General features: G+C 62.2%; 56 protein-coding genes, 1 tRNA gene and 1 riboswitch (1 of these 58 cut by a window edge). Of the genes, 35 read left to right on the forward strand and 22 right to left on the reverse strand.

The window, feature by feature from the left end:
- Positions 1-20: 20 nt before the first annotated feature.
- A tRNA-Met gene (locus NNA36_RS06835) sits at positions 21-97 on the forward strand.
- A gap of 198 nt (positions 98-295) precedes the next feature.
- The gene (locus NNA36_RS06840) at positions 296-1,150 is read left to right on the forward strand and encodes a glycosyltransferase family 2 protein (RefSeq protein WP_255105618.1); all 855 of its coding nucleotides are present in this window, start codon (positions 296-298) and stop codon (positions 1,148-1,150) included.
- 6 nt (positions 1,151-1,156) lie between these two features.
- Here NNA36_RS06840 and cobF read toward each other — a convergent pair whose 3' ends face one another.
- From cobF to cbiE, 6 genes are read right to left on the reverse strand one after another with little or no spacing between them, the layout of a single operon-like run.
- On the reverse strand, positions 1,157-1,909 hold the full coding sequence (gene cobF, locus NNA36_RS06845) for a precorrin-6A synthase (deacetylating) (RefSeq protein WP_255105621.1): 753 nt from the start codon (positions 1,907-1,909) through the stop codon (positions 1,157-1,159).
- A gap of 9 nt (positions 1,910-1,918) precedes the next feature.
- Positions 1,919-2,641 (reverse strand): uroporphyrinogen-III C-methyltransferase, encoded by a 723-nt coding sequence (gene cobA / locus NNA36_RS06850; RefSeq protein ID WP_255105624.1) that lies wholly within the window; start codon positions 2,639-2,641, stop codon positions 1,919-1,921.
- Positions 2,638-3,948: a cobyrinate a,c-diamide synthase gene (locus NNA36_RS06855; protein ID WP_255105627.1), complete on the reverse strand. Its 1,311-nt coding sequence runs from the start codon at positions 3,946-3,948 to the stop codon at positions 2,638-2,640. The genes cobA and NNA36_RS06855 overlap by 4 nt, the downstream gene beginning before the upstream one ends.
- Positions 3,941-4,735 (reverse strand): precorrin-4 C(11)-methyltransferase, encoded by a 795-nt coding sequence (gene cobM / locus NNA36_RS06860; RefSeq protein ID WP_255105629.1) that lies wholly within the window; start codon positions 4,733-4,735, stop codon positions 3,941-3,943. The genes NNA36_RS06855 and cobM overlap by 8 nt, the downstream gene beginning before the upstream one ends.
- Positions 4,732-5,097, reverse strand: a complete 366-nt coding sequence (locus NNA36_RS06865; protein WP_255105630.1) for a cobalamin biosynthesis protein — start codon at positions 5,095-5,097, stop codon at positions 4,732-4,734. Before NNA36_RS06865 ends, cobM begins: the two co-directional genes overlap by 4 nt.
- A complete protein-coding gene (gene cbiE, locus NNA36_RS06870) occupies positions 5,094-6,293 on the reverse strand; it encodes a precorrin-6y C5,15-methyltransferase (decarboxylating) subunit CbiE (RefSeq protein WP_255105631.1) in 1,200 nt (399 codons plus the stop codon). The genes NNA36_RS06865 and cbiE overlap by 4 nt, the downstream gene beginning before the upstream one ends.
- Between cbiE and NNA36_RS06875 the strand changes: the two genes are divergently transcribed.
- Positions 6,292-7,029 carry a cobalt-precorrin-6A reductase gene (locus NNA36_RS06875; RefSeq protein WP_255105632.1) on the forward strand — a complete coding sequence of 246 codons (738 nt, stop codon included), beginning with the start codon at positions 6,292-6,294 and terminating at the stop codon, positions 7,027-7,029. The genes cbiE and NNA36_RS06875 overlap by 2 nt on opposite strands.
- Positions 7,030-7,124: 95 nt before the next feature.
- Here NNA36_RS06875 and cobJ read toward each other — a convergent pair whose 3' ends face one another.
- The 7 genes from cobJ to NNA36_RS06910 are packed head-to-tail and all read right to left on the reverse strand — an operon-like array spanning position 7,125 to position 15,097.
- Positions 7,125-7,877 carry a precorrin-3B C(17)-methyltransferase gene (cobJ, locus tag NNA36_RS06880; RefSeq protein ID WP_255105633.1) on the reverse strand — a complete coding sequence of 251 codons (753 nt, stop codon included), beginning with the start codon at positions 7,875-7,877 and terminating at the stop codon, positions 7,125-7,127.
- Entirely contained in the window at positions 7,874-8,602 is a 729-nt protein-coding gene (gene cobI, locus NNA36_RS06885; RefSeq protein WP_255105634.1) for a precorrin-2 C(20)-methyltransferase, read from the reverse strand. The genes cobJ and cobI overlap by 4 nt, the downstream gene beginning before the upstream one ends.
- An 8-nt stretch (positions 8,603-8,610) precedes the next feature.
- Positions 8,611-9,240, reverse strand: coding sequence for a precorrin-8X methylmutase (locus NNA36_RS06890; protein ID WP_255105635.1), 630 nt, complete (start codon positions 9,238-9,240; stop codon positions 8,611-8,613).
- A complete protein-coding gene (locus NNA36_RS06895; RefSeq protein ID WP_255105637.1) occupies positions 9,240-10,373 on the reverse strand; it encodes a cobalamin biosynthesis protein CobG in 1,134 nt (377 codons plus the stop codon). The genes NNA36_RS06890 and NNA36_RS06895 overlap by 1 nt, the downstream gene beginning before the upstream one ends.
- Positions 10,370-13,657, reverse strand: a complete 3,288-nt coding sequence (gene cobN / locus NNA36_RS06900; RefSeq protein WP_255105638.1) for a cobaltochelatase subunit CobN — start codon at positions 13,655-13,657, stop codon at positions 10,370-10,372. The genes NNA36_RS06895 and cobN overlap by 4 nt, the downstream gene beginning before the upstream one ends.
- Before the next feature lie 6 nt (positions 13,658-13,663).
- Positions 13,664-14,701, reverse strand: coding sequence for a cobalamin biosynthesis protein CobW (gene cobW / locus NNA36_RS06905; RefSeq protein ID WP_255105642.1), 1,038 nt, complete (start codon positions 14,699-14,701; stop codon positions 13,664-13,666).
- Positions 14,702-14,713: 12 nt separating this feature from the next.
- Positions 14,714-15,097, reverse strand: a complete 384-nt coding sequence (locus tag NNA36_RS06910; protein WP_255105644.1) for a DUF1636 domain-containing protein — start codon at positions 15,095-15,097, stop codon at positions 14,714-14,716.
- An 82-nt stretch (positions 15,098-15,179) separates the two neighbouring features.
- Positions 15,180-15,394: riboswitch (cobalamin riboswitch) on the reverse strand.
- A 36-nt stretch (positions 15,395-15,430) separates the two neighbouring features.
- On the opposite strand from NNA36_RS06910, the gene NNA36_RS06915 reads away from it, so the two are divergent.
- The 8 genes from NNA36_RS06915 (at position 15,431) to modC (ending at position 22,038) form a co-directional block, all read left to right on the forward strand.
- A complete protein-coding gene (locus NNA36_RS06915; RefSeq protein WP_255105646.1) occupies positions 15,431-16,600 on the forward strand; it encodes an NnrS family protein in 1,170 nt (389 codons plus the stop codon).
- A gap of 81 nt (positions 16,601-16,681) precedes the next feature.
- Positions 16,682-17,290 (forward strand): cob(I)yrinic acid a,c-diamide adenosyltransferase, encoded by a 609-nt coding sequence (gene cobO / locus NNA36_RS06920; protein ID WP_255105648.1) that lies wholly within the window; start codon positions 16,682-16,684, stop codon positions 17,288-17,290.
- 39 nt (positions 17,291-17,329) lie between these two features.
- A complete protein-coding gene (locus NNA36_RS06925; protein ID WP_255105650.1) occupies positions 17,330-17,671 on the forward strand; it encodes a Lin0512 family protein in 342 nt (113 codons plus the stop codon).
- A 3-nt stretch (positions 17,672-17,674) separates the two neighbouring features.
- Positions 17,675-18,019, forward strand: coding sequence for a Lin0512 family protein (locus tag NNA36_RS06930; protein WP_255105652.1), 345 nt, complete (start codon positions 17,675-17,677; stop codon positions 18,017-18,019).
- Between the two features lie 3 nt (positions 18,020-18,022).
- Positions 18,023-19,471 carry a cobyric acid synthase gene (locus tag NNA36_RS06935; RefSeq protein ID WP_255105654.1) on the forward strand — a complete coding sequence of 483 codons (1,449 nt, stop codon included), beginning with the start codon at positions 18,023-18,025 and terminating at the stop codon, positions 19,469-19,471.
- Positions 19,472-19,514: 43 nt separating this feature from the next.
- Positions 19,515-20,258, forward strand: a complete 744-nt coding sequence (modA, locus tag NNA36_RS06940; RefSeq protein WP_255105657.1) for a molybdate ABC transporter substrate-binding protein — start codon at positions 19,515-19,517, stop codon at positions 20,256-20,258.
- Complete coding sequence (modB, locus tag NNA36_RS06945; protein WP_255105659.1) at positions 20,255-20,953, forward strand: molybdate ABC transporter permease subunit; 699 nt, start codon at positions 20,255-20,257, stop codon at positions 20,951-20,953. The genes modA and modB overlap by 4 nt, the downstream gene beginning before the upstream one ends.
- Positions 20,950-22,038 (forward strand): molybdenum ABC transporter ATP-binding protein, encoded by a 1,089-nt coding sequence (gene modC / locus NNA36_RS06950; protein ID WP_255105662.1) that lies wholly within the window; start codon positions 20,950-20,952, stop codon positions 22,036-22,038. The genes modB and modC overlap by 4 nt, the downstream gene beginning before the upstream one ends.
- On the opposite strand, the gene NNA36_RS06955 is transcribed toward modC, so the two are convergent.
- A complete protein-coding gene (locus NNA36_RS06955; protein ID WP_255105664.1) occupies positions 22,039-23,013 on the reverse strand; it encodes a GlxA family transcriptional regulator in 975 nt (324 codons plus the stop codon).
- 77 nt (positions 23,014-23,090) lie between these two features.
- Between NNA36_RS06955 and NNA36_RS06960 the strand changes: the two genes are divergently transcribed.
- Genes NNA36_RS06960 through NNA36_RS06975 form a run of 4 tightly spaced genes read left to right on the forward strand, consistent with a single transcriptional unit; the run spans position 23,091 to position 26,652 of the window.
- Positions 23,091-24,008, forward strand: a complete 918-nt coding sequence (locus tag NNA36_RS06960; RefSeq protein WP_255105666.1) for a 3-keto-5-aminohexanoate cleavage protein — start codon at positions 23,091-23,093, stop codon at positions 24,006-24,008.
- 32 nt (positions 24,009-24,040) lie between these two features.
- Entirely contained in the window at positions 24,041-24,409 is a 369-nt protein-coding gene (locus NNA36_RS06965; RefSeq protein WP_255105669.1) for a hypothetical protein, read from the forward strand.
- Positions 24,410-24,418: 9 nt separating this feature from the next.
- The gene (locus tag NNA36_RS06970; RefSeq protein ID WP_255105671.1) at positions 24,419-25,894 is read left to right on the forward strand and encodes a carnitine 3-dehydrogenase; all 1,476 of its coding nucleotides are present in this window, start codon (positions 24,419-24,421) and stop codon (positions 25,892-25,894) included.
- Entirely contained in the window at positions 25,891-26,652 is a 762-nt protein-coding gene (locus NNA36_RS06975) for an SDR family NAD(P)-dependent oxidoreductase (protein ID WP_255105673.1), read from the forward strand. The genes NNA36_RS06970 and NNA36_RS06975 overlap by 4 nt, the downstream gene beginning before the upstream one ends.
- A gap of 79 nt (positions 26,653-26,731) precedes the next feature.
- Here the strand turns inward: NNA36_RS06975 and NNA36_RS06980 are convergent, their stop codons facing one another.
- On the reverse strand, positions 26,732-27,589 hold the full coding sequence (locus NNA36_RS06980; RefSeq protein WP_255105676.1) for a helix-turn-helix domain-containing protein: 858 nt from the start codon (positions 27,587-27,589) through the stop codon (positions 26,732-26,734).
- Positions 27,590-27,714: 125 nt separating this feature from the next.
- Between NNA36_RS06980 and NNA36_RS06985 the strand changes: the two genes are divergently transcribed.
- From NNA36_RS06985 to NNA36_RS06995, 3 genes are read left to right on the forward strand one after another with little or no spacing between them, the layout of a single operon-like run.
- Complete coding sequence (locus NNA36_RS06985) at positions 27,715-27,918, forward strand: DUF2061 domain-containing protein (protein WP_255105679.1); 204 nt, start codon at positions 27,715-27,717, stop codon at positions 27,916-27,918.
- Positions 27,911-28,819, forward strand: a complete 909-nt coding sequence (locus NNA36_RS06990; protein WP_255105682.1) for a fatty acid desaturase — start codon at positions 27,911-27,913, stop codon at positions 28,817-28,819. The genes NNA36_RS06985 and NNA36_RS06990 overlap by 8 nt, the downstream gene beginning before the upstream one ends.
- 20 nt (positions 28,820-28,839) lie before the next feature.
- Positions 28,840-29,730 (forward strand): DMT family transporter, encoded by an 891-nt coding sequence (locus tag NNA36_RS06995; protein WP_255105683.1) that lies wholly within the window; start codon positions 28,840-28,842, stop codon positions 29,728-29,730.
- An 8-nt stretch (positions 29,731-29,738) separates the two neighbouring features.
- On the opposite strand, the gene NNA36_RS07000 is transcribed toward NNA36_RS06995, so the two are convergent.
- Entirely contained in the window at positions 29,739-30,455 is a 717-nt protein-coding gene (locus NNA36_RS07000) for an NUDIX hydrolase (protein ID WP_255105685.1), read from the reverse strand.
- A gap of 24 nt (positions 30,456-30,479) precedes the next feature.
- Positions 30,480-30,869 (reverse strand): DUF983 domain-containing protein, encoded by a 390-nt coding sequence (locus NNA36_RS07005; RefSeq protein ID WP_255105687.1) that lies wholly within the window; start codon positions 30,867-30,869, stop codon positions 30,480-30,482.
- 215 nt (positions 30,870-31,084) lie between these two features.
- Here NNA36_RS07005 and NNA36_RS07010 point away from each other — a divergent pair, with 215 nt between their 5' ends.
- From NNA36_RS07010 to NNA36_RS07025, 4 genes are all read left to right on the forward strand, one after another.
- Entirely contained in the window at positions 31,085-31,588 is a 504-nt protein-coding gene (locus NNA36_RS07010; RefSeq protein WP_255105689.1) for an EF-hand domain-containing protein, read from the forward strand.
- 82 nt (positions 31,589-31,670) lie between these two features.
- A complete protein-coding gene (locus tag NNA36_RS07015) occupies positions 31,671-32,255 on the forward strand; it encodes an RNA polymerase sigma factor (protein WP_255105691.1) in 585 nt (194 codons plus the stop codon).
- A complete protein-coding gene (locus tag NNA36_RS07020) occupies positions 32,248-32,616 on the forward strand; it encodes a hypothetical protein (protein ID WP_255105692.1) in 369 nt (122 codons plus the stop codon). Before NNA36_RS07015 ends, NNA36_RS07020 begins: the two co-directional genes overlap by 8 nt.
- A 4-nt stretch (positions 32,617-32,620) precedes the next feature.
- On the forward strand, positions 32,621-33,124 hold the full coding sequence (locus NNA36_RS07025; protein WP_255105694.1) for a periplasmic heavy metal sensor: 504 nt from the start codon (positions 32,621-32,623) through the stop codon (positions 33,122-33,124).
- A 46-nt stretch (positions 33,125-33,170) separates the two neighbouring features.
- Here NNA36_RS07025 and NNA36_RS07030 read toward each other — a convergent pair whose 3' ends face one another.
- On the reverse strand, positions 33,171-34,565 hold the full coding sequence (locus NNA36_RS07030; protein ID WP_255105696.1) for a diguanylate cyclase: 1,395 nt from the start codon (positions 34,563-34,565) through the stop codon (positions 33,171-33,173).
- 81 nt (positions 34,566-34,646) lie between these two features.
- On the opposite strand from NNA36_RS07030, the gene NNA36_RS07035 reads away from it, so the two are divergent.
- The 6 genes from NNA36_RS07035 to NNA36_RS07060 all read left to right on the forward strand — a co-directional run bounded on the left by NNA36_RS07035 (position 34,647) and on the right by NNA36_RS07060 (position 40,993).
- Positions 34,647-34,931, forward strand: coding sequence for a DUF3572 domain-containing protein (locus NNA36_RS07035; RefSeq protein ID WP_255105697.1), 285 nt, complete (start codon positions 34,647-34,649; stop codon positions 34,929-34,931).
- 81 nt (positions 34,932-35,012) lie between these two features.
- The gene (locus NNA36_RS07040) at positions 35,013-35,702 is read left to right on the forward strand and encodes an HAD family hydrolase (RefSeq protein WP_255105698.1); all 690 of its coding nucleotides are present in this window, start codon (positions 35,013-35,015) and stop codon (positions 35,700-35,702) included.
- Between the two features lie 181 nt (positions 35,703-35,883).
- Positions 35,884-37,446 carry a trimethylamine methyltransferase family protein gene (locus NNA36_RS07045; protein ID WP_255105700.1) on the forward strand — a complete coding sequence of 521 codons (1,563 nt, stop codon included), beginning with the start codon at positions 35,884-35,886 and terminating at the stop codon, positions 37,444-37,446.
- A 168-nt stretch (positions 37,447-37,614) separates the two neighbouring features.
- Positions 37,615-39,372 carry a DUF4153 domain-containing protein gene (locus NNA36_RS07050; protein ID WP_255105702.1) on the forward strand — a complete coding sequence of 586 codons (1,758 nt, stop codon included), beginning with the start codon at positions 37,615-37,617 and terminating at the stop codon, positions 39,370-39,372.
- Positions 39,373-39,436: 64 nt separating this feature from the next.
- Complete coding sequence (locus tag NNA36_RS07055; protein ID WP_255105704.1) at positions 39,437-40,024, forward strand: heme NO-binding domain-containing protein; 588 nt, start codon at positions 39,437-39,439, stop codon at positions 40,022-40,024.
- Between the two features lie 3 nt (positions 40,025-40,027).
- On the forward strand, positions 40,028-40,993 hold the full coding sequence (locus NNA36_RS07060) for a GGDEF domain-containing protein (RefSeq protein ID WP_255105706.1): 966 nt from the start codon (positions 40,028-40,030) through the stop codon (positions 40,991-40,993).
- Positions 40,994-41,027: 34 nt separating this feature from the next.
- Here the strand turns inward: NNA36_RS07060 and NNA36_RS07065 are convergent, their stop codons facing one another.
- Positions 41,028-43,388, reverse strand: coding sequence for a Tex family protein (locus tag NNA36_RS07065; protein WP_255105708.1), 2,361 nt, complete (start codon positions 43,386-43,388; stop codon positions 41,028-41,030).
- Between the two features lie 151 nt (positions 43,389-43,539).
- On the opposite strand from NNA36_RS07065, the gene NNA36_RS07070 reads away from it, so the two are divergent.
- Positions 43,540-45,471 carry an acyl CoA:acetate/3-ketoacid CoA transferase gene (locus tag NNA36_RS07070; protein WP_255105711.1) on the forward strand — a complete coding sequence of 644 codons (1,932 nt, stop codon included), beginning with the start codon at positions 43,540-43,542 and terminating at the stop codon, positions 45,469-45,471.
- On the opposite strand, the gene NNA36_RS07075 is transcribed toward NNA36_RS07070, so the two are convergent.
- Complete coding sequence (locus NNA36_RS07075) at positions 45,468-46,673, reverse strand: anaerobic sulfatase maturase (protein ID WP_255105713.1); 1,206 nt, start codon at positions 46,671-46,673, stop codon at positions 45,468-45,470. The two genes, NNA36_RS07070 and NNA36_RS07075, sit on opposite strands and share 4 nt — an antisense overlap.
- 188 nt (positions 46,674-46,861) lie before the next feature.
- On the opposite strand from NNA36_RS07075, the gene NNA36_RS07080 reads away from it, so the two are divergent.
- Entirely contained in the window at positions 46,862-47,566 is a 705-nt protein-coding gene (locus NNA36_RS07080) for an NAD(P)H-dependent oxidoreductase (RefSeq protein WP_255105715.1), read from the forward strand.
- Positions 47,567-47,738: 172 nt separating this feature from the next.
- Here the strand turns inward: NNA36_RS07080 and NNA36_RS07085 are convergent, their stop codons facing one another.
- The gene (locus NNA36_RS07085) at positions 47,739-48,146 is read right to left on the reverse strand and encodes a hypothetical protein (RefSeq protein ID WP_255105717.1); all 408 of its coding nucleotides are present in this window, start codon (positions 48,144-48,146) and stop codon (positions 47,739-47,741) included.
- 138 nt (positions 48,147-48,284) lie between these two features.
- Positions 48,285-48,575: a hypothetical protein gene (locus tag NNA36_RS07090; RefSeq protein ID WP_255105718.1), complete on the reverse strand. Its 291-nt coding sequence runs from the start codon at positions 48,573-48,575 to the stop codon at positions 48,285-48,287.
- Between the two features lie 267 nt (positions 48,576-48,842).
- Between NNA36_RS07090 and NNA36_RS07095 the strand changes: the two genes are divergently transcribed.
- The 5 genes from NNA36_RS07095 to glpK all read left to right on the forward strand — a co-directional run.
- Positions 48,843-50,642, forward strand: coding sequence for an ABC transporter transmembrane domain-containing protein (locus tag NNA36_RS07095; RefSeq protein WP_255105721.1), 1,800 nt, complete (start codon positions 48,843-48,845; stop codon positions 50,640-50,642).
- Positions 50,643-50,711: 69 nt separating this feature from the next.
- Positions 50,712-51,134 (forward strand): peptidoglycan-binding protein LysM, encoded by a 423-nt coding sequence (gene lysM, locus NNA36_RS07100; RefSeq protein WP_255105723.1) that lies wholly within the window; start codon positions 50,712-50,714, stop codon positions 51,132-51,134.
- 259 nt (positions 51,135-51,393) lie between these two features.
- Positions 51,394-53,292 carry an acyl-CoA synthetase gene (locus NNA36_RS07105; protein ID WP_255105726.1) on the forward strand — a complete coding sequence of 633 codons (1,899 nt, stop codon included), beginning with the start codon at positions 51,394-51,396 and terminating at the stop codon, positions 53,290-53,292.
- Positions 53,293-53,446: 154 nt separating this feature from the next.
- On the forward strand, positions 53,447-55,006 hold the full coding sequence (gene glpD, locus NNA36_RS07110; protein ID WP_255105728.1) for a glycerol-3-phosphate dehydrogenase: 1,560 nt from the start codon (positions 53,447-53,449) through the stop codon (positions 55,004-55,006).
- Positions 55,007-55,077: 71 nt separating this feature from the next.
- Positions 55,078-55,396, forward strand: the beginning of a protein-coding gene (gene glpK, locus NNA36_RS07115; RefSeq protein WP_255105730.1) for a glycerol kinase GlpK. Its footprint extends 1,166 nt past the window's final position; the window shows 319 of its 1,485 coding nt (coding positions 1-319); it begins with the start codon at positions 55,078-55,080; its stop codon lies off the right edge, out of view.

The following is a 55,396-nucleotide window of genomic DNA, read 5'->3' on the forward strand; positions in this document are numbered from 1 at the left end:
AAGGCAAAAGGCAAAAGCGTCGCGGGATGGAGCAGCCCGGTAGCTCGTCAGGCTCATAACCTGAAGGTCGCAGGTTCAAATCCTGCTCCCGCAACCAAATTCCTGCGTCGAATATCAAACACTTAGCGCCCCATGGGGCGCTTTTTGACGTTTGAACTGAAATGGACTGGGCCAATCAGATTTGTAAGAGATCTGCCAATCCAGAGAAATATGAGTGTCGCCGCGCTTTCTTGAGGCAACAAATCCACGTAGAGAGGTATAGCGCAGGAACATCCCTGCCAAGGATGGAGGGTCCATGCGAATTGCTGCCATGACCATGGTCTACAAGGACTATTGGGCACTTGAGAGATGGTATGAACACCATGCCCGCCATTTGGGGGTAGAAAACCTGTTCGTGGTGTCGCATGGGGAAGATCCGCGTATTCGCGACATTTGCATCGGCGCGCATGTTTCGGTCTATCCGCGGGATAGCTTGGAAGGCTTTGATCGTAAGCGCGGGCGTTTTCTCGATGATTTGCAGGCCAGGCTGCTAGACGAATACGACTGGGTCATCAGGCTAGATGCCGATGAGCTTTTGTGTTGGGATTCAGAGCGTTACGCTGGCCTTGAAGAGGTTTTCCAAGAGAACGCCGATGTCCCCGTCGTGACGGCGCTTGGGATGGACCTTGTCGACCTGGGACAGGGCGGGCAAGGGATTTTCTCGGAGATCAGGGATGCCGCCTTTTCGGGACATTACAGCAAACCGGTAGCGGCCGCGCGCGCGGTTCCCTTTGCCTTGCACGGGGTCAAGGTTGCATCCGAAGACTTGGAGACGTTCCCATTCCGCCTGCCAAGAGGGCTTTACCTCGTGCATCTGAAATACGCCAATCGGGATGTCCTGGATGAGGCCAATGCCGTGCGGATGGCGGTGGCCAATCGGGAAGGCAAGGGCCTGCCCGGAACCGCGTGGCAGGAAGCAGATGTAGAGACCATGCGCTTCTTTCTGGATTTCGAACAGAAGCGCAAGGTGCCGTGGGACAAGGCCGAGGCACATGCCTATTCGACCTATTCCTCGAAAGCGAGCCGCAAGGAGAAGCGGAACATCGTCAAGGTGCGGGCGGTGAAACTGCGTCAGCGCACGGTTCTGCCTGCGTGGTTTGCGTCGCTCTAGTGCCGATTATCCCTTGCGGATCAGGTAGATGTCCATGATCCAGCCATGCCGTTCGCGGGCGCTGGCGCGGGTCTGGACTATCTTCTCCGAAACCTTGGCCAAGGGACCGTCCAGCAGGATCTGGTCGGGCATGCCGACATAGGCCCCCCACCAGATGTGAAAACCGTTGCCCTCAAGGCTCTGGAACGAACACTCGCCGTCCAGCATCACGGCAATCGTATCCACCCCGTCGGGCCAGCCATGATCGCGCAGGCGGCGGCCCGTGGTGATTTGAACCGGTGCGCCCAGCGAGTTGAGCGGGATGGCATGGGCTGCGGTCAGCATCTGGAGGGACGTGATGCCGGGCACGACATTCACCGCGATGTCAAAGCCCTGTGCAAGCAGGCGATCGGCAATGCGCAGCGTGCTGTCATAGAGAGAGGGATCGCCCCACACCATGAGCGCAACTTTCCCACCGTCAACCACATGGTCGCGGATCAGGTCACCCCAGATGGTCGCCAGGGCATCGTGCCAAGTGTTTACGCCATCAAGGTACTTTGGCGTCTTGGCATCGCGCACCGGGTAGTCGAATTCGACAATCTTTGGCGATGTCTTGAGGATGTCGGCGGCAATCATCCGGCGCAGATCGGCCAGTTCCGTTTTTTCGTCCCCCTTGCGGGGTAAGAGGATCACATCCGCGTTTTCCAGAACGCGGATGGCCTGAAGTGTCAGGTGTTCGGGGTTGCCCGAACCGATACCAACGAGAGAAAGGTCGATCATTTTGCGGCTCTACTCCTGCTCAGCCAATTCGCCAAAGAGGATCAGGCCGGGGGCGGTGGAAATCTCTTCGGCCAGTTGTTTGGCAAGGTCTTCCATCGTGGTGCGCTGGAGGGTCTGTTCCGGATGACTCACGTTTTCCGCTAGCAGGGCAGGGCAATCGCGGCGCAGGCCGGTTTCAAACAGCTTTTCAGCCAGGGCCGGGAATGTTCGCTTGGGCATGAAGAGAACCGTTGTCGCTCCCGGATCAGCCAGCGCCTGAAGGTTCAGGTCACCGGGCAGGGCCCCTGCAACATCATGGCCGGTCACGAACTGCACGCGACGGGCCACCAGCCGACGGGTCAGCGGGATCTGGGCCGCCGCGGCCGCGGCACAGGCCGAGGTGACGCCGGGGATGATCTCGAAGTTGATGCCATTGGCGCGCAGCTCGGTGATCTCTTCCTCGAGACGGCCGAAGATACCGCTATCGCCGGATTTCAGACGCACCACATGCGCCCCGGTCTTGGCATAGTCGACCAGCAGGCGGCTGACGTGGTCCTGTTTGGGAGAGGGGCGACCGGCGCGTTTGCCGACGCCAACCAGATCGGCATCCGGCGAGGCGTGCTCGAGGATTGGCCCAGAGGACAAATCGTCAAACAGGATGGCGTCGGCCTTCTTGAGGCGATCCACGGCCTTCAGGGTCAGGAGTTCCGGGTCTCCGGGGCCGGAGCCCACGAAGCTGACAAATCCGCTCATGCGCTTGCCTCTGCGATCAGGTGGAAGAAGGTGCCGGTGGTGTTGCCCTTGACCGAGCCGGTCTCGGGCACCGGATTGCCGTCAGCGTCGCCAACCTCGGCGAGTGGGGCATCCGGTTCTTCCAGGATGGTGGAATAGTGGAATTCGTGGCCGCGAAGGCGAGCGCCGGTCTCGAAACCGGGCATCGGTGCCTTGAGCGCGGCCTGACGATAACCAAGGTGGAACTTGCGTTTTTCGTATGAGGTGACGAGGCCCAGCAAGCCTGCCATCTGGTGGCGGGTGCCTTCCTTGTCGATCAGGACTTCGCCAAGCGCCATGTAGCCACCGCATTCGCCGTGAACGGGTTTGGTTGCTGCGTGCTCGCGCAGGCCCGCCAGATAGGTCGATGCCGCGGCAAGGGTGCCGGCATGCAGTTCGGGATAGCCACCCGGGAGCCAGACCAGATCGGCATCCTTTGCCGGCGCTTCATCGGCCAGAGGCGAGAAGGGCAGGATTTCGGCACCTGCCGCACGCCAGCCGCTCAGGACGTGGGGATAGGTAAAGCTGAAGGCCGCGTCCTGTGCCAGCGCAATGCGTTGCGCCGGCGGCTTGGGCAGGGTGCCCGTGCGCGCAGCGCCCGCCTTGGCGGCGGCCTTGATGGCCTCAAGGTCCACGTGATCGCGAAGGAAGGTCGCATAGCCCTGGATTGCGGCTTCCAGGTCGGGGTGTTCAACCGCCTGGATCAGGCCAAGGTGGCGTTCAGGCAGGGCAAGGTCACCGCGACGCGGCAAGACGCCCAGCACGTTGATCCCGGCCTTGTCCATCCCAAGCCGTGCCAGACGTTCGTGACGCGGCGAGGCGCAACGGTTGAGGATCACACCGGCAAAGGGCAGGTCGGGATTGTAGGCCTTGAAGCCCAGAGCGGTGGCCGCAGCAGACTGTGCCTGTCCGCCAACGTCGATCACCAGAACAACCGGCCATCCCATCATCAGGGCGGTTTCGGCAGAAGAGCCAAAGCCGCTCTCTCCACGTGTTGCAACCCCGTCGAAAAGCCCCATCGAGCCTTCGGCAACGATGATGTCCGCACCTTGCGACTGTTCGGAAATGCCGCCGATCAGGCCTTCGTGCATGGCCCAGCTGTCAATGTTGAACGACGGGCGATGCGCCGCGGCACGGTGAAAGGCCGGGTCGATATAGTCGGGGCCGGACTTGAAGGGCTGAACTGTCAGGCCATCTTCTGCAAGGGCCCGCAGAAGCCCAAGCATCACGGTGGTTTTGCCGGTGCCCGAGGAGGGCGCGGAAATCAGGATACCGGGGGCACTAGTCATCGCCATGTCTCCAGCTGGACCACGGGCTATCAGCCGTTTGCGGGCGATAGCGGCGGTCGTAATCGGTTGCGTAAAGGCAGCTTTCGTCAAACCCTTCACCGCCAAGCGCCGGCCCCACAAGGATCAGGGCGGTACGGGTGATGTTCTCGGTGACGTCGTCTTTCAGGCGGGCAATCGAGGTGCGGATGATCTGCTGATCCGGCCAGCTCGCGCGGTAGACCACCGCAACGGGGCATCCCTCGCCATAAGCAGGGGCCAGCTCCGCGATGACGTGATCGAGATTGCCAATCGACAGGTGGATCGCAAGGGTCGCGCCCGTGGCGGCAAAGTTGGTGAGCGTCTCGCCCTCGGGCATGGTCGAGGCGCGTCCCGGCGTGCGGGTCAGAACCACCGACTGGGCCAGCCCGGGCAGGGTCAGCTCGGTCTCCAGGGCCGCAGCCGCCGCCGCGAATGACGGCACGCCGGGTGTGACCGAAACGGGAATGCCTTCTTCGCGCAGGCGGCGGATTTGCTCGCCCATCGCGGACCAGACCGACAGGTCGCCGGAATGCAGGCGGGCCACATCCTTGCCTTCGTCGGTCGCCTTGCGGCAGGCGGCGACAATGGCATCAAGGTCCATCGGCGCGGTGTTGTGGATTTCGGCGCCGTCCGGACAATGGCCAAGGATTTCCTCGGGCACGAGCGACCCCGCATAGAGGCAGACCGGGCAGGAGGCGATCAGGTCGCGCCCGCGCAGGGTAATGAGGTCCGGGGCACCGGGGCCAGCGCCGATAAAATGCACGGTCACGCGCGTTCTCCCTTGGCAAGGGCACAGGTCGCCATTCGGTCAGACGAGATGTGCCGGGTCGTGAGTAGAGCCGCTTTTGGCCCAGCGGCGGCCAGAGCGCAAGCCTCGGCCACGCTGCCTGTGCCGCGTTTCTCAAGGATGCGTTCCGCCTGTGTCGGGGTATGGACGGATTGCAGGGCTTCGGCTGTCACGGGCACGACCTGCGCCTGCGTCTTCGCGGCAAAGGATCGAAAGGCGGGGGTGTCGATCTTGTCATCCGGCGCGGCCAATACGTCAGGCACGACATCGCCCATCTGCGCCAGCGCATCCGCCAGCGCCGCTTCGGTCACGGCACCGCGAAATCCGAACCCCGCGACAATCATTTGGCAACGCTCCACTGCACGATCGGATAGGACGATTTCCAACCGCGTTTGCGCCCAAGCGGGTGCGATTGTGCAAGTTCGATGCGCAGAAGATCTCCGCCCTTTTCCGCCTGCCAGTTGGCCAAAAGAACTTCGGCCTCCAGTGTCACGGCATTGGCCACCAGCCGAGTGCCTTGCGGGATCGAGGCCCAGACAATTTCCAGCATCTCCTGGCTGATGCCGCCACCGATGAAGACGGCATCGGGGTGCTCCAGCCCCTCCAGTGCATCCGGAGCGGCGCCGGTCACCACGTTGAGGCGATCCACACCAAGGCGCGCCGCGTTTTCGCGAATGCGATCCGCGCGATCTGCGTTGATTTCCACGGCGGTGGCACGGGTTGTGGGGTGCGCCCACAGCCACTCTATGCCAATCGATCCCGATCCGCCGCCAATGTCCCAGAGATGTTCCCCCGGACAGGGCGCGAGGGCCGAAAGGGTTAAGGCCCGCACGGGCCGCTTGGTGATCTGGCCGTCGTTGTCAAACAGGTGGTCCGGACGCCCGGACGATAGCGGGATCACGGCCCCACCGCCTGCAACCTCGATCCCGATGCTGACCGGATGCTGAATATCGGATGGCAAATTGCCGTCGGCCGTTGCCTGTCGAATGCGCTGTCTCGGACCGCCAAGAGCTTCGAGAATATGCAACGTCGAGGGCCCAAACCCTTCGTCGCACAGCCATGCCGCAAGGTCGGCAACCGCCTCGCCGTCACGCAGCGTCGCCAGAATGCGGGCGTTGGGAAACAGATGCGGCTTTAGCTGTGCATAGGGAGCCGCGTGAAGGCCAGTTGTGAGAACCCTCTCCAACGGCCAGCCCAAAGCGGCCGCCGCCAGCGACATGGTCGAAGGCACAGGCAGCGCCTGCCATTCGCCTGGGTCCAAGTGCTTCGCCATGACGGACCCCGCCCCGAACCAGAACGGATCGCCCGAGGCCAGCATGACCACTTTCCGGCCCCTGTAAGACAGCAGGATATCCACCCCATCCGCAAAGGGCACAGGCCATTCGACGGTTTCCGCGCCCAAGTCCGGCAACAGCGACAGATGCCGTTCCGCGCCCATCACGATTTCGGCGTCTTTGAGTGCTTGATGGCTTGCGGGCGATAGGCCATCCGGTCCATCTTCCCCCAACCCCACGATGGTCAACCACGGAGTTTCAGACATGTCGGCCAATCTCCTTATTCTTGGCGGAACGACCGAGGCCAGCAGTCTTGCCAAGGCCGTGGCCAAGCGAAAGCTGAAGGCGGTGTTTTCCTATGCGGGCCGCGTCAATTCTCCGCGCGAACAGCCGATCCCGCAAAGGGTGGGCGGCTTTGGCGGTGTCGACGGGCTTGCAGCCTATCTGCGCGACAATAACATCACCCATGTCATTGATGCCACACATCCTTTCGCCGCGAAGATGAGCTGGAACGCCTACAACGCCTGTACCGAGGCAGGGGTTCCCCTGCTTGCGTTCACGCGCCCGCCCTGGGTGGCGCAGGCCGGGGACGAGTGGGTGCATGTGTCCGACATGTACGGCGCTGTTGCGGCGGTGTCCGGCACTCCCAAACGGGTGATGCTGGCGCTTGGCCGGCTGCACATGGAAGAGTTCGCCGCCGCGCCCGACAACCACTATGTCCTGCGCTTGGTCGACGAGCCGAAGATTGCCCCGAAACTGCCCGATCATAGCGTGATCGTCGCGCGCGGTCCGTTCACGACCGAGGCCGATATCGCACTGTTCAAGGAACAGCGGATCGACATGGTCGTGTGTAAGAACGCCGGTGGCAAGGGGGCCGAGGCCAAGGTTCACGCCGCGCGCGAGTTGGGTTTGCCGATGGTCATGATTGACCGTCCAGACCTGCCGCCGCGCGATGAGGTCGCGACGGTCAAGGCGGTGTTTGACTGGATTGATGCGCACTAATGGATGCCTGACCGCCCCCGACGCGCCGCGCAGGGCGGGCGCTCTACGCCCACCCCCGGGTCGGGCCATGCCCTCACCGAGAGTGAGGAAGCGCATCACTTCTCTACCGAGCGCGGCGTATAGACCAGCGGCGCCCCGTCACGTTCAATGATCCGCGTCAGCGACGATCCAAGCAGCACAACAGTGCGCATATCGGCCATGTCCGGCGTCGCCTTGTCCAGCGGCACGATGTTGATCCGCTGATCCGGCCGGCTGACGTTGCGGGCAAAGATGATCGGGCGGGAATCTCCGGCGGTGTCCTGCAATAGTTTCAGCGCCTTCACGAACCCTTCGGGGCGCGACTTTGAGCGCGGGTTGTAGAAAGCCATCGCGAAATCGGCCTCAACCGCCAGCTTCAGGCGCTTTTCGATAAGCTCCCATGGCTTGAGGTTGTCACTCAGGTTGATCGCGCAGAAATCATGCCCCAGAGGTGCGCCGCAGGCCGCCGAAGCAGCTAGCATCGCTGTAATGCCCGGCAAGACGCGAATGTCCAGATCACGCCAGGCTGGCTCACCATGTTCCACAGCTTCCAGAACGGCCGCCGCCATCGCGAAGACGCCCGGATCACCCGAAGAGACAACCACAACGCGTTTGCCCTCGGCCGCCATTTCAAGCGCATGGCGCGACCGGTCGATCTCGACCCGGTTGTCCGACGGGTGCAGCGTCAGGCCCTCGCGCGGTTCGACCCGCTCAACGTAGGGGATATATCCAACAATATCAGTGGCCTGATCCAGTGCGTCCTGCACTTCGGGTGTCACCAGGGCCTCATTGCCGGGGCCAAGCCCGGCGATCACAACCCAGCCGCTCATGGACGCCGTCCATGACCATGCACGATGATGATCGAGAAATACGGGGTCACCTTGTCGGTGACTTCGGAGAGCTTGCTGACGGTCTGTTTGCCCATCGTCGCGAACTGAACCAGCCAGGCCGCATCGTAGAGCCCCGAAATCTTGAGGGCGTCGATCACCTTGTCATAGTTCGACCCGATCTTCATGACCACAAGCGCATCGGTGGCGGACATATGCTCGACTAGCTTGTCCTTATCCATCGTGCCTGCAACTACCGTCAGCACGTCATCGCCCCAGGTGATTGGTGTGCCGGTCGCTGTCCATGCGCCGGACATGCCGGTGATCGCAGGGATCACCTCGGTCGGGACCACATCCTTGACGCGGGTGTAGATGTGCATGAACGAGCCATAGAAAAACGGATCACCTTCGCAGAGAACCACCACATCCTCGCCGCTTTGGGCCAGGGCAATAAGGTGGTCGGTGACCTCCTTGTAAAACGCCGAAAGCACTTCGTTGTAGCGCGGATCGGACACCGGGATTTCCGTGGTGACCGGATATTCCATCGGAAATTCGATCACGTCCTCGCGGAACATGCCATCGGCAATCTGGCGCGCCTGTCCCTTGCGGCCTGCCTTGCGGAAAAAGGCAACGTGTTTGGCATTGCGCAGCAGGCGGTCTGCCTTGACGCTCATGAGGTCCGGGTTGCCGGGGCCAAGCCCGACGCCATAGATGGTGCCAGTGGTCATATCGGGGGTCATTCCTTGCGGCTTGCAATCGCGTTGATGGCGGCCACGGTCATGGCGGACCCACCAAGGCGGCCTTCGACGATCATGCAGGGCACGGGCTGGTCGGCCCAGAGTGCGTCTTTGGATTCGCGCGCGCCGATAAAGCCCACCGGACAGCCAATGATCGCGGCGGGGCGCGGGCAGTCGGGGTCTTCCAGCATGTTCAACAGGTGAAACAGCGCGGTCGGCGCGTTGCCGATTGCCACAATCGACCCTTCCAGCTTGTCACGCCAGTGTTCAAGCGCAGCAGCGGAACGGGTGTTGCCGATTTCCTTGGCCAGCTCATAGATGCCGTCGGCGTGCAGGGTGCAGATCACATCGTTGTCTGCGGGCAGGCGCGGACGGGTCACGCCTTCTGAAACCATACGCGCGTCACAGAAGATCGGCGCGCCGTTCTCCATGGCTTCGCGGGCCTTGGCCACCATGCCCGGGGTGAACTTCACGTGTTCCTCAAGCCCGACCATACCGGCGGCATGGATCATACGCACCACAACCTGTTCTTCGTCCTTGTCGAAACTGCCAAGGTTTGCCTCGCGGCGGATGGTGGCAAAGCTCTCGTCATAGATCGCCTGGCCGTTTTTTTCGTATTCATACGGCATCAATGGTCTCCGATGCTGTGTGGAAGTGTATCCGGGGCGAGACTCGTCAGAAGAGGCTCATCCCACGGCAGGCCATCGCGGACAAGATCGAACTTGCCGTTGCGGCCAACAAGAGTGGTGCGACATTTGCGCGGACGCGCGCAGCCCTTTGCGCAGCCCGAAATATGCAAAGGTCCCTTGATATGCTGCGCCAGCTGGCGCGCGATGCTGCGGGTTTCGACGCTGGCCGCGGTGCAAAGAGGTGCACCGGGGCAGGCATCGGCTAGGAGAAGGGGATCGTCGGCGTCGGTAATGAAGCCTTCCGTCGTCTCGCCTACGGCATTTTCGAGAAGGAACAAACGCCAGGGCGTGACCCGCAGCCCTTCGGCCTTTGTGGCGCGCAACAGGTGGTCCAGTGCCGCGGCATTAATTTGCCCAAAGGCGACACCGAAAACGGTTCCAACAGGTGTCTCACCGGGAACAAGCCGCGCCGCAGCAGGGGCGGGGGCGTGCGTTTGCCATTCGGCAGGCAGCGCCCTGTGCGAAAGATGCGCCGCCATTCGGCGATTGGCCGTCCCACCGGTTGCAACGAACCAGTCCGCCATCTCCACAATGGCATCAACCGCAGTGTCAACGGTCACGGAACGTCCGGCACTAGCCCCGTCGGCACGCAGGATCAGCCCGCTTTCGGTGTCCTTTTCGATCCGAAAATCGGCCGAGTTCTGCTGCATGACCGGAGCCGGTCCGGCATCCACCGCGTAACCAACTTTCGCGGGCAGAGCAGGGAGATCGCCAAGCCGTGCCATGAGGTCTTTGGCGATGCGGTGGCTGTCATCGCCCTTTTCCCACAAGGGCGGCATCAGGATGTTGCGACGGCTTTCCAGTTCGGGATCATCGTTCAAAAGGCCAAGCGCATCGAGCTCTTGAAGCAACAGCTCGTGTTGCGCCTCGGAAACCCCGCGAATTTGCAGGTTGGCGCGGCTGGTGAGATCGATGACCCCCGAGCCGAACGCCTTGGCGGCCGCGCAAAGACCCAATGCCTGATCGCGGTCGAGGCGGGCGAATTCTGGGCGCACACGAACCACGAGGCCGTCGCCGGACATCATCGGGCGATAGGCACCCGGACACCATCCTTTGGCTTCGGGACGCGTCATGCCAGCCCCTCGAGTTCGGCAAGGATCGAATTGCGGCGTGTTTGCCAGAGACCCGCTGCATAGAGGGCGGCAAACCTGTCGCGCATCGCCTGAAGGGCCTGTGGGTTGGCCTTTTCAAGGAAGGCGCGCACCTCGTCGTCCCCAAGCGTTGCCTCGTGGTAGGCGTCAAACAACTGCGGCGGCACAGCCTCGGCAAGGTTGGCGAACGAGGCCATATGCTCAAGCGTCGCCGCGATCTCGGCACCGCCACGGAAGCCATGCCGCATCATGCCGAACAGCCAGTCGTGATTGGTAGCACGGGCATGAACCACACGCGCGATTTCTTCGGTCAGGGTCCGTGCGCGCGGGTTTTCCGGATTGGTGTTATCCACGTGATAGAGGGCTGCCGTCTTGCCGCCCGCCACCTTCTGGGCCGCCGCGAACCCCGCTTCGTGGGTGGCATAGTCGCTGGCCAGCAGGACATCGGTTTCGGGCATGTCCTGAAGGTGCACAAAGCTGTCGGCGTTGGCGACCCGCTCGGTGATGCCTTCGCGGTCACGGGTGATGGTTTCGCCGTCGAGGGCAAAAGCCGAGGCGTTGAGCCATGCTTCGCCCGCCTGTTTGCGGCCGTCGTCGGAATAGTTGTCGACGCTGTTGCCCATGCCCAGACCATAGCTGCCCGGTGCGGGCCCATAGACGCGCGGTCCGGCTTGCCGGTCGACAAACGGGTTCCAGTCGGGTGCTTCGTCGCGCGCCGCCAGTGCCTTGACAGCCTGGCTGAACAGCGCCGAAAGGGTTGGGAAGACATCGCGGAACAGGCCGGAGACCCGAAGCGTTACGTCAAGGCGCGGGCGGTCCAGCATGGCGATGGGCAGGATTTCCACACCCGAGACGCGTTCGCTGCCTTCATCCCAGACCGGCTTGGCCCCAAGCAGATGCAGCGCCATGGCAAACTCTTCACCCGCCGTCCGCATCGTGGCCGACCCCCAAAGGTCAACAATCAGGTTTTTGGGATAATCCCCCTCTTCCTGAAGGTGGCGCCGCACCAGTTCCTCGGCAAGCTTGACGCCCTGTGCATAGGCCGCGCGTGTCGGAACAGATCGCGGATCGGTGGTGAACAGGTTGCGCCCGGTTGGCAGCACGTCAGTGCGCCCACGGTACGGCGACCCCGAAGGACCTGCCGCAATACGTTTGCCATCCAGCGCATCCAGAAGCGCTCTCCGCTCCGCCTCGGCCGAAGGGGCCACATCAAAGCTGCCCGCTTGCTCCGGCGTACGCCCGAAGATGTGTAGCCCGTCGCCAAACTGGCTTTCCTTGATGTCACAGACAAAGGTGTCGATGCGGGTGATGGTCTCAGCGAGCGACGTGACTTCGTCCAAGCCCAGCTCGGATTGCAGGCCCAAGGCGTTGGCTTCGTCGCGGATGTTTTCCTGCAACCGGTCACGGCGGCGCGGATCAAGCCCGTCCGCGTTCGAGAATTCGTCCAGCAGGTTTTCAAGCCGGGCAAACCGTTGTGGCGTCGCGCTGGCCTTCAAGGGCGGTGGAACGTGGCCAAGGGTCAAAGCGCCGACGCGCCGTTTGGCCTGCGCCGCTTCACCGGGGTCGTTCACGATAAAGGGATAGATGACGGGCAGGTTGCCGATCAATGCCTCGGGCCAGCAATCGTCTGAAAGGGCAACGGATTTTCCGGGCAACCATTCGAGGGTGCCATGCGCCCCAACATGGATCAGCCCATGTGCCTGATGCACGTGCCGCAGCCAAAGGTAAAACGCCACATAGGCATGGCGCGGAGTGCGGGACAGATCGTGATACTCGTCATCCCGTTCTTCGGGAATGCCGCGTTCCGGCTGAAGTGCGACCAGGGCCGATCCACGTCGGGTGGCGGCAAAGTGATAGGCACCGTCCTTAACCGCGGTGTCGTTTGTCGCGTCGCCCCAGGTGTCGTGCAAGTCCGCCTGCAACTCCTGCGGCAGCGACTTCAGCGCCGCAAGATAGTCTTCTACAGGCCAGGAAATGTTCTCATCCGCAAGGGCATCGGACAGGGGCGCACCTTCGGCAATGTCATATCCCGCCGTCCGCAGGTCAGCCAGCATCGCCTCGACCGAGGCCAGAGGGTCAAGACCCACGGCATGCGCCATGTTCCAGTCGCGTCCGGGATAGGTCGACAAGACAAAAACCATCCGCTTTACGGCATTCTCGGTCATGCTGAGGTTGATCCACCCCACGACCCGGTCGGCAATGGCGCGGATGCGATCGGCGTTCGGCTGGTGGGCAAGGCGCGTGAACTGCAGGTCGTCGTCACGAACACCCGGTTCCTTGAACGATGCCACGCCGGCAAACAATCTGCCGTCCACCTCGGGCAGGACGACGTGCATGGCAAGGTCCGCAGGCGACAGCCCGCGCTCGGCTTCTGCCCATGCTTTCTGGTTCGATGTCGCCAGCGCAACTTGGAAAACCGGTGCACCGGTCACATCCAGCGGCGACACCCCGTCTTTGCCTTTGCCAGAGAACGATGTGGCATTCACGATGGCCACCGGCTCGAGCGCGACGAGATGATCTGCTATTTCGCGCCGCGCAACAGGCGCCTTGAGTGACGGGGCGAAAAGCCCGATCACGTCAAACCCACGCGCGCGGAATTCTTTGAACATGGCCTCGATCGGGGCCGTGTCGGCCGCACTCAGGTAAGCGCGGTAGAACGTCAGGGCGATCAATGGCTTTGAGGTGTCACGCACCTCTTCCGGGTCGCAGACACCCGTTTCCGGCGTCCAGGCGCCGACGTCTGGCAGAACTTTCTTGCCGATTACCGGGCTGGCATAGAGGCCCGCCGCCAAGGCAAGCTGCGCCAGAGCCGCCTGCGCCGCAATTGCGCCCCCTGTATCACAGAGGTGGGTCAGGCGGTGCAGCGTCGATGTTGGTAGGGTCGAAACTTCGTCCAGCCGCGGGTCAGGCCGGCCATCCGCCGGAAGAACCGCTAGCGCGATCCCCTTCTGGCGGCACAGGGTTTCGATCTGCTGAATGCCGTATGACCAGTAGGAAATACCGCCAATCAGGCGGATCAGGATCGCCTTGGCCCCCTCCAGCGTCTGTTCCACGTAGGTATCGACAGACAGCGGGTGTTTCAGTGCCGAGATATTGGCAAGCCGTAGCGTGGGCAGGCTGTCCCGCCCACGTTGCCATCCTGCCGCGAAAGCGCCGAGATCGGAATCCGAGAAAGACAACACCACCATATCTGCGGGCGACTGCCCCAGATCGGTTGGTGTTTCGGTCTCGTCGAGCCCATGGCTTTCGCGGAAAATGACGTGCATTTGACGTTAGTCCACCAGCGCGGCGCGGATGGCTTCCACGTTTACGTCATCATGTTCCGCAATCACGACCATCCGGCCACGGCGGCCTTCTTCTGGCTTCCAGGGACGGTCGAACTGGTGACGTACACGCGCACCTACGGCCTGAACCAGAAGGCGCATCGGTTTGCCTTCGACGGCGGCATAGCCTTTGACGCGCAGGATGTTCTGTTCCTTGGCCATTTTCTCGATCCGTGCCGCAAGGACTGCAGGATCGGTCTGTTCGGGAACGTCGATGACAACGCTTTCGAAATCATCGTGTTCGTGATCGTGGTGGCCATCATGGTGGCTCGGGCGGCTGTCCATGTCGTCTTCCGCTGCGGCCTCGAGGCCAAGGATAACGCGCGGGTCAACCACACCTTCGGCCACTTCCACCACCGGCAGGGCGCGCGGGGCCTCGGCCAGAACGATTTCCTTTGCCTTGGCAACGCCTTCCGGCCCTGCAAGATCAGGCTTGGTCAGCAACACGATATCGGCACAGGAGACCTGATCCTCGAAGACCTCCGAAAGCGGGGTTTCGTGGTCAAGGCTATCATCGGCCTCGCGCTGGGCGTCCACCGCCGCAACGTTTGACGCAAAGCGGCCATCAGCCACCGCTTCGGCGTCGGCCAGGGCAATCACGCCATCAACGGTGATTTTCGAACGGATATCCGGCCAGTCAAATGCCTTCAGAAGGGGCTTAGGCAGGGCAAGGCCCGAGGTTTCGATCACGATATGCTCGGGACGCGGCTCAAGCGCCATCAAGGCTTCGATGGTGGGAATGAAATCATCGGCAACGGTGCAGCAGATACAGCCGTTGGCCAGTTCCATGATGTTCTCTTCCGGGCAATCCGGAATGGCGCAGGATTTCAGGATTTCACCGTCAACGCCGACGTCGCCAAATTCGTTCACGACCACGGCAAGGCGCTTGCCCTGCGGGTTCTGCATCAAGTTGCGGATCAGGGTCGTCTTACCCGATCCCAGAAAGCCGGTGATGATGGTGACGGGAAGTTTTTCGAGGTTGGACATGTTGGTCGGGTCTCACTCTGGAAGAACAAGCGGCGGGATGCGCGCGATGCAGTTTTTACGGAAATGGGTGGAACGTTCGCGCCACGGCACAAGGCCATCGGTGGTCGCCGCGTATTTCGTGATACCATCATGGACGAGATCGACATCATCGGCGCCCGTGAAGTTGCCGTAGACATAGGTCCAGCGGTCGCTGCCGCCGCGCACCACGACGGAACAGCCGTGGTCGCAATTGGACAGACATTCAACGGCCTTTACCGTCACGTGTTCGGGCCAGTCCTTGCCCTGCAGGGCGCTCTCCAAAAGCGCGCCGGGGCGAGGGCCTTCCTGGTCGGTCGGCTGTCCTGCACGGCATGTGGTGCAGACCAGAAGTTCGACCGGGGCGGGTGCGTCGGTCATGGCGTCCATCCCAATTCGGGGACAGGGCAGTGTGCGGGATCCTCTGGCAGCGCCAGCCCGACACCGGAAACACCCCGTCCGGTTACAAGTCTCGTCTGCTGGCAGGTCTCCCGGCTTACGGATTTCAGGGCGTTCCCTGTTGGTCATCCTGCCTTCCCGGACTGTCTCCAGTGGCAACGGGCAACCTCTCCGATCACGGTCGCGGGGGCGGCTGCGCTTTGGGCCTTGCGGCAAGAACCCGTATCGCATTCCCTTTTCACCTGTCGTAGGACAGGCACCAGCGCGCCCAAGTGAAGGAGCGCACAGGGGTTTGTCAAGCAGGAGAGTGGATACTTGACCCGTGCAGAGCCCACATCCGACCGCCATTGGCCCAAAAGCGGCTTCTGGGCCGCTGCGGCGCGCCCGATGTTCGCGCTGGCGGCGGTCTGGGCGGTACTGGCGGTTGCCATCTGGCAATGGCTGCCCGGTCTCTGGTCGAATCTGCCTGCCCCGGTGATGTGGCATTTGCATGAGATGACCTTTGGCTTCGCGGGCGCTGCGGTGGCCGGATACCTGCTGACCGCCGTCAGCAGCTGGACGGGCCGCGCCCCGGTGAATGGCCGGCCCTTGATGGTGGTGGCCTGCCTCTGGGTCTCGGTGCGGATCGGGCTGATCGTGGGCGATGCGGTCTCCTACTGGCTTGTCATGGTTCCGGCGGTCGCATTCTTCTGGTCAATCGCGCTCCTTCTGTGGCTGGAAGCGCGTGCAGCGGGCAGGGGGCACGAACCTGTCTTCACGGCCTTCTGCCTGCTGGCAGGTATTGGTTCCGCTAGCTGGATCGCGGCCATGTTCACCGGCGGTCCCGCGCCGGTCTGGTCGGTATCTCCCGTGCTTGGCTTCGCGTTTCTCCTGGTGTTCGTAGGGGGCAGGATGGTGCCCGCCTTTCTTGTTCATTCCGCGAAATGGACCACACGTCGCGTCGCCACCGTTCCCGACTGGCCACGCCTGGCCGTCCTTGGACTGATCGTCACCGCCGCCGGTCTGTTCTTGTCTCAAAGCGTGGCTCCTGCCGCCCTAGCTCTGATCACTGCCGGTGCCTGCCTTGCGCTCTTCGTCGCCCGCTGGCCGCTCTTTCCGGCCAGAACCGATCTGCTCCTCGCCATGCTGGTCCTGTCCTTCCTTTGGCTCCCCTTTGGGCTCCTCCTCTGGGGGGGGGCTGCCTTTGAGTTGTTCCTTGCCCCGGTTGAGGCGCAGCACGCCCTGATGATGGGCGCGATGGGCGGCTTGATCCTTGCCATTTCGGCGCGCAGCTTTGCCCGTCGCTGCGATGATGGCCTCAAGGCCCGTCGTGGCACCGGACTGGCCTTTGCACTGGTCATGGTGTCGGTGCCCCTCCGCATGGGCGGTCTTCTCGATGCGGCCGCGCTGATGTGGTGCGCGGGATGGGGGCTCTACGCTTGGCTTGTCCTGCGTCACGCCTTTGGCCCGCTGCCGCGCCCCGTCTTCAGTGGCGCACGTCGCTAGTGGCATGTCGCGGATCGGCTTGTGATTGGCTGGCCCTTGTGGTTTCGTGCGCCCGAACACGCGCGTTGAACGAGGCCGGACATGAGCGAACAGAACACCCGTCACACGGAAAAGATGAAGAAAATCAAGGCTGCCCGTGATCGGATGATGGCCACCAAGACCGAGGAAAAGGGGCTCATCATCGTGCATACCGGCCCCGGCAAGGGCAAATCATCCTCGGGGTTCGGCATGATCATGCGCTGCATCGCCCACGAGATGCCGGTTGCCGTGGTCCAGTTCATCAAGGGCGCAATGGCGACGGGCGAGCGCGCCTTCCTCGAAGAACATTTCCCCGAAGAGGTGAAATTCCATGTGTCGGGCGAAGGGTTTACGTGGGAAACCCAAGACCGCGAGCGCGACATAGCCAAGGCCGAAGCGGGCTGGGAACTGGCCAAGGAGCTGATCCGCGACCCCGCCAACCGGTTCGTCATGCTGGATGAAATCAACATCGCCCTGCGCAATGACTATCTCAACATCGACGACGTGGTGGATTTCCTGCTGGAAGAAAAACCCGAGATGACCCACGTCTTGCTCACCGGCCGCAACGCCAAGCCGGAACTGATCGAAGCGGCTGACCTGGTCACCGAAATGACCCTGCTGAAACACCCCTTCCGCGATGGCATCAAGGCGCAGGCCGGGGTGGAGTTTTGACCCTTCTGTGCCCTGCGACCGTATGACAAAGGCCTCGACATGAAAAAACGCCTTCTCACAGAATTCGGCATGGGCTCGTCCCTGCGCCGTCAGGACTATACCGAGGCCGCACGGCGGGCGGTGAAAGATGCGCTCTGGCACAACTCGATCAACCTTGCGGAACTGTTCGGCAAGGAAAAGCACGAGATGATCATCGACGTCGAAGTGGGCGTGGGTCAGCCCGACCAGATCGATACCTCTGCCATCGCCGAGATTTTCCCCTATGGGCAGGTCTCCGTGACCGCTGTTCCCGGCGGATTGGACGTGCCGCGCGCCGATGGTGGCAAGCCAACGGTGATTGCCAATGTCGCGATCAATGTCTCGCTGGATCTGGAGGGCTAGGCCATGGGTGATCAACGTTTCATCATCGAAATGGGCATGGGCAACGACCAGTACGGGCAGGACTATACCAAGGCTGCGGCCCGCGCGATCGAAGACGCCATCCGCCATTCCTCGATCCCGATGTTCGATGCGCTCGGCCTCGATCACGCCGAAATGCGGGTGCAGGTCACCGTAGGCGTTCAGGAACCCGACAAGGTGGATTGCGATGCTTTGGTTGCCAAACTTCCACGCGGTCAGGCAACCGTGACCGCCGTCCATGGCGGCCTGAATGTCACCAATCCAGACAGCGGCAACACCCTCGTTATCGCCAGCGCCGCCGTCGAGGCCTTTCTGCCGAAACAGGTGTGAACCATGTCCAAATCCATCATGATCCAAGGCACCGGCTCGAATGTCGGCAAGTCGATGCTGGTTGCGGGGCTTTGCCGTGCCGCGGTGCGACGGGGGCTTTCGGTGGCCCCATTCAAACCGCAGAACATGTCGAACAATGCGGCCGTCACCTCGGATGGTGGTGAGATCGGCCGGGCACAGGCGATGCAGGCCTTGGCCTGTGGCAAGCCGCTGACAGTGGACATGAATCCGGTTCTTCTCAAGCCCGAAACCGATGTTGGGGCGCAGGTTGTCGTGCAGGGCAAGCGCCTGACCACGGCCAAGGCACGCGACTATGCCAAGCTGAAGCCGCAGTTGATGGCGAGCGTTTTGGAAAGCTTCAATCGCCTGAAATCGCAGAACGATCTAGTGATTGTCGAAGGCGCCGGAAGCCCTGCCGAGGTCAATCTGCGCAAGGGCGACATCGCCAATATGGGCTTTGCCGTGGCGGCGGACGTGCCTGTGATCCTTGCCGGTGACATCGACCGGGGCGGCGTGATTGCCCAGATCATCGGCACGCAGGCGGTGATTGATCCCGAAGATGCCGCGATGGTCGCGGGCTTCATGGTCAACAAGTTTCGCGGCGATCCGCGCCTGTTCGACGACGGTTACGACCTGATCGCAGAACGCACCGGCTGGCGCGGGTTTGGTGTGTTGCCCTACTTCACCGAGGCCTGGAAACTTCCTGCTGAAGATGCACTCGACATTGCCGACGGGCGCGGTGCGGGCGACTTTAAGATTGCCTGCCTGACCCTGTCGCGCATTGCCAATTTCGACGATCTCGATCCCCTGTCGCAGGAAGACGGCGTGCGCCTGACAATGCTGCGCGCCGGGCAGCCGATACCGGGCGATACCGATCTCGTGATCATTCCCGGCAGCAAGTCCACCCGCGGTGATCTGGCCTTCCTGCGTGAACAGGGCTGGGACGTGGATCTTCAGGCGCATGTGCGGCGCGGCGGGCATGTGCTGGGGATTTGCGGTGGATACCAGATGCTTGGCCATCGCGTTCATGACCCCGAAGGCATCGAAGGTCCTGCCGGCGAAACGGTCGGTCTTGGTCTGCTGGACGTTGAAACCACCATGACGCCAGACAAGCGACTGACCGAAACCAAAGCGGTGCACGCGGCTTCGGGGCAACCCTTCACGGGCTATGAAATCCACATCGGCCGCACCGAAGGCCCGGCCCGCGCGCGCCCCTTTGCACATGTTGACGGCGCTCCGGAAGGGGCCACGAGCAACAACGGCAAGGTCTCCGGCAGCTATCTGCACGGCATGTTCCGCGATGATGGCTTCCGCAAGGCGTGGCTTTCGGCGCTGGGCGCGGAAACCAGCGACGTGGGGTATGAGGCCTCGGTCGAAGCCGTGCTGGACGATCTCGCCGACCACATGGAAGCGCACCTTGATGTCGAGGCGATCCTCGCGGCGGCGCGCTGAACTTCATCTTGTGCCTTGCGACACCTTGGGGGATAGTCGGCGCATGAACATGCGTCGCGTCCTTCTGGCTTTTTCCCTTTGTCTGGGCGGGTTTGCCGCGCAGGCCGAAGAGGTGACGATCTTCGCCGCCTCCAGCCTCAAAACCGCGCTGGACGAGATCGTGACCACTTGGGAAGCAGAGACGGGGCACGAGGTTCTGGTCTCCTATGGTGCCAGCTCTGCACTGGCGCGGCAGATTCAGTCGGGGGCACCTGCCGACATTTTCTTTTCGGCCAATCAAGCATGGATGGATGTGCTGGTTGACGATGGCTTGCTGGCAGCAAACCCGCGTCCCTTGCTTGGCAACGATCTGGTCGTGGTCGGCGCCGAGGCGGAACCGCTGGACCTGACAGCACAGACCATCGCGCAACGTCTGGAGACTGGCCCCCTTGCCATGGCAATGGTCAATTCCGTGCCCGCAGGTCTCTATGGCAAAGAGGCCCTGACCGCGCTGGGCCTTTGGGGGGACATTGCCCCGATGGTGGCCCAAACCTCCAACGCCCGCGCGGCGCTTGCCCTCGTGGCATTGGGAGAGGCCCCGCTGGGCATTGTCTATGGCAGTGACGCCGTCGCCGAACCCCGCGTCAGCGTCGTCGCCCGCTTTGCCGAAACAACACACGCGCCGATTGTCTATCCGGTCGCGCAGGTGACCACGCGTGCCCCCGCCGCTGATCTCGTGACCTATCTTGCGTCATCTTCGGCGCGTAACGTATTCATCCAGAACGGCTTTTCAGTGAGGGATGAATGATAGCCTGGCTCGGAGAAGAAGGTTGGCAGGCGGTGCTCCTGTCGCTCAAGGTGTCCTTCTGGGCCACCCTGATCAGCCTGCCGTTCGCCATCGCCATCGCCTGGGTACTTTCGCGGAAAGAGTTCTCCGGTAAGCAGCTTGTGAACGGCATCGTGCATTTGCCCCTGATCCTGCCGCCTGTTGTGACGGGCTACATGCTCCTGATGGTCTTTGGCCGCCGCGCCCCGATTGGCAGCTTTCTGGAAGACACGCTGGGCCTTGTCCTTGCCTTCCGCTGGACCGGCGCTGCCGTGGCGGCTGCGGTCATGGCCTTTCCCCTGATGGTGCGGGCGATCCGCCTTGCCATCGACGCGGTTGATCCCGGCCTTGAAGACGCGGCATCCACGCTGGGCGCGCCCCGCTGGCGGGTTTTCTCGACGGTCACGCTACCGCTGATAACGCCGGGTATCCTGACTAGCGCGGTTCTTGGGTTTGCCAAGGCGATGGGCGAATTCGGCGCCACGATCACCTTTGTCTCGGCCATCCCCGGACGGACCCAAACCCTGCCATCGGCGATCTATGGCTTCCTGCAGGTTCCCGGCGGAGAGACACAGGCCCTTCGCCTGGTAATCGTATCGGTCGCGGTGGCCATGGCGGCGCTCTTGCTGTCCGAGCTGATCTCGCGGCGCGTTGCCCGGAGGATCGCCGGCCAATGACGCTTTCGGTTTCCCTTCGCCACACGCTGGACAGGTTCGAACTTGACGTGACCTTCAATGCGCCCGACGGGGTCACGGCCCTGTTTGGTCGTTCTGGCGCGGGCAAGACGACGGTTGTGAATGCCGTGGCCGGACTGATGCAGCCAACAAAGGGGCGCATTTCTGTCGGGGATCGGGTTCTCTTCGACAGCAGCAAAAGAATTTCCCTGCCGGTTCACAAGCGTCATCTTGGCTATGTCTTTCAGGACGCTCGCCTTTTCCCACATATGACTGTCGCGCAGAACCTTGCCTATGGGGCCAAAGTTCAGCGCACCAAAAGGGACGTGGCCCACGAAAAACGCATCATCGAGATGCTTGGTATCGGCGATCTTTTGTCACGCCGCCCGGGCCGTCTCTCGGGTGGTGAGAAACAGCGCGTCGCGATCGGGCGTGCCTTGCTGGCGGCCCCCGAGCTTCTGCTACTCGACGAACCCCTTGCCGCGCTGGATGAGGCCCGCAAGGCCGAGATCCTTCCGTTTCTCGAACGCCTTCGCGATCATTCCGGCATTCCGATCTTATACGTCAGCCATTCCATCGCCGAGGTGGCGCGCCTCGCCACAACTGTTGTCGCGCTGCACAATGGCCGCGTGGCGCAGGTTGGTCCGACGGCCTCTGTTCTTTCCGATCCCGACTCCGTGCCCGCGCTGGGCGTGCGCGAGGCCGGGGCGGTGATCCGCGGTAAACTCGTTGCGCATCACGACGACGGTCTGAGCGAGTTGCAGACCTGTGGCGGTGCCCTGTTCCTGCCGCGCGTCAAGGGTGTCGAGATTGATCAGGTCATTCGCGTCCGCATCCGTGCGCACGATGTGATCCTTTCCCGCACCGCGCCCGAGGGGCTTTCGGCCCTGAACATCCTGCACGGCCGGATCGTGTCGCTGCGCGAGGGGCAGGGTCCGGGTGTCATGGTGCGCATCGCCTGCCGTGACGAGCATATCCTCGCGCGGATCACCCGCCGATCAGCGCAAGCGATGTCCCTGTCCGAAGGCGATATGATCCACGCCATCGTGAAATCTGTGTCTGTCGCACAGGGCGATGTTGGCGGCTGACTACCGCGCCTGACCGGCCCGAAGCTCCCTGACAGACAGGCCGTGTACCCGTCTGAACGCGCGGGCAAAGCTTGCCAGTGACGAAAAGCCGGTTGCGACCGCGATGTCCTGAACCGTCATGGACGTGTCGCTGGCAAGACGAAAGGCTTCGCCAAGGCGCAGTTGCAGATAGTGATCGCGCGGCGATTGGCCTAGGTGGGTCTTAAACTTCTGCTCCAGGCTGCGTGGCGAGACGTTCAGAATATCAGAAATGTCAGCGATGCTGAGCGGTTCTTCCAGATGCGTCTCCATCAGGTCAAGCGCCTTGGAGATCAACGGGTTACGGCGTACCCTTCGATCCATGCTGACAGCCCCCAGCGCCCCTGCGGGGGCGGGATCATGCAGGAAGGCCGAGGCGATGCGGCTGGAGAGAGAGGCCCCGAAGCGGGTGCCGATCAGGTGCAGCATCATGTCGATCCCCGGAGCCGCCCCGCCGGACGTCGCGAAGGGCGGGCTGATGACATAGCGGTCGCGACGGGTGTCGACGTTGGGGAAACGGGTTGCAAACTCTTCAAGGTCTTCCCAGTGGGTCGTGGCGGCATGTCCATCCAGAACGCCCGCCCGTGCCAACAGCCAGGGGGCACCGTCAATCGCGGCCACTGCGGTTCCGGCACCGTGCAATCGCCTGAGCGACGCCATTAACCGCGGCGTCGCCTGCGCCTCGAGGTCGAAACCGGCCACCATGACCAGCACGTCGCAACGCGCCAGTTCGGCAATCGGCTCCCCTTCGATCTTTAACCCGCTGGTCAGGTGAACAGGCCGTCCCTCGGGGGTGCGAAAGTGCCAGCGAAACAAGGTACGACCCGCGCGCCGATTGGCGGCGCGCATCGGATCGACCGCCGCAGCAAAGCTCAGCGTGTTGCTGTCGTTCATGACCAGAACCGCCATTTCGAGAGGTTCACGGCCGTCGGGGAGGAGGTTTTTTGCGCCTTTCATCAATTATCTTTCGTAAAGTGTAAATTAAGCGGCAGCAAGTGGGGGGATGATTGGGGAAAGTCGAGAAGGGAATCGCCATGCCTTTGCAAATGAACCGCGAAGTATTCATCACCTGCGCCGTCACCGGATCGGGCGGCACGCAGGACCGTAGCCCCCATGTACCGCGTTCGCCTGAACAGATCGCCAACAGCGCGATCGCCGCGGCCAAGGCGGGGGCCGCCGTTGTCCACTGTCACGTGCGGGACCCGGAAACCGGCGCACCGAGCCGTGATCTTGGCCTCTACCGCGAGGTGACAGACCGCATCCGTGACGCCGAGGTTGATGTGGTTCTGAACCTGACCGCCGGCATGGGCGGTGACATCGTTTTCGGCGATACCGAGAACCCGTTCCCCGTGAATGAAGCGGCCACCGACATGATCGGCGCGACCGAGCGCATGGCCCATATCGCCGAGTGCCTGCCCGAAATCTGCACCCTTGATTGCGGCACCATGAACTTTGCCGAAGCCGACTATGTCATGACCAACACCCCCGGCATGTTGCGTGCCATGGGCCAGATGATGACAGATCTTGGGGTGAAACCCGAAATTGAAGCCTTCGACACCGGCCACCTCTGGTTCGCAACGCAACTGGTCAAGGAAGGTATCCTGACCTCGCCCGCGCTGGTGCAGCTGTGCATGGGCGTGCCGTGGGGCGCGCCGAACGACATGAACACTTTCATGGCCATGGTCAACAACGTGCCGGGCGATTGGGACTGGTCGGCCTTCAGCCTTGGCCGCGACCAGATGGCCTATGTTGCTGCTGCCGTTCTGGCGGGGGGCAACGTGCGGGTTGGCCTCGAAGACAACCTCTGGCTCGACAAGGGCGTGCTGGCAGAGAACTATCAACTGGTCGAGCGTGCGGTGACCATCATCGAGAACATGGGCGCCCGCGTGATCGGCCCGCAGGAGGTGCGTGAAAAGCTCGGTCTGACCAAGCGCGCGCCGGTGGCCAAGTAATGCTGCGGGGCGGCGTTTTCGGGAAAAACACCATGCGGTATCACGTCGGTATTACGTCGGTATTGCGACGGTGCTGCCGCGCAGCACTGGTGGCAGGTGCATTTACCTCTGTAGCGGCCTGCATTCCCGAAACGCCGTCTTCCCCCCGTGGCCCCACGCCGGACAAGGCTGCGCAAGCGGCCTGTCTGGCGGAGGGGGGCACCTATGAAATCGCCGGTATCGCGGGACAGTACGTCTGCATCCGGCCCACGGTGGACGCGGGCAAATCCTGTTCCGCCGAAAGCGACTGTAGCGGGTTCTGCATGGCCGAAACCCGCACCTGTTCAGCGGTGACACCGATGTTCGGCTGTCACCCCATTTTGTTGGACGACGGCAGCCATGCCGAGATCTGTATCGACTAGGAGAGTTTCATGACGCGAGTAGCGGCAATCATCGGTGGTGGGGTCATCGGCGGCGGATGGGCCGCGCGATTCCTGCTGAATGGCTGGAATGTTCAGGTGTTCGATCCGGACCCCGAAGCCGAACGCAAGATCGGCGAGGTGCTCGACAATGCCCGCCGCTCGATGCCGGGCCTGAGCGATACGGCGCTGCCTGCCGAAGGGCAGCTGACCTTCCATGATGCCATCGAAGACGCGGTGGCCGGTGCCGAATGGATTCAGGAAAGCGTGCCAGAGCGGCTCGACCTCAAGCAGAAGGTCTATGCTGGCCTTCAGGCGGCCTGCCGTGAGGACGCAATCATCGGCTCTTCGACCTCGGGGTTCAAACCCAGCGAGTTGCAGGAGGTGGCACCGCGCCCGGAACAGATCCTTGTGACCCACCCGTTCAATCCCGTCTACTTGATGCCGCTGGTCGAAGTGGTGCCAAGCGACAGGACCGCGCCCGAGCGTGTCGAGCGGACCAAGCAGATCATGACCGAGATCGGCATGTATCCCCTGCATGTGCGCAAGGAGATCGACGCACATATCGCCGACCGTTTCCTCGAGGCGGTCTGGCGCGAGGCGCTATGGCTGGTCAAGGATGGCGTGGCCACCACCGAAGAGATCGACGAGTCGATCCGCATGGGCTTTGGCATCCGCTGGGCACAGATGGGCCTGTTTGACACCTATCGTGTGGCAGGTGGCGAAGCGGGCATGAAGCACTTCATGGCCCAGTTCGGCCCGGCCCTGAAATGGCCCTGGACCAAGCTGATGGATGTGCCCGAATTCAATGATGAGCTTGTCGACCTGATCGCTGGTCAGTCGGACGCACAGTCCGGCCATCTTGATATCCGCGAGATGGAACGTATCCGCGACAACAACGTGGTGGCGATGATGCGCGCGCTGAAGGCGCAGAACTGGGCTTCGGGCGCGGTTCTGAACAAGCACGATGCCAAGCTGATGGCGGATGCGGGCATGGTGCGCAAAGCCGCCGATATTGCCGATCCGTCGCAACCCATCGTGACCGTGGCCCGTGCGGTGCCGATCGACTGGCTTGATTACAACGGCCACATGACCGAGAGCCGGTATTTGCAGGCCTTTGCGGATGCCTCGGACCGGCTGATGGAGATCATTGGCTGTGATCAGGACTATATCGCCACCGGCGGGTCGTTCTTTACCGCCGAAACCCACATTCGCCATATCGACGAAACCCATCTGGGCGCACGTATCGAGGTGCGGACGCGGGTTCTGATGGCGGAAGGCAAGAAGATGCACCTCTGGCACGAGATGTATGCGGGCGACAAGCTGTTGGCGACCGGCGAGCATATCCTGATCCACGTCAGCCTCGAGACCCGTCGTCCGGCGCCCTTCAGTCCTGAAATCGCGGCCAACCTCAAGATGATCAGCGAGGCGCAGGCCGGGCTGGATGCGCCCGAAGGTGTGGGGCGCTACGTCGGGCAGCCTCGTTGACGCGCCGTGTTCTGATCACAGCCGGGGCCTCTGGCATCGGCCTTGCCATGGGCGAGGCCTTTGCCGCGGCGGGCTATGACATCTGGGTGAGCGACGTCGACAGGGCCGCGCTGGCCTCGGTGCCAGCCGGTTGGCGGGCCTCCGAGGTGGATGTCTCGGACGAGGCGGCCATGGCGGCGCTCTTTGCCGAGATCGAAACCGTCTGGGGCGGTCTGGATGCGCTCTGCGCAAACGCCGGAGTGGCCGGACCGACGGCGGCGGTTGAGGATGTGACGCTGGACCAGTGGCGCGCCTGCACGGCGGTGACGCTGGACGGTGTGTTCCTTTGTGCCAAGTTTGCCGCCCCGTTGATGAAACGGGCCGGGGAAGGTTCCATCGTCGTGACCTCGTCCACCGCAGGCCAGTATGGCTATCCCAACCGATCGCCTTATGCGGCGTCGAAATGGGGGGTGATCGGTCTTGCCAAGACGCTGGCGATGGAACTGGGACCGTTTGGCATTCGCTGCAACGTGGTCTGCCCCGGAGCGGTCAGCGGGCCGCGCATGGAGGGCGTGCTGGAACGCGAGGCGGCGGCCAAGGGCATGACCCGCGACGCGGTCTATGCGGGTTATGCCTCGGGCACATCGCTGGGGCGGTTTGTCGAGGCCAGCGAGATCGCCGACATGGCGGTGTTTCTTGGTTCGGACGCGGCAAAGGCCGTGTCGGGGCAGGTGATCGCGGTGGATGGCCACACGGTGAACCCGGACCCGCAGGTCTGACCGGGGCAGGGGCGCTGCCCCTCTTGCCCCTTTCGGGGCAATTCCCCCCGGGGTATTTGGGCCAAGAAGAAGGGCCGGATCAGATTTCTTTTTGCAGCTCGGCGATATGGTCGGGCAGCATGCGGGCAGTGACCGAGGCCTGGCGCACCAGATTGTCGAAATGCTCGGTGAACCCCTGAACGCGTTCGGTATCGCGGAAGGCGAGGTAGTTGCGTCCGAGGTAGAGCACGGCGAGCAGGGGGCCGAAGACCGTGACCGGTGAAGAGAACAGCTTGCGGGCGTCGTAGAGGTAGACACGCAGGCGCGGATAGAGCTGCGAGCAGAGGGTCGAGAGGTGGTTGAGCTGCGCCTGTCGCAGGTCGCGCGGCACGCCTTCGTAATAGCCGACACCCTTGGCAAAGCTGGCCAGTTCATAGAGCGGCAGGGCGATTTCATAGTCGGACTGCGAGGCGCGCATCCAGTTCAGCCGGTCCTCCGAGGCGCCGATGGCCTGTGAGGTGGTGCGCCCGAGGTGGGGGGAGTATTCCCATTCCAGAACCTCGCGGGTTTTCAGCATGTCGGGCAGGCCTGCGGGGACGTGGCGGATCTTGTAGCCCTGTGCCTCGAGGTGCCAGTTGAAGATCTGTTCGTCCACCAGCGCCCGCGGGGCGGCGGTGAGGGTGAGCGAGTTGGCGAGGATGTCGGCGGCGCTTTCGGGCCGGTCGGTCAGAGAGAGCAGCCAGTCGGCGGAAACCCCCAGCGCGGCGGCACATTCACCGACCACCTGTGCATTGGGCAGGCGCGCGCCCTGATCCTTGAGAAGCTGCGAGATGGTCGAGCGGTCAACCGCGATTCTGCGGGCCAGTTCGCTCTGGCTCATGGCCTTGTCGCGCAGGGCGGTGGCGAGTCGCTGGCGGAAGCGGTCGGCGCGCAGGCGTTTGTCGATGTTTTGCGTCATATGGTGACTAATATCACCATCTGGGAATTTTGTGAATTACATTCAGAATTCCCGCATGCCCCCTGCTGGGGTAACAAAAACGTGAGCAGGGGATTTTGCCCCGATTTCAACGACATGGAGGGAAGATGGAAACGCGTCGGCGTTCACTGGTCAAGGCGGTGATCTGGAACATCATGGGGCTTTGCACGATGAGCCTTGTGGGGTTCCTGGCAACGGGGTCTGCGGCCGTCGGTGGAAAACTTGCGGTGGTCAACACCGGGATCGGTCTCACGATGTATGTGCTCTACGAACGCGTCTGGTCCGCGATCCGCTGGGGGCGTCATGTCTGATCCGCGTCGTCACCGCCCGATGATCGAATGGCCGACGCTGGCCATGCTGATGCTGTGCTATGGTACCTTCATCCTTGGCACCACCTGGGCCGGAGCCGTGTTCCTGCCGCTGGGTATTGTCCTGACCACGCTGGCGATTGCGCTGCATTCCTCGTTGACCCACGAGGTTCTGCACGGCCATCCGTTCCGCAACCAGCGCCTGAGCGACCTGACGGTGTTCCCGGCAATTGGACTGGCCATTCCCTACTACCGGTTCCGCGATACCCACCTCGCACATCACAACGACTCGATCCTGACCGATCCCTACGACGATCCCGAGAGCAACTATCTCGACGCGTCCGACTGGGAGGCGATGCCGGGCTGGTTGCAGGTGATCCGTCGCATGAACAACACGCTGTTGGGGCGGCTGGTGCTGGGGCCGGCGCTGGGGCAGGTCTGTTTCATGGCCGCCGACTGGAAGGCGATCAGGGCGGGCGACCACGCGGTTCTGACGGGCTGGCTCTGGCATGTTCCGGCACTGGCCATCGCGGTCTGGTGGATGGTGTCGGTCTCGGTTCTGCCGATCTGGGCCTATCTTCTGTCGGCCTACATGGCGCTGTCGATCCTGAAAATCCGAACCTTCCTTGAACATCAGGCGCATGAGCGGGCACGCGGGCGCACCGTCATCATCGAGGATCACGGGCCGCTTGCGTGGATTTTCCTCTACAACAGCCTGCACGTGGTGCATCACATGCATCCCAAGGTCGCCTGGTACAACCTGCCGGTCCTGTTCCGCGACAACCGCGACCGCTACATGTCGCGCAACGACAGCTATTATTTCCGGTCTTACCGCGAGATTTTCAGCCTCTATTTCCTGCGTGCCAAAGATCCGGTGCCGCATCCGCTCTGGCGGCGAAAGTGAACCCGTGATCTAACGGCGGCATGGATTTATGGATTGCCGCCGCGCTTGCAGCCGCACTGTTTCAGACCGTGCGCTTCATGCTTCAGAAACATCTGAGCCAGGTGTCGCTCTCGGCTGCGGGGGCGACGTTTGCGCGGTTTGTCTATTCGGCACCGGTGGCGGTGGTGTTGATGCTGCTTTATGGCGGTCTGCCTGTTCTGCCGGGGGCGACCTTCTGGGGCTTTGGCATCGTCGGCGGGGCGGCGCAGATCACGGCGACGGTTTGCACCGTGATGCTGTTCGGGCGGCGTAACCTTGCGGTGGGGATGACCTTTATCAAGGTCGAAGTCCTGCTGACCGCCCTGATTGGCATGGTGGTGCTTGGCGAAACCGTGAGCCCTGCGGGTCTGCTGGCGATGATCGTCGGCATCGCCGGGGTTCTGGTGCTGGGTGGCCCGGTCGAAAGCAGCGGCCCCTTGCTGCGCCGATTGATCAGCCCCTCTGCGGCGCTGGGCCTGTCGGCGGGCGCCTTGTTCGGGGTCTCGGCGGTCTGCTATCGCGGGGCCTCGCTTGAGGTGGTTGGGGAAGATCCGGTCCTGCGGGCGGTGATCACGCTTGCGGCCGTCACTTCGATGCAGATGGTCGGCATGGCGATCTGGCTGCGGCTGCGCGAAGCGGGCGAGATGACCCGCGTGATTGGCGCGTGGCGCAGTGCCGGCTGGATCGGGTTGACCAGCATGGCCGGCACCTTTTGCTGGTTTACGGCTTTCACCTTGCAGAACGCGGCCTATGTCAAAGCGGTTGGGCAGGTCGAGCTGATCTTTGGCATTCTTGGCACGGTTTTGATCTTCCGCGAGCGGATCAGTGGGCGCGAATGGCTGGGCATGGCGCTCTTGTCAGGCAGCATCCTGGCGCTTGTGCTGGTGCTTTGACGGCGCGATCAGTCGTCGCGCCAGTCCGGCGTGCGGCCTTTCAGTTGCTTGAACAGGCTGGCCTCGTCATCGTTCTTGAAGAACGGCACCGCATCCGGCGGCGAGGTATCATGCAGGCGGGCTTCGACCTCGGCCAGAACCACCTCGGTGATGAAGGGCAGGTCATATTCCCGCGCCTTGCGCAACGACACCCATTGCAGGTGCGAAAGCTCTTCGCAGGCCTGCGAGAAATCGTCGAGATCGCTTTGCAGGGCGGTTGCATCAATCAGGAAAAACCGGGCGTCGAATCGGCGCGGTCGGCCCGGAGGGGTGATGGCGCGAAACACGAATTGCAGGCCGTGCGCGACGGGCAGGTGGCCGGTTTCGGCAAAGCCCTTCCAGTCGGCGGGTGGTTCGCCCTCCCAGTTGCCGGGGGTGCCAAGGATCTGACCGGTTTCTTCCCACAGCTCGCGCACCGCAGCCACGGCCAGCGCGTGCGAGATGGTTTCCGGCGTGTCGTCGCGCAGGTCTTCGGCAAGGCGTTCGTCGCAGGGGGCCTCGATCCCAAGCGCCAGGGGGATGTCGAAGTCCTCGGCATCCACGGCGCCACCGGGAAAGACGAACTTGTTGGGCATGAAAGCGGCCTTGGCACCGCGCTGGCCCATCAGGATCTGCGGATCGGTTTCACGATCCCGCAGCACGATCACCGTGGCCGCATTGCGGATTGCCGTCTTGTCTTCGCTCATTCTGCGCCCCTTGGTCTTGTTATGTCAGCGGTCGTCGGTTCCGAAGCCGTGCATGCGCCGTGCCCATTGGAAGGCAACAACCACACCCTTCAGTCTTGGCAGAAGGTAGAGCGAGAGAGCGACACAGCCAACCGCAAAAATCGTGAACATGATGAGAGGCTCGGGACGCCAGCGGACGAACACGATGTGCAGCAGCGGCGCCATCAGGTGACCGACAATGAGAATGGTCAGGTAAGCAGGCCCGTCGTCGGCCCGTTGCGGCGACAGGTCTTCACGGCAGACCGAGCAGGTGCTGCGCACCTTGAGATAGCCCTTGAGCATAGGGCCGCTGCCGCAATTGGGGCACTTTCGTCGCCAGCCCTTGAATAGGGCAGGCCACAAGGCGCGCTCCGGTGCCTTGGCTACAGAAGTCATCAATGTTTCCTCGCTTATCCCGTATCCAAGATGTGACGGCATCGGGTTCTTTGAAAGTGGTCAAAACCGCCCCGCGTCCCGATGTCGCAAAACCGTCGCGGAAGCCTCTGAAACCCGCGGGAAACTTTTTTCGACGGAAAGGCTGGGGTGGTGCGTTTTATGGTCAGGAAACGGGAAATGAAGCCGGTTCCTGACCTGACAAAGGAGACGAGTAGATGAAACGTGCAATGATTATTTCCGGTGTGTTGGCAGCAGCGATGGGCCTGACGGCGGTGTCGGCTTCGGCCAAGGGTTGGGGCCCGGGCGGCCATCATGGGCCGCGCCCGATGATGAACTTCGAGGCATTCGATGCCGACAAGGACGGCAAGGTGACGAAGGCCGAGATGGAAGCCTTTGCCAAGGCCAAGTTCACCGAGGCTGACACGGATGGCGACGGCCTGTTGAGCCAGGAAGAGATGCAGGCCAAGGCGCTGGAAGAAGCGCAGAAGCGTATGAAAGAGCGGTCGGCCAAGATGATCGAGCGCAAGGATGCCGACAAGGACGGCAAGCTGAGCTTCGAAGAGATGTCGGCCAACGAGAAGCGCAAGGACAAGATGTTCAACCGCCTCGATCGTGACGGCGATGGTGCCATTTCGAAGGAAGAGTTCGAAGAGGCGCGCGCCCACATGGAAGAGCGTGGCCACAAGATGAAGAAACGCCACAAGCAGCAGGACAACTAAGTCCCTCGTCGGCCACGTGCGCAGTAGGTGAGCACGTGGCCGTCATTGAAAGATAAGAAAAATCGGGCTAGCCAACTGGACCATGGACATGCCGTATGATGCGCAGGAGGAGGTGCCGGACGAGGCGCTGTTGGTGCTCTATGCCAATGGTGATCCGTCGGCCGCGCGTATTCTGACCCTGCGGATGACGCCAAGGGTTTTCTCGCATGCCTATCGTGTACTGGGGGATCGGGCCGAGGCGGAAGACGTCGCGCAGGAGGCGCTGATGCGTCTGTGGAAGATCGCGCCGGACTGGCGCAGCGGCGAGGCGAAGGTGACAACCTGGCTGTTCCGGGTGGTGGCCAATCTGTGCACGGATCGCCTGCGCAAACGGCGCGGGGTTGATCTCGATACGGTGCCCGAGCCAGAGGACGATACGGCCTCGGCGGCGGACATGATGCAGGAGCGCGCCCGGATGGATGCGCTGCAACAGGCGCTGGGCACCTTGTCGGATCGCCAGAGACAGGCGGTTGTGCTGCGCCATATAGAAGGTCTTGGCAATCCCGAGATTGCAGAGATCATGGAGATCAGCGTTGAGGCCGTCGAAAGCCTCACCGCACGGGGAAAACGGGCCTTGGCCAAGGTATTGGCCGGCCGACGGGAAGAACTGGGGTATAGCGATGGCTGAGAAACATCAGGACGACGCATTGCTTGATGCATTGTTTGCGGAAGCGGCCGGAGACGGAAAGCCCGAGGTGTCTGCCGACCTTATGGCACGCATCCTTGCGGATGCCGAGGCGATGCAACCCACCGCGGCGGCGCTGGCGGCACGACCCGCACGCCAAGGGCTGTTTTCCCAGTTCATGCAGGCCATTGGCGGCTGGCCGTCGCTGGCAGGGCTGGCTACCGCAACCGTGGCCGGTGTCTGGATCGGGTTCAGCGCCTATGGCACCATCGTGCCCTCAAGCGTCGCCGATCTGATTGAGGGCGACAGCCAGACCTACCTGGCCTATGTCGATGCCAGCTATGCGCTCGCCGGTGAGGAATGACCAAATGACACAAGACACCCAGCCAACATCGACCGAAAAGCCGCGTATGCGCCGGGGGATGCGGATCATCCTGATTGCCTCGCTGGCGCTCAACGTGATTGTTGTCGGCCTGATCATCGGGGCGGTTGTTGGTCATTCCCGTGATGATGACCGCCGTCGGCCGAATATCAGCCTGCCGCCCCACGTACGCGCGTTGGACTGGGACCACCGGCGCGAGATCGGTAAGGCGATCCGCAAGGCCTATCGCGCAGACGGTCTGGGCGCGCGCACCGAACGAAGCCAGCTTGAAAAGATGGCGGCCGCGATCGAAGCCAGCCCCTTTGACCGCGCCAGTCTTGAGGCCGTGCAGGTCGAGCTTGAAAGCGTGATGTCTCGCCGGGTTGGTCGTGCCCGTGATATCTGGCTAGATCACGTCGAGAGCATGACGGACCGGGAGCGGGCAGCCTATGCCGACCGCCTGCGCCATTCGCTGACCAAGAAAAAGCGTGACAAGGACGATCACGACTGACGGTCTGCGATCAGCGCTGTTCAGGCCGGGGGATTCCCGGCCTTTCTCATGCGGCGGGTGAGTTGATCGTGACCTGGTCGCGCCCGGTTGATTTTGCTCCGTAAAGCGCGCGGTCTGCCCGGTCGAGCAGGGTTTCGGCCACCTCTGCAGAGGAAAGATCCACGTCGCGGGCCATGGCGATGCCGATGCTGATTGTGACTGGAATGTTCAATTCACGCTCCTTGATCAACACGGGCGCGCTGCGCACCGCCTGACAGAGGGTGTCGGCTGCAGACTGGGCCCGCGCGGGGCAGGTTGCGGGCATTGCGATCAGGAACTCTTCTCCCCCGATCCGCGCCAGCAGATCCGACGGCGTGAGGCTGCGGCGCAACCGGCGTGCGACAGCGCGCAACACCTTGTCGCCGACCCCGTGGCCATAGCGGTCATTGATCTGTTTGAAGTGGTCCAGATCGGCGACCATGACAGCAAAGTCGCGTCCGGTCGCATGGGCCAGTTCGGCAATCCGCGCAAGATGGGGAAGGGCATAGCGACGGTTGTGCAGCCCCGTCAGGGGATCGATGATGGCAGCCTCAAGCCCCTCGCGCACGTTCTGGCGGAACCGGTCGGCCAGGCGCTTGCGCTGCACCAGTCGCGACAGGCGCAGGGCGATTTCCTCGGCGTCGAAACCGTCTGTGACAATGTCGTCCGCGCCAAGGTCGAGCGCATCGGCATAAAGCTCGCGGCCCTGCGGCGGCAAGAGAACAAGAACCCGCGCATGGCGCGTGGCACGGCGTGCGCGCACCTCTGCAAGAAGGCGCAGCCCCTCTTCGAGGTGATCGGGCGGCAGCGCAATGACCAGCGCATCCGGCGGGGGTTGTTTGGACAGGCCGCGTAGCAGATCAGCGACCGGGTGGCTTGCAACCGCGAAGGGCACCATCGGTTGCAGCCCCAGTTTCCAGCGCGCGCCGGTGATCGCGTCCGGCGCGGCAAGCAGAACGCGGGCCTGCGGGACAAAGGCCGTGCTTGCCGGCTCGGCAAATCCCAACGCCTCGGCCGCGCCGTCCTGCAGCGCGAGTCCGTCAGACGGGTCTCGACTGCGGATCAGGCTGCGGATCCGGGCCAGCAGCTCGAGTTCGTCCACGGGTTTAAGAAGGATGTCGTCTGTCCGTGCCCGCAGGGCCGCCTTGCGGCGTGGAAGACTGGTGTCGGACGACAGCATCAGTATCGGGGTTTGTGCGCCCGCAGGGGAGGCCTTGAGCCGTCGGCAAATCTCGGTTCCGCTGCTCTGATCCTGCCAATCCCCGTTCATCACCACAAGGTCGGGGCGTTCCCGTTCCAAGGCGGCGTGCGCCTCGGTCTCGGAACTGGCCTGACAGACATGGTAGGACGCAGCGCAGAGTTTGACCTTGAGCAGGATGCGATTGGTCGGGACACTGTCGATGATCAGGATCTTTCCTGGCATGGGTCGCCCTGGAAGGTTGCATTAAGGATGATTCACTCTGTATTCGCATTGGTTAAGAAAAGATTGCGAGTGAGCCGAAACATGACCCTTTCCCAGGAAGCCGCTTCCACGATTGCCCTCAAAGCGCTGGCCTGGCTGGTCAGCAATGACGAGCTGATGCCGGTCTTCATGGGGGCGACGGGCGCCTCGGAGGATGATCTGCGTGCGCAGGCGGCCGATCCGGGGTTTCAGGCTTCGGTGCTTGAGTTCCTGACCATGGACGACGCATGGGTTGTCAGTTTTTGTGACACCATCAGCGAGGATTACATGACGCCGATGATGGCCCTGAATGCCCTGCGCGGCGAAGCGGGGCGTCATTGGACGTGATTTTCTGACATCAAACTGCAATAGAATCGTGCCAATGGGCGCGGCGCGGCGGGACAGCCGCCAAAACGGGGAGCGAGTAGAATGCGTGTAGACGGGCTTTTGTTCGACAAGGACGGGACGCTTTTTGATTTCGGGGCCACCTGGAACAGCTGGGCAGGCGGCATGATCCGTGATTTTGCCAATGGCGACGACGCCCTGGCCGAACGCATTGCCCGCGCAATGGATTTCGATCTTGGCACCGGTGCCTTCCTGCCGCAAAGCATCATCATTGCCGGGACCAACCGCGATGCAGCCGAAGCGGTGGCCAGTGCCTTGCCCGGGGCCGACGTGGCCGCGCTGGAAGAGCGCCTGATGCGGGCGGCGGCCACGGCCCCTCTGGTCGAGGCAGTGCCTCTGGGCGCGTTTCTGGATGATCTGGCGGGCTTTGGCATGCGCCTTGGCGTGATGACCAACGATACGGAATATGCGGCCCGGGCGCATCTGGGCGAGGCCGGCGTGGTCGAGAAATTCGATTTCGTGGCGGGCTTTGACAGCGGATTCGGTGCCAAGCCCGATCCCTCGCCGCTCTTGGCCTTTGCCGATCAGATGTCGCTTGATCCGGCACGTGTGGTGATGGTGGGCGACAGTACCCATGATCTCGTTGCCGGACGGCGGGCCGGGATGCAGACCGTCGCGGTTCTGACCGGCGTTGCACTTGAGGATGAACTGGCGCCCTATGCCGATGCGGTCTTTCCCGATATCGGCCATCTGACCGCCTGGGTGCAGGGCTAGGCCACAAGCGAATCCATCTTTTTGAACAGGGCGTGCCAAGGGGCGCGCCCTTTCCTTTTGTGCCTTCCTTTGCGTCTCGAAATGGTGCCTGTTCAAAAAACGACGAGTTTTGTCGTAAAGGTCTGATTAATCGATCCGGCCCTCGTGTTTGCTGTTGGGAACAACGCATGAGGAGACTGTCATGAGTGACACAGGTGGACGCAGGCGGCGCGGTGGTGGCCGCGCGGGCAATTCGGCGCGGCGCACAAGCGCGGGGGTTATCGAACAGATGCCATGGCGTCAGCCGGTCAATATCGATCGGCCGACCGAACCCCTGACCGAGGAAGGCGTTCAGGCGATCCACGACGGCGCGATGCGCATTCTCGAAGAGATCGGCATCGAGTTCTACAACGAGGAAGCCAAGGGCATCCTCAAGGAAGCCGGCTGTACCGTTGATGGTGACAACGTGCGCATGGGCCGTGATTTCGTCATGGAGATGGTCGGCAAGGCGCCGTCGAGCTGGACCATGACACCGCGTAATGCCGAGCGCCAGATCACGCTGGGTGATAACCACATCCTGTTCGGCAACGTGTCTTCGCCGCCGAACTACTGGGACATGGAGTTGGGCCGCAAGGTGCCGGGCACACGCGAGATGTGCGCCAACCTGTTCAAGCTGAGCCAGTATTTCAACTGTATCCACTTTGTCGGCGGCTATCCGGTGGAACCGCAGGACATCCACGCCAGCGTGCGTCACCTTGACGTGCTCTATGACAAGCTCACGCTGACCGACAAGGTGGCGCACACCTATTCGCTTGGCAAAGAGCGGGTCGAGGATTCGATGGAGATGGTGCGGATCTCCGGCGGCTGGAGTGACGAGGAATTCGAAGCCAGCCCGAAAATGTACACCAACATCAACTCGACGTCGCCGCTCAAGCATGACGAACCGATGATGGATGGCTGGATGCGCATGGCGCGTCGCAACCAGGGCCTCGTGGTGACCCCCTTCACGCTGGCGGGCGCGATGGCTCCGGTCACCATGTCGGGTGCGGTGGCGCAGTCTCTGGCCGAAGGTCTTTGTGCGGTGGCGTTGGCCCAGTACATCCGCCCCGGCGCAGCCTGCGCGATTGGCACCTTTACCTCGAATGTCGACATGAAATCCGGTGCACCGGCCTTTGGCACGCCGGAATACATGCGCGCCACCCAGATGACCGGTCAGATGGCGCGGTTCTACGGCCTGCCGATGCGAGCCTCCGGTGTCTGCGCCGCCAACGTGCCGGACGGTCAGGCGATGTGGGAAACCTCGAATTCGCTGTGGTCTGCGGTACAGGCCGGGGCCAACATGGTCTATCACGCGGCTGGTTGGCTTGAGGGCGGGCTAATTGCCAGCCCTGAGAAATTCGTTATGGACTGCGAAGTCCTGCAAATGATCCAGCGCTACATGGAGCCGGTGATCACCGAAACCGGCCCCGACGAAATCGCGCTGGATGCGATCAAGGATGTGGGCAACGCGGGCCACTTCTTTGGCATCCAGCACACGCAGGACCGCTATACCACCGCCTTCTATCAGCCGTTTGTCTCGGACTGGCGCAACTACGAGGCCTGGGAAGCGGCCGGATCGGTCTGGACGCCGGAACGCGCGCACCATGTCTACAAGGACATCATCAACAGCTTCGAAGCGCCGCCCATGGACGAGGCGATCCGCGAGGAACTCGCCGATTTCGTGGCCCGCCGAAAGGCAGAGGGCGGGGCCCCCACCGACTTCTGAGCAGGGTTTGTTACCGACTGGAAAGGGCGTCCCCGTGGGGCGCCCTTTTGCGTTTGGAGCTGTTGCACCCACCACGCGCCGTCATGCCGCCACGGCATTCCGTGGAAACTTCGCTTTCAAGTTTTTGGCAAAAGGCTTTAAACTAAAGCGGGTTAAGGGGGACTTGGCATGACACCAGCCGACAGCAAGGATATTTCGAGCCGCGCAACGATGGCCCTGATCGGAGGCGTCGTGGGCTTTGCGATGTGGATGTTGATCGACGTGGTGCCAGATGTCCTGACCAACCCGCATGTCTTTGTGACGGTCACGGCGGCGGTGGCGGGCTTCAGCGGCGTTTTGCTCGGGATTGTCGGGCCGGTGCCATTGCGGCGAGCGGTGCCGGGCGCTCTTGGGCTTGCGATACCGGCGGCCCTTGCGCTGGGCTGGGCCAGTCTGCGCCACGAGACGCTTCAGGGGTTCGGAGACGACGGGCTTGCCCTGCTGGCCTGGGCGGTGATCCTCTTCGTGGGAACGCCGTTCATGGCCGTGCGCCTGATTCACCCCGATCGTTGGCGCAACTATGGCGAACTCTTTGATTTCAGCTGGTCGGTGGTGGTGCGCTATTCGGCGGCCTGGCTGTTTGCCGGCGTGTTCTGGGGTATTCTGCTGCTTTCGAACGCCCTGTTCGAGATCGTCGCGATCACCATTATCGAAGACCTTCTGGACATCGATCCCGTACCCCATGTCCTGACCGGCGCGGTTCTGGGTCTTGCGCTGACCGTGGTCTACGAGATGCGGGAATATCTCTCGCCCTTCATGGTGCTGCGCCTGATGCGCATCCTCGTGCCGGTGATGGTCGTCGTGGTTGGCGTCTTTGCGCTTGCTCTGCCGTTTCGCGACATGAACAACCTATTTGGCGGGCTGTCCCCCTCGGCCACGCTCCTGGTGGTTGCCATCGGCAGCATCACCCTGGTCAGCGTCGCCGTCGACCGCAGTGATGATCGTGCCGTGGCGCTGCGGTTCATGCGTCTGGCAACCGAAGCGCTTGCCATTCTGCTCGTGGTTCTGGCCGGGCTGACGGTCTATGCGATCTGGCTTAGGGTCGATCAGCATGGCTGGACGCCCGAACGCCTTGCCGCGGCCATCGCAGCCGGCATCGTTTCGACCTATGCCGTGGTTTACGCCCTTGCCGTTGCCCGGCGTGGCGGCTGGATGCAGCACGTGCGTGATGCCAATGTCTGGGTGGCGCTGGGGGTGATCGGCGTGGCTTTTCTCTGGCTGACACCGGTCCTCAATCCCGAACGGATCGCCACCAACAGCCAGGTTGCGCGCTACCTTGACGGCCGCGTGTCTGCCGATGATGCCGCGGTCTGGGAAATGGCGCATGATTGGGGGCGGGCCGGGCAGGTGGGCCTTGCGCGTCTGGCCGCGCTGGAAGGCGAAGAACACGCCGATATTCGCAAGGCGATTGACCTTGCGGGCCAGACCGACCGCCGCCATGTCTTTCAGCGGCGCTCTGGTGACAAGGCGCGCGAGATCAAGGTGGCCGATCTGCTGGCGAACCTGACGGTGGTCGGCTCCGGTGCCGAGATGACCGCGGATGCGCTGTCCATTCTGCCAGACTTCCGCCTTGACGACTGGGGGCAGGTCTGTGCCCGGGCCAGCGATCCCGGCTGTGTTGTGGTGATCGGGGATTTTGGCGGGGCCGAGGGCGCGGAAGGCATCCTGTTCCTGCCGCGCCGAGGGGTGCACTATGACGCCATCCAGCTGCGCTTCGAAGAGGACAGGCTGATTGCCGGTGCCTTCCTGCGCAACCAGAGCCGCGACGGTGTGGCCGAAATCACGGAGGACGACGTGGCGCGGATCAAGGCGGGTGACTTTGAAATCGCCCCCTCAAGCCGCAAATCGCTCTGGTTGGACGATCTGGAAATAAGTCCTGACAATTGAAGCTATTGAAGGCTTCTTAAACCTTTGATCGCAGGATCGGCCTCGAACAGTCGGGGCAGAAGGCATGCATGGTCTGATCAACAGGGCGATCCAGTGTTTCGTTCAGGACAACTACGGCTTTGATCGCTGGCAGAGCATGTGCTTTGCCGCCGGGTTGGACGAGGTCGAGTTCGAAGCGATGCTGCACTACGAGGATGAGCTGACGGACCAGCTGCTTGATATGGTCTCGGCCGCGCTGAAATCCCCCCGTGACACGGTTCTGGAAGACATCGGAACCTACCTTGTGTCGCATCCCAACGTCGAAGCCTTGCGCAGGTTGCTGCGGTTTGGGGGCGAGACCTTTGTTGATTTCCTGAATTCGCTTGAGGAACTTCCCGATCGGGCGCGGCTGGCGGTGGATGATCTGGTTCTGCCGCAACTGGACGTCCGCGAAGTCGACCCGCATCATTTCCGTCTCACCTGCCGATTTCCGCGCCCGGGGTTCGGGCATGTGGCTGTCGGTATTCTACGCACGCTGGCTGATGACTATGGGGCGCTTGTCTTTCTGGAACATAACGGGGTTCTGGCCGGTGCAGAAGAAATCGACATTACCCTGATCGAAACGGCCTTTGCCAAGGGGCGCAGTTTCGAGATCGGGGCGCGGGCGGTTTAGGGTATGTTGCATGATCGCGATATCGCGCAGCTTCTGGCGCGGCTGTGCCCCATGCACCTTGCGGTGGATGAGCAGGGGCGGGTGATGCACATCGGGCCGACACTTGCCAAGCTCTTGCCGGACAAGCGCAAGGAGGACGCCTGCCTGTTTGACCTGATCGAAGTGCGCCGGCCAAGCGGTGTGTGCGATATGAACGCCCTGCTGGCACGACAGCGGCAGAAACTTTCTCTGCGTCTGCGCGGGCATGGGGGGCATGCCTTCAAGGGGGTGTTCGTGGCCGTGCCCGGGCAGGGTGGAATCCTCGACCTCTCTTTTGGCATCGCGATCATGGATGGGGTCCGCGACTTCGAACTCAGCGCCTCTGATTTCGCGGTGACCGACCTCGCCATCGAGATGCTCTACCTGATCGAGGCCAAATCGGCAGCGATGGAGGTGTCGCGCAAGCTTAACCAGCGGCTTCAGGGGGCAAAAATCGCAGCTGAGGAACAGGCCTTTACCGACACGTTGACCGGCCTCAAGAACCGCCGCGCGGTGGATCACGTTCTGCCCCGCCTGATCGACCGGGGCGAAGCGGTGACGCTGATGCAGGTGGATCTCGATTTCTTCAAGGCGGTGAACGATACCCATGGCCATCCGGCGGGGGATCACGTGTTGCAAAGCGTCGCCCACGTGCTGGTGCAGGAAACCCGACAGGGGGATTGCGTGGCGCGGGTGGGCGGTGACGAATTCGTCATCATCCTTGTTGGTGAGGTGGACGAGGCCGCGGTTGCCCATATCGCCCAACGCCTGATTGAACGGATCGAGGCCCCGATCCGCTGGCGTGGTGACACCTGTGAAATCTCGGCGTCGATCGGTATTGCGACCAACGCCTTTGGTAGTGGCGATACAGGCGAAACACTGTGGGCGCGCGCCGACACCGCGCTGTATGCCGCCAAGAATGGCGGGCGTGGCCGTTTTCGTATGGCTTAGGCGCGCGCCCGCCCGCAAGGGGCGGGCAGACCCGTCAGCGTTTGTTTTTCATCGCGTTCAGCAGGGCATCGCCCAAGGCGCCCGTGCCACCGCCCTGGGGTTTGCCACCCTGATGACGGCCCGCGCCTTGGGGTTTGCCCTTGCCCTGATAGGTGCGCTGTCCGCCCTGCGGTTTGCCGCGTTGGGGCTTGTCGCCCCGGTTTCCGGCGCCGCCCGCATCCCGGCCACCGCCGTCCTTGCGCATCGACAGGCCGATACGTTTGCGCGGCGCGTCCACCTCGGTCACGCGGACCTTGACCACGTCGCCGGTTTTCACCACCTCATGCGGGTCTTTGACAAAGCGATCCGCCAGCTGACTGATGTGGACAAGCCCGTCCTGATGCACCCCGATGTCGACAAAGGCCCCAAAGGCCGCCACGTTGGTAACGGTGCCTTCCAGCACCATGCCGGGTTTGAGATCGGAAATCTCTTCGACACCATCGGTAAAGGTGGCGGTCTTGAAGCTCGGGCGCGGGTCGCGGCCCGGTTTCTCAAGTTCGGAGAGGATGTCCCGCACGGTCGGTAGACCAAAGTTGTCGTCAACAAAATCCTCGGCGCGCAGGCGTTTCAACGCGCCTTCATCTCCCATGATGCTGCGCAGGTCACGGCCACAGGCCTCGACGATGCGGCGGGCCACGCCATAGGCCTCGGGGTGGACGGATGAGGCATCCAGCGGCTCGGCCCCTTCGCGGATGCGCAGGAAGCCTGCGCACTGTTCATAAGCCTTCGGCCCCAACCCGCGCACATCAAGAAGGTCCTTACGCGCCGAAAACGCGCCGTGGATGTCGCGGTGCATCACCACCGCATGAGCCAGCGACGGCGTTAGGCCCGCGACATGCGACAGCAGCGGCGCCGAGGCCATGTTGAGATCCACCCCAACCGCGTTCACCGCGTCCTCGACCACGCCCTCAAGCGCCTGTGACAGGCGGCGCTGGTCCACGTCGTGCTGGTACTGGCCGACACCGATCGACTGCGGTTCGATCTTCACCAGTTCGGCCAGCGGGTCCTGAAGGCGGCGGGCAATCGACACCGCACCACGCAGCGACACATCGAGATCGGGGAATTCGGCCGCGGCGGTTTCCGAGGCCGAATAGACGGATGCACCCGCTTCCGAGACCACGACCTTGGTGGGTTTCTTGATGCTGGCCGGCAGCAGTTTCAAAAGGTCGCCCACAAGACGTTCGGTCTCGCGGCTTGCGGTGCCATTGCCGATGGCGATCAGTTCCACGTCGTGTTTGCGGATCAGCTCGATCAGCTTGGCCTCGGTGCCGCGCAGATCGTTCTTGGGCTGGAAGGGATAGACGGTTGCCGTATCCAGAAGCTTGCCCGTGGCATCCACCACGGCCACTTTGACACCTGTCCGGATACCCGGATCAAGGCCCAGTGTTGCCCGCGCACCCGCCGGAGCAGCGAGGAGCAAGTCTTTGAGGTTGCGTGCAAAAACCGTGATCGCCTCTTCATGGGCGGCGCGGCGCATCTCAGTCATCAGGTCAAGGTACATGGTCAGGCTCAGCTTGACCCGCCAGGTCCACGAGGCCGCAGCCCGCAGCCACTGATCGCCCGGGCCATCGCCTTGGATGCCGATCTCGGCGGCGATCATGTCGACCGCGCGGGGAACACCGGTGTCGGCGTCAGGGGCGATCTCGATGCTGACGATTTCCTCTTTCGAGGCCCGCAGGATCGCCAGCGCGCGGTGCGATGGGATCGTCGCCCAGGCCTCGCGGTGATCGAAATAGTCCGAGAACTTGGCCCCGGCCTGTTCCTTGCCCTCCTGAACCCGTGCCGAGACAAAGGCCTCTTTCTTCATGAAATCCCGCAGCGATCCCAGAAGGCCCGCGTTTTCCGCCAGCGTTTCCACGAGGATGTCACGCGCGCCGTTGAGGGCGTCTTTCACGGTTGCCACCGCTTCGGACAGATACCCTTCGGCCAGCGTTTCCGGCACGGCGGCGCGGTCATCAAGGATGGCCTGCAACAGCGGCTCCAGCCCGTTTTCCCGCGCGATCATCGCCTTGGTGCGGCGCTTGGGTTTGTAGGGCAGATAGATGTCCTCCAGCGCCGCCTTGGTGTCGGCACCGGCAATGGATTTCGCCAGCGCATCCGTCAGCTTGCCCTGATCCTTGATCGATTGCAGGATCGTTTCGCGGCGGGCTTCCATGTCACGCAGATAGGTCAGGCGATCAGACAGCGTGCGCAGCTGCGTATCGTCCAGACCCCCGGTCACCTCTTTCCGGTAGCGGGCCACGAAGGGCACGGTTGCGCCTTCGTCCAGAAGGGTCACAGCGGCCGAAACCTGGGTTGCGGCGGCGCCGATCTCGGTGGCGATGGTGCGGGCAATGCGGGCGGCGGTGGTGTCCAAGGCTTCTTTTCTCCGACTGTTGGGAGGGTCTTGATAGCGGCGTGCAGGGGGGCTGCCAAGTGGAAGAAACCGCGATGCGGGGGGTTCCGTAAAAATACGATCCCGTAGTCCTACGATTGACGGCGGGGGCGGGCTTGCGCGAAGTGAAGGGATGAAACGCAAAGTAGTCTCCGCCGCCGAAGCTGCCGCCCTGATCAAGGATGGCGACACCATCACCACCTCCGGATTCGTCGGGATCGGCGTGCCGGATGAACTCCTGTCGGCTGTTGAAAAACGGTTTGTCGAGACCGGGCACCCGCGTGACCTGTCGCTGGTCTTTGCCGCCGGTCAGGGCGACGGCAAGGAGCGTGGGTTGAACCGGCTTGGCCACGAAGGCCTGCTCAAACGAGTTGTCGGCGGGCATTGGGGGCTGATCCCCAAGGTGGCGCAGCTGGCGACGCAGGGAAAGATCGAGGGCTGGAACCTGCCGCAGGGCTGTATCAGCCAACTGTATCGCGACATTGCGGCGGGCAAGCCGGGCATGTTGTCGAAGGTCGGGCTTGGCACCTTTGTCGACCCGCGTCTCGGTGGCGGCGCGATCAACGAGATCAGCACCGAACCGCAGGTCGAGTTGATGGAGATCGGCGGGGAAGAGGTGCTGTATTATCCCGCACCACGCCTGACGGTGGCCCTGTTGCGCGGCACCACGGCGGATGAGGCGGGCAATATCACGATGGAGCGCGAGGCGCTGACCATCGACAACCTTGCACAGGCCATGGCGGTGCATAACGCGGGCGGCGTGGTGATCGTTCAGGTGGAACGCATCGCGCAGGCCCGCACATTGCCCGCGCGCGAGGTGCAGATACCGGGCATCCTTGTTGATGCCGTGGTGGTGGCCGAGCCGGAAAATCACCTTCAGACCTATCGCACGGCCTTTAGCCACGGGTTCACCAACCGCATCCGCTCTCCTCAGGGGGAAATCCCGCCGATGCCGCTGGATGCGCGCAAGATCATCGCGCGGCGCTGTGCGTTCGAACTGCCGGTCAACGGGGTTGTGAACCTTGGCATCGGCATGCCCGAAGGGGTGGCCGCCGTGGCCGCGGAAGAGGGGCTTCTGGAGCATATGACCCTGACGGCAGAGCCGGGGGTGATCGGGGGGCAGCCTGCCTCGGGGCTGGATTTCGGGGCGGCGATCAACACCGACGCGGTGATCCCGCAGAACAACCAGTTCGATTTCTACGATGGCGGCGGGCTCGATATGGCCTGTCTTGGTCTTGCGCAGGCCGACCGCCACGGCAACGTCAATGTTTCGCGCTTTGGCCCGCGTCTGGCCGGGGCCGGGGGCTTTATCAATATCTCGCAGAACGCGCGGCGCGTGGTCTTTGCCGGCACCTTCACGGCCTCCGGCCTCGATCTTGCCATCGAGAACGGGCAGATTGCGGTGCGCGAGGAGGGCAAGGCGCAGAAGTTTCTTGCCGATGTCGAGCAGATCACCTTCTCAGGCGCGCGTGCCGGACAGTTGGGCCAGCCCGTGCTTTATGTGACCGAACGCGCGGTGTTCGAACTGTCGGGGCAGGGGTTGAAGCTCATGGAAATCGCGCCGGGCGTTGATCTCGAGCGCGACATCATCGGCCAGATGGCCGTGCCGCCAGTGATCGACGACGAGCTGCGCCTGATGGATGACCGGATTTTCCGCGAGGGTGAAATGGGGCTGCGCACCGATCTGCTTCACCTCGATCTGCCCGACCGCATTGCCGTCGACCCGAGCGTGGGCCGTCTGTACCTCAACTTTGAAAAGATGCGGGTGCGTCGCCAGTCCGAGGTCGACCGGGTTGGCGAGTTGGTGGCTGCGGCCTGCGCGCCGCTGGCCGACAAGGTGGATGTGATCGTGAACTATGACGGGTTCAAGATCGACGAGACACTGGAAAACGAATGGGCGCGGATGGTGGCGGCGTTGGATGCGCAATACTACCGCACGGTTTCACGCTATTCAGGATCGGCCTTCATGCGTATGAAATTGCACGAGGTTTTCCCACATGCCCGCCCGCATATCTTCGAGACAAGCGAACAGGCACGGTCTTTCCTCGACGCGGCGCAGTCCTAGCGCGCGGCCTCGGACGCCGGCCGGCCGCGTGCGATCAGATCCACCATCGTCTTGATGCGCGGGCCTGCATGGCGCAGGAACATGGTATAGCTTTCGCAGAAATAGTTGTGCCCCGCCTCACCATCTTTCGAGGTCGCAAACCGCTGTTTCGGACAGCCACCGTTGCAGGCAAAGCGGAATGAGCAGGACTGGCACTGTTTGGTCAGCGTCTCTTTCTTGTCGCGTCCGAATTGTTGTTGCCGTTCGGTCCAGAGCATCTCGCGCAGGGGCGTTTCGGTGATCTTGCCAAGGCGGTACTCTGGGTAAACATAGTGGTCACAGGAATAGAGGCTGCCGTCATGCTCAAGCGCAAGGCCGTTGCCGCAGGTTTCGGCATAGACGCAAAGCGAAGATTGCCCGTTCAGCCAGAGCCCGACCTGGGTGTCGAAATACTGGACAAAGACCTTGCCGATGTCGGCCTTGAACCAGGTGTCAAAGACATCGCAGAGGAACTTGCCATAGGCGCGAGGGGCAACGCTCCATTCGGTCACGGCGTTGCCGGGGTCCATATCGACCTGCGGCGCACTCGCCAGCCCGTCACCGGCGCTGCGTTCGGCAATCGGGATGAACTGGATATAGTCAAAGCCCGCCCCCTTGAGGAACTTGTAGATCTCGCGCCCCTTGCCGCCATTGGCGCGATGCACGGTGGTCAGCGCGTTGTGCTCTACCCCGTGGCGCTGCAGGACATCAAGACCGCGCATCACCGCGTCAAAGGTGGGGCGACCCGCCCGGTCGATGCGGTAACGGTCGTGGATTTTCTTGGGGCCGTCGATGCTCAGCCCGACAAGAAAGCGGTTGTCTTTCAGGAAGCTGCCCCAGGTGTCGTCCAGAAGCATACCGTTAGTCTGGAAGGCGTTTGAACAGGTCGCGCCGTCGGGCAGGTATTTCTGCTGAAGTGCCACGATCTTGCGGAAGTAATCCACCCCCAGCATCGTCGGTTCCCCGCCCTGCCACGCGAAATGCAACTCGGGCATGCCCGCCTCTAGCGAGGCCTCAATGGTCTGGCGGATATAGCTCTCCAACACCTCGTCGGACATCCGAAACTTCTTTTCCGAGGGGAAAAGCTTTTCCTTTTCAAGATAATAGCAGTAGGTGCAATCAATGTTGCACCGCGGACCAATCGGCTTGGTCATGATGTTGAACGGTGTGGGTTGACCAGCCATGGTGTGCCTCCGCGCTTTCAGCTCCTGTTGTGGCCCGGAAGGCATATGCTTTGCAATCGTTTCATGCGCGACCTTGGCATTGGGGTGCAGTATTCGCGAAACGCGAATAATCAATTCGCATTTGCCCCGATTTTTCTGGTTCCGCTGCGGGATTATATGCGCTTCGAACAAGAACCCGGAGCATTCCCATGAAAGACATCGCCACCCTTCAGGACGTTCAGGCCCAGATCATCGAGGCCTTCACCTTCCGCCACGCCTGCAAACTGTTCGACGCCGAGCGCAAGGTGCCGGACGACCAGTTCGACACCATCCTCGAAGCCGCCCGCCTGTCGCCCACATCCTTCGGGCACGAACCTTTCCAGATCCTGATGATCCAGAACCCGGACAAGCGCGAGCTGTTCCGCGATTTTGCCTGGGGCGCCAATGGCTCGATGCACGGCACCAGCGGGCAGCTTGGCACCGCCAGCCATTTCGGCATCATCCTCGCCCATACCTCCGAAACCATGACCGCCGGGTCGCCCTATCTTCAGTCGTTCTATCGCGACGTGAAACTGCTGCCGGAAGAGGTCATCGAGCTGTTCAACGGCGCCTATGGCAAGTTCCAGGCCGAGGATTTCGACATTCACGGCGACCGCCAGATCACCGACTGGTCGGCGCGTCAGGCCTATATCGTTCTGGCCAACATGATGACGGCCGGCGCGTTGATGGGCATCGATTCCTGCCCCATCGAAGGCTTCGAGATCGCGCGCACGCAAGACGTTCTGCAGGAACACTTCGGCGTCGATCCCAAGGCCTACCGTCCGGCGGTGATGTTCGCCTTCGGCTACCGCGCCGCGGAACCCGCCTTTGGCAAGACCCGCCGCGAGACCGACAAGATGGTTCAGTGGTTCTGAAACCAAAAGAGGCGGCGCATATCGCAAGCCTCTTGCCGGACGTGTTGTAATGCCAGACACACCGCAAAGCACAACAGGCGCTTGCAACAAACCACCCCTCGCAGGTTTCCGCGAGGGGTGTTTTCGGAGCGGCGGCTATGCGGACTTTGCTTCCGTTGACGCCTCTGCTTTGCTAGTGGCGGTCATCGACTAAAAGAGTGCCACGCTGCCAAAAGTCCTCCACCTTTCTCCACCAGAATGCACTTTCTGGTTTCAGATACTGAACGAAATCTTTCGGTTCGGTCCCGACATGCAAGTTTTCGTTTTGGAGGTCTTCGATAAAACCGACGGTCGCCGCCTCTTTCACATAGGGCTCCCCCTCTATCAGCCACGTTTCAACAACTTCGAAAATCTGGCCTAGTTCCTTTGTTCGTCCAGATGACAACAACCCCGAACACTCGCGAACCAAATCGGAGATAAGTAGGTAGTTAGGAAGCCCCTCGGGATCGCCAGCCCATTCATCTACAAATTCTTGCCACTTACTAGAAAAGTTAGGATAGGCCACGAGAATGGGTTCGAACATTTGGTCGCGATTGATCATGTTGTTCTTCTTCTCACCAATTACGAATGTGTGCAACGGAGAGACTTCATACGGTGGAATGGGCTTAAAGCAGGCGCGAAGGCCTGAACTGTCCCGAAGGTCTGTTTGGCGGGACGAAGCCGCCGCGAACAAAAGTCATCAAATGACTATAAAGCTACTTCGGTCTGGATCTATCTTCTGGGTAACCATGAGACTAAAGAGCGCGTCTAAGAGTGGTGAAATTTTTTCTTCTGACGGTGAAAACATGTCGCCCCAGACGCGGACAAACCCCCGGAGCGTATTGTGAAACTCTGCGGATTTCTCGTTGTCCGAAAGCTGAACTGCCATCCTTTGAAGTTCTGCCAAAATGCGTTTCACCGCTGGAGCATTAGGCGTATCCGTCAAACACTCCTGAATTTCTTCAACTATGTCTGTTGCACGAACATCCATCTGTTCTGGCCTTCAGCGTAACGATATATTTTCCGTGAGCGACATTGGTCGCACCGCAGCATGCTGTCAACAAAGGCTCACACCAGACATTGCCCCACCCGCCAATTCCGCAACACGTCTGTAAGTGGCTTGCGCAAATCGTCGCCCCTCTTGCCTTTTGTCATGGTTTCCCCACCTGACACCGCATAGCGCTGGAAACTGGCGGGTTGACCCTTGGGGTCGGCTTCGCCACTACAACCGGCAGGAAAACGTTTTGGGGAACAGATCATGGCCAGAACTCCGACACCTCAGCAGGGTGAAGCGGAACGCGAGAAATCCAAACGCGTCAGCGCATTGCGCGGCCTTGGCCCGTTCCTTGCCCCCTACCGGAAAATGGTGGCGCTGGCCGGTCTTGCCCTAACGCTGACCGCCTGTGTCTCGCTGATCCTGCCGGTGGCGGTGCGCCGCGTGGTCGACAATTTCGGCACCGAAAGCGATATGCTGCTCGACCGCTATTTCTTTGCCGCACTTGCCTTTGCCGGGTTGCTGGCGGTGGGAACCGCGCTTCGGTATCTGCTGGTCACCCGTCTTGGCGAAATCGTGGTCGCCGATATCCGCAAGGCCGTGTTTGACCGCGTCATCGGGATGAGCCCGGCTTTCTATGAAAAGATCATGACCGGCGAAGTTCTGAGCCGGATCACCACGGACACCACGGTGATCCAGTCGGTGATCGGCTCGTCCGTTTCGGTGGCCCTGCGCAATGTGCTGATCTTTATCGGTGGCCTTGTCCTGATGCTGTTCACCTCGGCCAAGTTGACGGGCATGGTGCTTTTGATCGTGCCTGCCGTGATCGTGCCGATCCTTGTTCTGGGCCGCCGCCTGCGCAAGCTCAGCCGCGAAAACCAGGACTGGATCGCCGAAAGTTCGGGCAATGCCTCCGAGGCGCTGTTGTCGGTGCAGACCGTGCAGGCCTTTACCAACGAGACCCGCGCCAAGGACGGGTTTGCCGATGTAACCGACCTGTCGCTGCTGGCGGCCAAGCGGCGCATCAACACCCGCGCCGTGATGACGATGATCGTGATCTTCCTGATCTTCACCGGCGTGGTCGGCGTGCTGTGGATCGGGGCCCGCGATGTGCGGGCAGGGGGCATGAGCGTCGGTGCGCTGGTGCAATTCGTGATCTACTCGGTTATGGTGGCGGGCGCGGTTGGCGCGCTGTCGGAAATCTGGGGCGAACTCCAGCGGGCCGCCGGCGCCACCGAACGTCTTGTCGAACTGCTGCACGCCGAAGACAGCGTAAATGATCCTGCCGCCCCCAAGGCCCTGCCGTCGCCGGTGAGGGGAGAGATCAGCTTTGAAGGCGTGTCCTTTGCCTATCCTTCGCGGCCCAATATCTCGGCCCTGTCCGAGGTGGACCTGACCATCGCGCCGGGCGAAACCGTGGCGCTTGTTGGCCCGTCCGGGGCGGGCAAGACCACGGTCATCCAGTTGATCCAGCGTTTCTATGACGCCGATCACGGGCGCATCTGCCTGGATGGCATTCCGTTGACGGATGTGTCGCGCGACACCTTCCGCCGCCATCTTGCCCTTGTGCCGCAGGATCCGGTGATCTTTGCCGACACCGCCCGCGAGAACATCCGTTTCGGCCGTCTTGATGCCACTGACGCCGAGGTCGAGGCCGCCGCCCGTGCCGCCGCTGCGCATGACTTCATCACCGCCTTGCCCGAAGGCTATGACAGTTTCGTCGGCGAACGCGGCGTGATGCTGTCCGGTGGACAGAAGCAACGGATCGCCATTGCCCGCGCGATCCTGCGCGATGCGCCTGTTCTGCTCTTGGACGAGGCCACATCGGCGCTCGATGCGGAAAGCGAACGTCTCGTGCAGGACGCGGTTGACGAAATGGCGCGCACCCGGACCACGATCATTGTCGCCCACCGTCTTGCGACGGTGAAAAAGGCCGACCGGATCATTGTTCTCGAAGGGGGCCGCATCGTGGCGCAGGGCAAACACGACGATCTCGTTGCAGAGGGCGGGCTTTATGCCAAACTGGCCCGGCTTCAGTTCACAGACGGGGCCAACGGGCTCTGAATTCCCCCTAACTTCCCTCTCTCTCCTCCGGCAGGGTCGCGCCACGAAACACTCTGGGAGACAAGAGACATGGGACTGTGGAATTTTCTGAAGGGCGCGGGCAAATCGCTGGTGGGCGGAGACGACACGCCGGACGCAGAGGCGCTCAAGCAAGAGGTGCATGAGCTGGGTCTGGATGCCGAAGGTCTGGACATCACCGTCGAGGGCGACACCGTCAAGGTGACCGGCGAGGCCGCAAGCCAGGAGATGCGTGAAAAGGTGATCCTTGCCGTCGGCAACGTCGAGGGTGTGTCGGCTGTCGAGGACAACGTGAGCGGCCCCGAGCCGGTGTTCCACACGGTCGAGAAGGGCGATACCCTCTGGGCCATCGCGACGAAGACCCTTGGCAACGGCTCGCGTTATACCGAGATTTTCGAGGCCAACCGCCCGATGCTGAAAGATCCCGACCTGATCTATCCTGGCCAGGTTCTGCGCATTCCGCAGGACGGCTGAGAGGGGCAGACATGCGCATTCTCGGGGGCGGCCACACGGCCGCCCTTTTTGCGTTCTGCGGCAAGGCAGCGGCCCCTTTGCCATTGCGATAGCGCAAACTTGGCATATTTAGTTCAACTACAAGTGTTTTAACGCAACGTTTCTAATTCGCTTGACCCTGCGTAGGCTGTGGCCAAACACTTGCGGGATGGTGTTTTTGCCCCCATCGTTGGGCGCAATAGATGCGCGCGTGACGGGCAATACGGGAGGAGTATCACATATGACGTTTTCATCGGTTGAAGACTTGCAAAAGATTGAACAGGAAATGCCCTGGTCCGAGCGGGAGCTTCCCACGACTCTTTACGAGTTTCTGACCCATACTAAGGATCGCTTCCCGAACCGTCCCGCGATCTCTTACCAGCTTCTGTCGGGGGCCAAGGACAAGGCCGAAACCCTGACCTGGGCCGAGTTGCACAGCAAGAGCGTGCAGGCGGCCAACCTGTTCCGCGATCTGGGTGTGGGCGAAAAGGACACCATCGCCTATATCCTGCCGAACGCGAACGAGACCATGTTCACGCTGTTGGGCGGCATGATCGCGGGCATCGTGAACCCGATCAACCCGCTGCTCGAGCCGGAGCAGATCGGTGCGATCCTGCGCGAAACCGATGCCAAGGTCGTGGTCACGCTGAAACCGTTCCCCAAGACCGACGTTGCCCAGAAAGTGGCCGAGGCCGTGCGCCACGCACCGCATGTGCACACCGTCCTCGAGATTGATCTCAACCGCTATCTGACCCCGCCGAAATCCTGGATCGTGCCGCTGATCCGCCCCAAGCTCGAGGGCAAGCCGCACGCCGACTACAAGGATTTCAACAAGGAAATCGCCAGGCAGAACACCACCCTGGATTTCGCCGATTCCGATGGTGACCGGGTGGCCGCCTATTTCCACACCGGCGGCACCACGGGGATGCCGAAAGTGGCCCAGCACCTCTATTCCGGCATGATCTACAATGGCTGGCTTGGGGATCGCCTGCTGTTCACCGAAAAAGACAGCATCATGTGCCCGCTGCCGCTGTTCCACGTTTTCGCGGTACACGTCATCATGCAGGCGGCGATCTCGTCCGGCGCCCACGTGGTCTTTCCGACGCCGCAGGGCTATCGTGGGGATGGCGTTTTCGACAACTTCTGGAAGCTGATCGAACGCTGGAAAACCTCTTTCATCATCACCGTGCCCACCGCCGTTGCCGCCCTGATGCAGCGCGAGGTGGACGCCGATATCTCGACAGTGAAAACCGCCTTCTCCGGCTCTGCACCGATGCCGCTTGAATTGTTCAAACGGTTTGAGAGCACCTGTGGTGTGGACATCGTCGAAGGCTACGGCCTAACCGAGGCGACCTGCCTTGTGTCCTGCAACCCGCCCACCGGTGCCAAAAAGGTCGGGTCGGTCGGCCTGCCGTTCCCGCATACCGACGTGCGCATCTTCAAAGATACTCCCGATGGTCCGGTGGAATGCGCCACCGATGAGGTCGGGGAAATCTGTGTCTCGAACCCGGGCGTCTATGCAGGCAACACCTATACCGAAGCCGACAAGAACGCCGATCTCTATCATCACGAGAAATACCTGCGGACCGGTGACCTCGGGCGCATTGACGAAGACGGCTATCTCTGGATCACCGGCCGGGCCAAGGATCTCATCATTCGCGGCGGTCACAACATTGATCCCGCCGAGATCGAAGAAGCCATGCTGGCGCACCACGATGTTGCCTTCGCCGGTGCCATCGGTCAGCCGGACGCCTACGCCGGCGAGGTGCCCTGCGTCTATGTCGAACTGGTTGAGGGCGCGAGTGTTTCGCAGGAAGAGCTTGAGAAACACGCCAAGGTCCACATCCACGAACGCGCGGCCATGCCCAAGCACGTCGAGGTCATGCCGGAACTGCCGAAAACCGCTGTCGGCAAGATCTTCAAACCCGACCTGCGCAAATCGGCGATCACGCGCATCTACAATGCGGCTCTTGAAAAAGAGGGTGTGCCGGCCCGCGTGACCTCGGTTCTTGATGACAAGAAGCGCGGTCTGGTGGCCCAGCTGACCAACAACGGCGATGCCTCGGACGAGGAAGTGGGCAAGGTGCTTGGCGATTTCATCCGTCCGTGGGAATGGGCGCAGGAAAGCGAGCAGGTCTGAAACACCGTGACGCGACCCCGAAAAAGGCGGGGCGCGTAACAGTTCGATGAATTTTTGCCGGGTGGCGGGGAGACCTGCCACCCGGTGTCGCTTGGGGCTTTCAAGCGACGTGTTTGGGCGCTAACGGTTTTCCTGTTCAGGAAAGATCAGAGACATGACGGACAACTTGGATATCGTGGACATCTTCGTGATCGGTGGCGGCGTGAATGGCACCGGCATCGCGCGTGACGCAGCGGGCCGTGGCCTGTCGGTGATGCTTGCGGAAAAGGGCGATCTGGCCTCGGCCACGTCGTCCGGTTCGACCAAGCTGTTCCACGGGGGGCTGCGCTATCTTGAGTATTTCAAGTTCCGCCTCGTGCGCGAAAGCCTGATCGAGCGCGAAGTTCTCTTGCGCGCGATGCCGCACATCAGCTGGCCGATGCGGTTCATCCTGCCGCTGCACCCCGAGATGCGCTTTCCCGGTGGCACGCCGACGTCGCGCCTGATGAGCCTTGTCATGCCCTGGGCCAAGGGGCGGCGGCCTGCCTGGCTGATCCGTCTTGGCCTGTTCATGTACGATCATCTGGGCGGGCGCGAAATCCTGCCCGGAACGCGCTCGGTTGACCTGACGCGGGACGAAGCAGGCGCGGTGTTGCGGCCTGAAATGCGGCGGGCCTTCGAATATTCCGATTGCTGGGTGGATGATGCCCGCCTTGTGGTGCTGAATGCTCGCGATGCCGAGGCGCGCGGCGCGGCGATCCATGTCCAGACCGAGGTGATCCGCGCCGAACGGGCAGGGGACCTGTGGCAGGTCACCCTGCGCGGCGCCTCTGGGGAGCGCGTGGTTCAGGCCCGTGCCCTTGTGAACGCGGCGGGGCCGTGGGTGGGCGACGTGATCAAGGGGGTTGTTGGCACCCAAAGTCGCGAGGGCGTTACCCTTGTGCGCGGCAGCCATATCATCGTGCCCAGGATGTTCGATCACGATCGCGCTTACTTCCTTCAGGGCAGCGACGGGCGGATCATCTTTGCCATCCCCTACGAGCAGGACTTCACCCTGATCGGCACCACAGATGAACCGCATACAGATCCCGATACGCCGCCGCGCTGTACGGACGCCGAGCGCGACTATCTGATTGATTTCGCGGCCCAGTATTTCAAGCAACCGATCACTCCCGACGATGTGGTCTGGACCTATTCGGGGGTGCGCCCGCTCTATGACGACGGGGCAAGTTCGGCCACGGCGGCGACCCGCGACTATGTTCTGACGCTGGACGAGGGTGGTGCGCCGCTCCTGAATGTCTTTGGTGGCAAGATCACCACCTATCGCAAACTGGCCGAAGCCGCGCTGGCGCGGCTGGTGCCGCATTTCCCGCAAGCGAGACCCGACTGGACGGCGGGCGTGGCCCTGCCGGGGGGGGACTTTGCGGTGGGTGATGTCGCCACGCTGACCGCCCGCTTGCAGGATGACTATACGTTTCTGAGCGCGCCTTGGGCGGCCCGTCTCATCCGGCTTTATGGCCGTGACGCTTGGGAGGTTCTGGGCGCGGCGGCCACGGTTGAAGACCTTGGCCAGCATTTCGGAGACACCCTCTACGAGGCCGAACTGCGCTGGATGAAGGCGCGCGAGTTTGCCACCAAGGGCGACGATGCGCTGTGGCGGCGCTCCAAGCTCGGCCTGCGCCTCTCCGAGGCGGAACGCGATGCGGTCGGGGCGTGGTTTACGCTGCAAAACTGATTGGCAAGCCGGGGATTTGCAGCCAATCTGGCACCTACGCAATACCACCATGATACCGACGTGATACCGACATGACTTTTGTGCTTGCCATCGACCAGGGCACCACCTCTTCCCGCGCCATTGTGTTCGACGCCGACATGCAGATCGTCGCCACCGCACAAGAGGAGTTCGCCCAGCATTTTCCAAGCTCCGGCTGGGTGGAACATGACCCCGAGGATATCTGGAACACCGTGGTCTCGACCTGTCGGCAAGCCATTGAGACGGCAGGGATTTCCGCCTCTGACATCGTGTCGATCGGCATCACCAACCAGCGCGAGACCACCCTTGTCTGGGATCGCACCACCGGCCAGCCGATCCACAATGCCATTGTCTGGCAAGACCGCCGCACCG

The organism is Shimia sp. CNT1-13L.2, assembly GCF_024331145.1.
GTDB lineage: Bacteria > Pseudomonadota > Alphaproteobacteria > Rhodobacterales > Rhodobacteraceae > Shimia.

Excerpts from the sequence above, each read along its gene's own strand:
- NNA36_RS06840 (WP_255105618.1), top strand. The coding sequence starts at position 296 with ATGCGAATTGCTGCCATGACCATGGTCTACAAGGACTATTGGGCACTT.
- cobF (WP_255105621.1), bottom strand. The coding sequence starts at position 1,909 with ATGATCGACCTTTCTCTCGTTGGTATCGGTTCGGGCAACCCCGAACAC.
- cobA (WP_255105624.1), bottom strand. The coding sequence starts at position 2,641 with ATGAGCGGATTTGTCAGCTTCGTGGGCTCCGGCCCCGGAGACCCGGAA.
- NNA36_RS06855 (WP_255105627.1), bottom strand. The coding sequence starts at position 3,948 with ATGACTAGTGCCCCCGGTATCCTGATTTCCGCGCCCTCCTCGGGCACC.
- NNA36_RS06865 (WP_255105630.1), bottom strand. The coding sequence starts at position 5,097 with ATGATTGTCGCGGGGTTCGGATTTCGCGGTGCCGTGACCGAAGCGGCG.
- NNA36_RS06875 (WP_255105632.1), top strand. The coding sequence starts at position 6,292 with ATGTCGGCCAATCTCCTTATTCTTGGCGGAACGACCGAGGCCAGCAGT.
- cbiE (WP_255105631.1), bottom strand. The coding sequence starts at position 6,293 with ATGTCTGAAACTCCGTGGTTGACCATCGTGGGGTTGGGGGAAGATGGA.
- cobJ (WP_255105633.1), bottom strand. The coding sequence starts at position 7,877 with ATGAGCGGCTGGGTTGTGATCGCCGGGCTTGGCCCCGGCAATGAGGCC.
- cobI (WP_255105634.1), bottom strand. The coding sequence starts at position 8,602 with ATGACCACTGGCACCATCTATGGCGTCGGGCTTGGCCCCGGCAACCCG.
- NNA36_RS06890 (WP_255105635.1), bottom strand. The coding sequence starts at position 9,240 with ATGCCGTATGAATACGAAAAAAACGGCCAGGCGATCTATGACGAGAGC.
- NNA36_RS06895 (WP_255105637.1), bottom strand. The coding sequence starts at position 10,373 with ATGACGCGTCCCGAAGCCAAAGGATGGTGTCCGGGTGCCTATCGCCCG.
- cobN (WP_255105638.1), bottom strand. The coding sequence starts at position 13,657 with ATGCACGTCATTTTCCGCGAAAGCCATGGGCTCGACGAGACCGAAACA.
- cobW (WP_255105642.1), bottom strand. The coding sequence starts at position 14,701 with ATGTCCAACCTCGAAAAACTTCCCGTCACCATCATCACCGGCTTTCTG.
- NNA36_RS06910 (WP_255105644.1), bottom strand. The coding sequence starts at position 15,097 with ATGACCGACGCACCCGCCCCGGTCGAACTTCTGGTCTGCACCACATGC.
- cobO (WP_255105648.1), top strand. The coding sequence starts at position 16,682 with ATGAGCGAACAGAACACCCGTCACACGGAAAAGATGAAGAAAATCAAG.
- NNA36_RS06925 (WP_255105650.1), top strand. The coding sequence starts at position 17,330 with ATGAAAAAACGCCTTCTCACAGAATTCGGCATGGGCTCGTCCCTGCGC.
- NNA36_RS06930 (WP_255105652.1), top strand. The coding sequence starts at position 17,675 with ATGGGTGATCAACGTTTCATCATCGAAATGGGCATGGGCAACGACCAG.
- NNA36_RS06935 (WP_255105654.1), top strand. The coding sequence starts at position 18,023 with ATGTCCAAATCCATCATGATCCAAGGCACCGGCTCGAATGTCGGCAAG.
- modA (WP_255105657.1), top strand. The coding sequence starts at position 19,515 with ATGAACATGCGTCGCGTCCTTCTGGCTTTTTCCCTTTGTCTGGGCGGG.
- modB (WP_255105659.1), top strand. The coding sequence starts at position 20,255 with ATGATAGCCTGGCTCGGAGAAGAAGGTTGGCAGGCGGTGCTCCTGTCG.
- modC (WP_255105662.1), top strand. The coding sequence starts at position 20,950 with ATGACGCTTTCGGTTTCCCTTCGCCACACGCTGGACAGGTTCGAACTT.
- NNA36_RS06955 (WP_255105664.1), bottom strand. The coding sequence starts at position 23,013 with ATGAAAGGCGCAAAAAACCTCCTCCCCGACGGCCGTGAACCTCTCGAA.
- NNA36_RS06960 (WP_255105666.1), top strand. The coding sequence starts at position 23,091 with ATGCCTTTGCAAATGAACCGCGAAGTATTCATCACCTGCGCCGTCACC.
- NNA36_RS06965 (WP_255105669.1), top strand. The coding sequence starts at position 24,041 with ATGCGGTATCACGTCGGTATTACGTCGGTATTGCGACGGTGCTGCCGC.
- NNA36_RS06970 (WP_255105671.1), top strand. The coding sequence starts at position 24,419 with ATGACGCGAGTAGCGGCAATCATCGGTGGTGGGGTCATCGGCGGCGGA.
- NNA36_RS06980 (WP_255105676.1), bottom strand. The coding sequence starts at position 27,589 with ATGACGCAAAACATCGACAAACGCCTGCGCGCCGACCGCTTCCGCCAG.
- NNA36_RS06985 (WP_255105679.1), top strand. The coding sequence starts at position 27,715 with ATGGAAACGCGTCGGCGTTCACTGGTCAAGGCGGTGATCTGGAACATC.
- NNA36_RS06990 (WP_255105682.1), top strand. The coding sequence starts at position 27,911 with ATGTCTGATCCGCGTCGTCACCGCCCGATGATCGAATGGCCGACGCTG.
- NNA36_RS06995 (WP_255105683.1), top strand. The coding sequence starts at position 28,840 with ATGGATTTATGGATTGCCGCCGCGCTTGCAGCCGCACTGTTTCAGACC.
- NNA36_RS07000 (WP_255105685.1), bottom strand. The coding sequence starts at position 30,455 with ATGAGCGAAGACAAGACGGCAATCCGCAATGCGGCCACGGTGATCGTG.
- NNA36_RS07005 (WP_255105687.1), bottom strand. The coding sequence starts at position 30,869 with ATGACTTCTGTAGCCAAGGCACCGGAGCGCGCCTTGTGGCCTGCCCTA.
- NNA36_RS07010 (WP_255105689.1), top strand. The coding sequence starts at position 31,085 with ATGAAACGTGCAATGATTATTTCCGGTGTGTTGGCAGCAGCGATGGGC.
- NNA36_RS07015 (WP_255105691.1), top strand. The coding sequence starts at position 31,671 with ATGGACATGCCGTATGATGCGCAGGAGGAGGTGCCGGACGAGGCGCTG.
- NNA36_RS07020 (WP_255105692.1), top strand. The coding sequence starts at position 32,248 with ATGGCTGAGAAACATCAGGACGACGCATTGCTTGATGCATTGTTTGCG.
- NNA36_RS07025 (WP_255105694.1), top strand. The coding sequence starts at position 32,621 with ATGACACAAGACACCCAGCCAACATCGACCGAAAAGCCGCGTATGCGC.
- NNA36_RS07030 (WP_255105696.1), bottom strand. The coding sequence starts at position 34,565 with ATGCCAGGAAAGATCCTGATCATCGACAGTGTCCCGACCAATCGCATC.
- NNA36_RS07035 (WP_255105697.1), top strand. The coding sequence starts at position 34,647 with ATGACCCTTTCCCAGGAAGCCGCTTCCACGATTGCCCTCAAAGCGCTG.
- NNA36_RS07040 (WP_255105698.1), top strand. The coding sequence starts at position 35,013 with ATGCGTGTAGACGGGCTTTTGTTCGACAAGGACGGGACGCTTTTTGAT.
- NNA36_RS07045 (WP_255105700.1), top strand. The coding sequence starts at position 35,884 with ATGAGTGACACAGGTGGACGCAGGCGGCGCGGTGGTGGCCGCGCGGGC.
- NNA36_RS07050 (WP_255105702.1), top strand. The coding sequence starts at position 37,615 with ATGACACCAGCCGACAGCAAGGATATTTCGAGCCGCGCAACGATGGCC.
- NNA36_RS07055 (WP_255105704.1), top strand. The coding sequence starts at position 39,437 with ATGCATGGTCTGATCAACAGGGCGATCCAGTGTTTCGTTCAGGACAAC.
- NNA36_RS07060 (WP_255105706.1), top strand. The coding sequence starts at position 40,028 with ATGTTGCATGATCGCGATATCGCGCAGCTTCTGGCGCGGCTGTGCCCC.
- NNA36_RS07070 (WP_255105711.1), top strand. The coding sequence starts at position 43,540 with ATGAAACGCAAAGTAGTCTCCGCCGCCGAAGCTGCCGCCCTGATCAAG.
- NNA36_RS07075 (WP_255105713.1), bottom strand. The coding sequence starts at position 46,673 with ATGGCTGGTCAACCCACACCGTTCAACATCATGACCAAGCCGATTGGT.
- NNA36_RS07080 (WP_255105715.1), top strand. The coding sequence starts at position 46,862 with ATGAAAGACATCGCCACCCTTCAGGACGTTCAGGCCCAGATCATCGAG.
- NNA36_RS07085 (WP_255105717.1), bottom strand. The coding sequence starts at position 48,146 with ATGATCAATCGCGACCAAATGTTCGAACCCATTCTCGTGGCCTATCCT.
- NNA36_RS07090 (WP_255105718.1), bottom strand. The coding sequence starts at position 48,575 with ATGGATGTTCGTGCAACAGACATAGTTGAAGAAATTCAGGAGTGTTTG.
- NNA36_RS07095 (WP_255105721.1), top strand. The coding sequence starts at position 48,843 with ATGGCCAGAACTCCGACACCTCAGCAGGGTGAAGCGGAACGCGAGAAA.
- lysM (WP_255105723.1), top strand. The coding sequence starts at position 50,712 with ATGGGACTGTGGAATTTTCTGAAGGGCGCGGGCAAATCGCTGGTGGGC.
- NNA36_RS07105 (WP_255105726.1), top strand. The coding sequence starts at position 51,394 with ATGACGTTTTCATCGGTTGAAGACTTGCAAAAGATTGAACAGGAAATG.
- glpD (WP_255105728.1), top strand. The coding sequence starts at position 53,447 with ATGACGGACAACTTGGATATCGTGGACATCTTCGTGATCGGTGGCGGC.